This is a genomic window from Delftia acidovorans NBRC 14950, from assembly GCF_001598795.1.
Classification (GTDB): Bacteria; Pseudomonadota; Gammaproteobacteria; order Burkholderiales; family Burkholderiaceae_C; genus Comamonas; species Comamonas acidovorans.
This window is the reverse complement of the sequence record NZ_BCZP01000013.1, coordinates 1-55,701: the sequence shown is the minus strand read 5'-3', so window position 1 is coordinate 55,701 and position 55,701 is coordinate 1. Positions and strand designations below refer to the sequence as shown.

General features: G+C 68.8%; 51 protein-coding genes (1 of these 51 only partly in view). 24 read left to right on the top strand and 27 right to left on the bottom strand.

What is annotated here, in order from left to right:
- From xdhA to DA1_RS17735, 3 genes are all read left to right on the top strand, one after another.
- Nucleotides 1-1,318: the 3' portion of a xanthine dehydrogenase small subunit gene (gene xdhA / locus DA1_RS17745; RefSeq protein ID WP_034397318.1), read on the top strand. Its footprint begins 296 nt before the window's first position; 1,318 of the gene's 1,614 nt are visible here — the last part of the coding sequence; its start codon lies beyond the left edge, outside the window; the stop codon is at nt 1,316-1,318.
- 1 nt (nt 1,319) lies between these two features.
- Complete coding sequence (xdhB, locus tag DA1_RS17740) at nt 1,320-3,746, top strand: xanthine dehydrogenase molybdopterin binding subunit (RefSeq protein ID WP_034397317.1); 2,427 nt, start codon at nt 1,320-1,322, stop codon at nt 3,744-3,746.
- Nucleotides 3,747-3,922: 176 nt separating this feature from the next.
- Nucleotides 3,923-5,221, top strand: a complete 1,299-nt coding sequence (locus DA1_RS17735) for an NCS2 family permease (RefSeq protein ID WP_012207705.1) — start codon at nt 3,923-3,925, stop codon at nt 5,219-5,221.
- A gap of 87 nt (nt 5,222-5,308) precedes the next feature.
- Here DA1_RS17735 and DA1_RS17730 read toward each other — a convergent pair whose 3' ends face one another.
- Nucleotides 5,309-6,472: an anhydro-N-acetylmuramic acid kinase gene (locus DA1_RS17730; RefSeq protein ID WP_034397316.1), complete on the bottom strand. Its 1,164-nt coding sequence runs from the start codon at nt 6,470-6,472 to the stop codon at nt 5,309-5,311.
- A 105-nt stretch (nt 6,473-6,577) separates the two neighbouring features.
- Complete coding sequence (locus DA1_RS17725) at nt 6,578-7,972, bottom strand: peptidoglycan DD-metalloendopeptidase family protein (RefSeq protein ID WP_012207703.1); 1,395 nt, start codon at nt 7,970-7,972, stop codon at nt 6,578-6,580.
- A gap of 167 nt (nt 7,973-8,139) precedes the next feature.
- Here DA1_RS17725 and tyrS point away from each other — a divergent pair, with 167 nt between their 5' ends.
- Nucleotides 8,140-9,372, top strand: a complete 1,233-nt coding sequence (tyrS, locus tag DA1_RS17720) for a tyrosine--tRNA ligase (protein WP_012207702.1) — start codon at nt 8,140-8,142, stop codon at nt 9,370-9,372.
- Nucleotides 9,373-9,525: 153 nt separating this feature from the next.
- On the opposite strand, the gene DA1_RS17715 is transcribed toward tyrS, so the two are convergent.
- Entirely contained in the window at nt 9,526-10,500 is a 975-nt protein-coding gene (locus DA1_RS17715) for a LysR substrate-binding domain-containing protein (protein WP_012207701.1), read from the bottom strand.
- 104 nt (nt 10,501-10,604) lie between these two features.
- Between DA1_RS17715 and glmU the strand changes: the two genes are divergently transcribed.
- Together glmU and DA1_RS17705 are read left to right on the top strand one after the other, a co-directional pair.
- On the top strand, nt 10,605-12,035 hold the full coding sequence (gene glmU, locus DA1_RS17710) for a bifunctional UDP-N-acetylglucosamine diphosphorylase/glucosamine-1-phosphate N-acetyltransferase GlmU (RefSeq protein ID WP_034397314.1): 1,431 nt from the start codon (nt 10,605-10,607) through the stop codon (nt 12,033-12,035).
- Nucleotides 12,036-12,129: 94 nt separating this feature from the next.
- Nucleotides 12,130-12,990, top strand: a complete 861-nt coding sequence (locus DA1_RS17705; RefSeq protein ID WP_012207699.1) for a sensor histidine kinase — start codon at nt 12,130-12,132, stop codon at nt 12,988-12,990.
- A 25-nt stretch (nt 12,991-13,015) separates the two neighbouring features.
- On the opposite strand, the gene DA1_RS17700 is transcribed toward DA1_RS17705, so the two are convergent.
- On the bottom strand, nt 13,016-14,176 hold the full coding sequence (locus tag DA1_RS17700) for a sensor domain-containing diguanylate cyclase (RefSeq protein ID WP_034397312.1): 1,161 nt from the start codon (nt 14,174-14,176) through the stop codon (nt 13,016-13,018).
- 217 nt (nt 14,177-14,393) lie between these two features.
- Complete coding sequence (locus tag DA1_RS17695) at nt 14,394-14,909, bottom strand: Lrp/AsnC family transcriptional regulator (RefSeq protein WP_012207697.1); 516 nt, start codon at nt 14,907-14,909, stop codon at nt 14,394-14,396.
- Between the two features lie 137 nt (nt 14,910-15,046).
- Between DA1_RS17695 and glmS the strand changes: the two genes are divergently transcribed.
- Nucleotides 15,047-16,966 carry a glutamine--fructose-6-phosphate transaminase (isomerizing) gene (gene glmS / locus DA1_RS17690; protein ID WP_034397311.1) on the top strand — a complete coding sequence of 640 codons (1,920 nt, stop codon included), beginning with the start codon at nt 15,047-15,049 and terminating at the stop codon, nt 16,964-16,966.
- Between the two features lie 95 nt (nt 16,967-17,061).
- On the opposite strand, the gene DA1_RS30890 is transcribed toward glmS, so the two are convergent.
- Nucleotides 17,062-17,466 (bottom strand): hypothetical protein, encoded by a 405-nt coding sequence (locus DA1_RS30890; RefSeq protein WP_162269883.1) that lies wholly within the window; start codon nt 17,464-17,466, stop codon nt 17,062-17,064.
- 261 nt (nt 17,467-17,727) lie between these two features.
- Here DA1_RS30890 and DA1_RS17680 point away from each other — a divergent pair, with 261 nt between their 5' ends.
- On the top strand, nt 17,728-18,774 hold the full coding sequence (locus DA1_RS17680) for a hypothetical protein (protein WP_034397305.1): 1,047 nt from the start codon (nt 17,728-17,730) through the stop codon (nt 18,772-18,774).
- Nucleotides 18,775-18,864: 90 nt separating this feature from the next.
- Here the strand turns inward: DA1_RS17680 and DA1_RS17675 are convergent, their stop codons facing one another.
- The 9 genes from DA1_RS17675 to DA1_RS17635 all read right to left on the bottom strand — a co-directional run bounded on the left by DA1_RS17675 (nt 18,865) and on the right by DA1_RS17635 (nt 31,785).
- Nucleotides 18,865-20,982: a TonB-dependent siderophore receptor gene (locus DA1_RS17675; protein WP_034397304.1), complete on the bottom strand. Its 2,118-nt coding sequence runs from the start codon at nt 20,980-20,982 to the stop codon at nt 18,865-18,867.
- Between the two features lie 169 nt (nt 20,983-21,151).
- Nucleotides 21,152-23,647, bottom strand: a complete 2,496-nt coding sequence (locus tag DA1_RS17670; RefSeq protein WP_034397303.1) for a TonB-dependent siderophore receptor — start codon at nt 23,645-23,647, stop codon at nt 21,152-21,154.
- A 152-nt stretch (nt 23,648-23,799) separates the two neighbouring features.
- A complete protein-coding gene (locus tag DA1_RS17665) occupies nt 23,800-24,861 on the bottom strand; it encodes a FecR domain-containing protein (RefSeq protein WP_034397302.1) in 1,062 nt (353 codons plus the stop codon).
- Entirely contained in the window at nt 24,858-25,373 is a 516-nt protein-coding gene (locus DA1_RS17660; RefSeq protein ID WP_034397301.1) for a sigma-70 family RNA polymerase sigma factor, read from the bottom strand. Before DA1_RS17660 ends, DA1_RS17665 begins: the two co-directional genes overlap by 4 nt.
- A 137-nt stretch (nt 25,374-25,510) precedes the next feature.
- Nucleotides 25,511-28,030: a TonB-dependent receptor gene (locus tag DA1_RS17655; RefSeq protein ID WP_034397299.1), complete on the bottom strand. Its 2,520-nt coding sequence runs from the start codon at nt 28,028-28,030 to the stop codon at nt 25,511-25,513.
- 96 nt (nt 28,031-28,126) lie between these two features.
- Nucleotides 28,127-29,080, bottom strand: a complete 954-nt coding sequence (locus DA1_RS17650) for a FecR domain-containing protein (RefSeq protein WP_034397298.1) — start codon at nt 29,078-29,080, stop codon at nt 28,127-28,129.
- Between the two features lie 2 nt (nt 29,081-29,082).
- Complete coding sequence (locus tag DA1_RS17645) at nt 29,083-29,562, bottom strand: sigma-70 family RNA polymerase sigma factor (protein ID WP_051941123.1); 480 nt, start codon at nt 29,560-29,562, stop codon at nt 29,083-29,085.
- Nucleotides 29,563-29,863: 301 nt separating this feature from the next.
- Nucleotides 29,864-30,925 carry a helix-turn-helix domain-containing protein gene (locus tag DA1_RS17640; protein ID WP_034397294.1) on the bottom strand — a complete coding sequence of 354 codons (1,062 nt, stop codon included), beginning with the start codon at nt 30,923-30,925 and terminating at the stop codon, nt 29,864-29,866.
- Between the two features lie 221 nt (nt 30,926-31,146).
- Complete coding sequence (locus DA1_RS17635) at nt 31,147-31,785, bottom strand: TetR/AcrR family transcriptional regulator (protein WP_034397292.1); 639 nt, start codon at nt 31,783-31,785, stop codon at nt 31,147-31,149.
- 140 nt (nt 31,786-31,925) lie between these two features.
- On the opposite strand from DA1_RS17635, the gene DA1_RS17630 reads away from it, so the two are divergent.
- From DA1_RS17630 to DA1_RS17595, 8 genes are read left to right on the top strand one after another with little or no spacing between them, the layout of a single operon-like run.
- Nucleotides 31,926-33,272 carry an NAD(P)/FAD-dependent oxidoreductase gene (locus tag DA1_RS17630; protein WP_034397290.1) on the top strand — a complete coding sequence of 449 codons (1,347 nt, stop codon included), beginning with the start codon at nt 31,926-31,928 and terminating at the stop codon, nt 33,270-33,272.
- Nucleotides 33,269-34,021 carry a DUF1365 domain-containing protein gene (locus DA1_RS17625; RefSeq protein WP_034397288.1) on the top strand — a complete coding sequence of 251 codons (753 nt, stop codon included), beginning with the start codon at nt 33,269-33,271 and terminating at the stop codon, nt 34,019-34,021. Before DA1_RS17630 ends, DA1_RS17625 begins: the two co-directional genes overlap by 4 nt.
- Nucleotides 34,018-35,286 (top strand): SAM-dependent methyltransferase, encoded by a 1,269-nt coding sequence (locus DA1_RS17620; protein WP_034397286.1) that lies wholly within the window; start codon nt 34,018-34,020, stop codon nt 35,284-35,286. The genes DA1_RS17625 and DA1_RS17620 overlap by 4 nt, the downstream gene beginning before the upstream one ends.
- Nucleotides 35,283-35,900 (top strand): chalcone isomerase family protein, encoded by a 618-nt coding sequence (locus DA1_RS17615; protein WP_051941006.1) that lies wholly within the window; start codon nt 35,283-35,285, stop codon nt 35,898-35,900. Before DA1_RS17620 ends, DA1_RS17615 begins: the two co-directional genes overlap by 4 nt.
- An 18-nt stretch (nt 35,901-35,918) precedes the next feature.
- Nucleotides 35,919-37,247, top strand: a complete 1,329-nt coding sequence (locus DA1_RS17610; protein WP_034397284.1) for an MFS transporter — start codon at nt 35,919-35,921, stop codon at nt 37,245-37,247.
- A complete protein-coding gene (locus DA1_RS17605; RefSeq protein WP_034397282.1) occupies nt 37,244-37,804 on the top strand; it encodes a DUF3833 domain-containing protein in 561 nt (186 codons plus the stop codon). Before DA1_RS17610 ends, DA1_RS17605 begins: the two co-directional genes overlap by 4 nt.
- A 5-nt stretch (nt 37,805-37,809) precedes the next feature.
- Nucleotides 37,810-38,601, top strand: a complete 792-nt coding sequence (locus tag DA1_RS17600; RefSeq protein WP_012207677.1) for an SDR family NAD(P)-dependent oxidoreductase — start codon at nt 37,810-37,812, stop codon at nt 38,599-38,601.
- A gap of 5 nt (nt 38,602-38,606) precedes the next feature.
- A complete protein-coding gene (locus DA1_RS17595) occupies nt 38,607-39,047 on the top strand; it encodes a nuclear transport factor 2 family protein (protein WP_034397280.1) in 441 nt (146 codons plus the stop codon).
- Here DA1_RS17595 and DA1_RS17590 read toward each other — a convergent pair.
- Nucleotides 39,031-40,398, bottom strand: a complete 1,368-nt coding sequence (locus tag DA1_RS17590) for an aminotransferase-like domain-containing protein (RefSeq protein WP_034397278.1) — start codon at nt 40,396-40,398, stop codon at nt 39,031-39,033. The genes DA1_RS17595 and DA1_RS17590 overlap by 17 nt on opposite strands.
- A 69-nt stretch (nt 40,399-40,467) precedes the next feature.
- On the opposite strand from DA1_RS17590, the gene DA1_RS17585 reads away from it, so the two are divergent.
- The 3 genes from DA1_RS17585 (at nt 40,468) to DA1_RS17575 (ending at nt 42,367) form a co-directional block, all read left to right on the top strand.
- A complete protein-coding gene (locus tag DA1_RS17585; protein WP_034397276.1) occupies nt 40,468-40,872 on the top strand; it encodes a VOC family protein in 405 nt (134 codons plus the stop codon).
- A gap of 63 nt (nt 40,873-40,935) precedes the next feature.
- Nucleotides 40,936-41,784 (top strand): PhzF family phenazine biosynthesis protein, encoded by an 849-nt coding sequence (locus DA1_RS17580; protein ID WP_034397274.1) that lies wholly within the window; start codon nt 40,936-40,938, stop codon nt 41,782-41,784.
- 22 nt (nt 41,785-41,806) lie between these two features.
- Nucleotides 41,807-42,367 carry a DinB family protein gene (locus DA1_RS17575; RefSeq protein WP_034397272.1) on the top strand — a complete coding sequence of 187 codons (561 nt, stop codon included), beginning with the start codon at nt 41,807-41,809 and terminating at the stop codon, nt 42,365-42,367.
- Here DA1_RS17575 and DA1_RS17570 read toward each other — a convergent pair.
- The 9 genes from DA1_RS17570 to DA1_RS17530 all read right to left on the bottom strand — a co-directional run bounded on the left by DA1_RS17570 (nt 42,337) and on the right by DA1_RS17530 (nt 48,836).
- The gene (locus DA1_RS17570; RefSeq protein WP_034397270.1) at nt 42,337-43,095 is read right to left on the bottom strand and encodes a glycosyltransferase family 2 protein; all 759 of its coding nucleotides are present in this window, start codon (nt 43,093-43,095) and stop codon (nt 42,337-42,339) included. The two genes, DA1_RS17575 and DA1_RS17570, sit on opposite strands and share 31 nt — an antisense overlap.
- Nucleotides 43,092-43,700, bottom strand: a complete 609-nt coding sequence (locus tag DA1_RS17565; RefSeq protein WP_034397268.1) for a class I SAM-dependent methyltransferase — start codon at nt 43,698-43,700, stop codon at nt 43,092-43,094. The genes DA1_RS17570 and DA1_RS17565 overlap by 4 nt, the downstream gene beginning before the upstream one ends.
- Entirely contained in the window at nt 43,697-44,455 is a 759-nt protein-coding gene (locus tag DA1_RS17560; protein WP_034397266.1) for a PIG-L deacetylase family protein, read from the bottom strand. Before DA1_RS17560 ends, DA1_RS17565 begins: the two co-directional genes overlap by 4 nt.
- Nucleotides 44,443-45,531 (bottom strand): acyl-CoA dehydrogenase family protein, encoded by a 1,089-nt coding sequence (locus DA1_RS17555; protein WP_034397264.1) that lies wholly within the window; start codon nt 45,529-45,531, stop codon nt 44,443-44,445. The genes DA1_RS17560 and DA1_RS17555 overlap by 13 nt, the downstream gene beginning before the upstream one ends.
- Before the next feature lie 111 nt (nt 45,532-45,642).
- On the bottom strand, nt 45,643-47,166 hold the full coding sequence (locus tag DA1_RS17550) for an alpha,alpha-trehalose-phosphate synthase (UDP-forming) (RefSeq protein ID WP_034399012.1): 1,524 nt from the start codon (nt 47,164-47,166) through the stop codon (nt 45,643-45,645).
- A complete protein-coding gene (gene otsB / locus DA1_RS17545) occupies nt 47,163-47,918 on the bottom strand; it encodes a trehalose-phosphatase (protein WP_230590945.1) in 756 nt (251 codons plus the stop codon). The genes DA1_RS17550 and otsB overlap by 4 nt, the downstream gene beginning before the upstream one ends.
- 115 nt (nt 47,919-48,033) lie before the next feature.
- Nucleotides 48,034-48,267: a hypothetical protein gene (locus DA1_RS17540; protein ID WP_013800488.1), complete on the bottom strand. Its 234-nt coding sequence runs from the start codon at nt 48,265-48,267 to the stop codon at nt 48,034-48,036.
- 44 nt (nt 48,268-48,311) lie between these two features.
- Nucleotides 48,312-48,512 carry a low affinity iron permease family protein gene (locus tag DA1_RS17535; protein WP_230590944.1) on the bottom strand — a complete coding sequence of 67 codons (201 nt, stop codon included), beginning with the start codon at nt 48,510-48,512 and terminating at the stop codon, nt 48,312-48,314.
- Nucleotides 48,513-48,836 carry a hypothetical protein gene (locus DA1_RS17530; RefSeq protein WP_013800490.1) on the bottom strand — a complete coding sequence of 108 codons (324 nt, stop codon included), beginning with the start codon at nt 48,834-48,836 and terminating at the stop codon, nt 48,513-48,515. It abuts the gene before it with no gap.
- Nucleotides 48,837-49,107: 271 nt separating this feature from the next.
- On the opposite strand from DA1_RS17530, the gene DA1_RS17525 reads away from it, so the two are divergent.
- Nucleotides 49,108-49,314 (top strand): hypothetical protein, encoded by a 207-nt coding sequence (locus DA1_RS17525; RefSeq protein WP_013800491.1) that lies wholly within the window; start codon nt 49,108-49,110, stop codon nt 49,312-49,314.
- A gap of 64 nt (nt 49,315-49,378) precedes the next feature.
- Here the strand turns inward: DA1_RS17525 and DA1_RS17520 are convergent, their stop codons facing one another.
- Nucleotides 49,379-49,729, bottom strand: a complete 351-nt coding sequence (locus DA1_RS17520) for a hypothetical protein (RefSeq protein ID WP_034399005.1) — start codon at nt 49,727-49,729, stop codon at nt 49,379-49,381.
- A gap of 332 nt (nt 49,730-50,061) precedes the next feature.
- Here DA1_RS17520 and DA1_RS17515 point away from each other — a divergent pair, with 332 nt between their 5' ends.
- Nucleotides 50,062-51,027: a ferritin-like domain-containing protein gene (locus DA1_RS17515; RefSeq protein ID WP_034397259.1), complete on the top strand. Its 966-nt coding sequence runs from the start codon at nt 50,062-50,064 to the stop codon at nt 51,025-51,027.
- Between the two features lie 36 nt (nt 51,028-51,063).
- Here the strand turns inward: DA1_RS17515 and DA1_RS17510 are convergent, their stop codons facing one another.
- Entirely contained in the window at nt 51,064-52,476 is a 1,413-nt protein-coding gene (locus DA1_RS17510) for a short-chain fatty acyl-CoA regulator family protein (RefSeq protein WP_034397257.1), read from the bottom strand.
- A gap of 117 nt (nt 52,477-52,593) precedes the next feature.
- On the opposite strand from DA1_RS17510, the gene DA1_RS17505 reads away from it, so the two are divergent.
- The 3 genes from DA1_RS17505 to acnA form a co-directional block, all read left to right on the top strand.
- Complete coding sequence (locus DA1_RS17505; RefSeq protein WP_034397255.1) at nt 52,594-52,992, top strand: acyl-CoA thioesterase; 399 nt, start codon at nt 52,594-52,596, stop codon at nt 52,990-52,992.
- Nucleotides 52,989-54,176, top strand: coding sequence for a bifunctional 2-methylcitrate synthase/citrate synthase (prpC, locus tag DA1_RS17500; protein WP_034397254.1), 1,188 nt, complete (start codon nt 52,989-52,991; stop codon nt 54,174-54,176). Before DA1_RS17505 ends, prpC begins: the two co-directional genes overlap by 4 nt.
- A 61-nt stretch (nt 54,177-54,237) precedes the next feature.
- Nucleotides 54,238-55,701: aconitate hydratase AcnA (acnA, locus tag DA1_RS17495; protein WP_155737655.1), on the top strand; the 1,464-nt coding region annotated here is incomplete at its 3' end.

The window sequence follows — 55,701 nt, the reverse complement described above, 5'->3', positions numbered from 1 at the left end:
CGTCAAGGGCCAATGCGCCGGCAAGCAGGGCTGTGCCACGGGCAAGCCTGCGGGCGGTGCCGAGCTGCATCCCGTGCAGCAGGCGCTGGTGGACTGTCACGGCTCGCAGTGCGGCTTTTGCACGCCGGGGTTCGTGATGTCGCTGTGGTCGGCCTACGAGCACCACCAGCAGGCCGGCACGCGCCCCTCGCGCCAGCAGCTGGCCGACGAGCTGTCGGGCAATCTGTGCCGCTGCACGGGCTACCGTCCCATCCTGGACGCAGGCCAGCGCATGTTCGACCTGCCCGCCACGCGCATGGCCACCGAACCCGTGGTGCAGGCACTGCAGGGCCTGCGCGCGCAGGATGCCGGCTTGGACTACGCCGCGCCCAACGCCGCCCAGGACGGCCGTGTGGACAGCTTCCACGCTCCGCGCACGCTGGACGAGCTGGCCGCCGTGTGCGAGGCCAAGCCCCGCGCGCGGCTGCTGGCAGGCTCCACCGATGTGGGGCTGTGGGTGACCAAGCAGTTCCGCGACCTGGGCGACATCGTCTATGTGGGCGACGTGGCCGAGATGAAGCGCGTCGAGGAGCGCCGCGGCGCGGGCAGCCTGGAAGGCGGCGAGCTGTACATCGGCGCCGGTGCCTCGCTGGAATCGGCCTGGTCGGCGCTGTCGCAGCGCTTCGAAGGGCTGACTGATGTCTGGCTGCGCTTTGCCTCCGTGCCCATCCGCCATGCAGGCACCATGGGCGGCAACGTGGCCAATGGCTCGCCCATTGGCGACTCCCCGCCCGTGCTGATGGCGCTGGATGCGCAGATCGAGCTGCGCAAGGGCGCGCGCGTGCGCCGCATGCCGCTGCATGACTTCTATCTGGACTACATGAAGAACCAGCTGGAACCGGGCGAGTTCGTGCAGGCACTGGCCGTGCCGCTGGACGCTGCACGGCGCCAGACCCGTGCCTACAAGATCAGCAAGCGCTTTGACTGCGACATCTCGGCGCTGTGCGCGGGGCTGGCCATCGAGCTCGATGGCGACGTGGTGAAGTCCGCCCGCCTGGCCTTTGGCGGCATGGCCGCCGTGGTCAAGCGTGCGGCCCTGGCGGAGGCGGCCATCGTGGGCCAGCCCTGGGACCAGGCCGCAGTGAAGGCCGCCCAGGCCGCGCTGGCCCAGGACTTCAAGCCCATGTCCGACATGCGCGCCAGTGCCGACTACCGGCTCAAGGTGGCGCAGAACCTGCTGCAGCGCCTGTGGCTGGAGACACGTCCGCAGCAGCCGCTGCCGCTGCAGGCCACCAGCGTCTGGAGCGTGATGCCCCATGCAGTGCACCAAGGAGCCTGAAATGAACCGCCCCATCGATCCCTCCCTGCTGCACTCGTCCGAGGCCTTTGCGCATTACCTGAAGAACACCGCCTTCCGCGTGGACGAGCGCGCCGAGGCCGGTGCCCACACCCAGGGCCAGCGCGTTGGCATCAGCCGCCCGCATGAATCGGCCCATCTGCATGTGGCCGGCGAGGCCGCCTACATCGACGACCTGCCCGAGCTGGACGGCACGCTGCACTGTGCGCTGGGCCTGTCGCCCGTGGCCAATGGCCGGCTCAATGCGCTCAGGCTGGATGCCATCCGCGCCATGCCCGGCGTGGTGGCCGTGCTCACGGGCGAGGACATTCCCGGCGTCAACGACTGCGGCTCCATCATCCACGACGACCCCATCCTGTGCAGCGGCGAGATCCGCTACCTGGGCCAGCCGCTGTTCGCCGTGATCGCCGAAAGCCGCGAGGCTGCGCGCCTGGTTGCGGCCCAGGCCAAGGCGGCGGCCGACATCACGGCCGAGCCGCCCGTGCTCACGCCCCAGCAGGCGCATGAGCTGGGCCAGTACGTGCTGCCGCCCATGCACCTGGCGCGCAGCACGAATGAAGGCGGCGCGCGCCGCGCCATGGACGAGGCGCCGCACCGCCTGAAGTCATCGTTCTACGTGGGCGGCCAGGAGCAGTTCTACCTGGAAGGCCAGATCAGCTACGCCATTCCCAAGGAGGACGGCGCCGTCCACCTGTACTGCTCCACCCAGCATCCCAGCGAGATGCAGCACCTGGTGGCGCATGCGCTGGGCGTGGCCTCGCACGCCGTGCATGTGGAGTGCCGCCGCATGGGCGGCGGCTTCGGCGGCAAGGAGTCGCAGTCGGCCCTGTTCGCCTGCGTGGCCTCGGTGGCCGCGACGCGGCTGCGCCGGCCCGTCAAGCTGCGCCTGGACCGCGATGACGACTTCATGATCACGGGCCGCCGCCACTGCTTCTGGTACGAGTACGAGGTGGGCTACGACGACGAGGGCCGCATCCTGGGTGCCGAGATCTCCATGGTCTCGCGCGCCGGCCACTCGGCCGACCTGTCCGGCCCCGTGATGACGCGCGCGCTGTGCCACTTCGACAACACGTACTGGCTGCCCGATGTGTCCATGCACGGCTACTCCGGCAAGACCAATACGCAGAGCAATACGGCGTTCCGCGGCTTCGGCGGCCCGCAGGGCGCGATCGCCATCGAGAACATCATGGAGACGGTGGCGCGCGAGCTGGGGCGCGATGCGCTCGATGTGCGCCGCGTCAACTTCTACGGCAAGACCGAGCGCAATGTCACGCCCTACAGCCAGGTCGTGACCGACAACGTGATCCACGAGCTGGTGGCCGAGCTGGAGACCTGCAGCGACTACCGCGCGCGCCGCGATGCCATCGCCGAGTTCAACGCGGCCAGCCCCGTGCTCAAGCGCGGCCTGTCGCTGACGCCGCTCAAGTTCGGCATCTCCTTCAACGTCAAGCACTTCAACCAGGCCGGCGCCCTGGTCCATGTCTACAACGACGGCTCCATCCTCGTGAACCACGGCGGCACCGAGATGGGCCAGGGCCTGAACACCAAGGTGGCCCAGGTCGTGGCGCATGAGCTGGGCGTGGGCTTCGGGCGCGTGCGCGTCACGGCCACCGACACCACCAAGGTGGCCAACACCTCGGCCACGGCGGCATCGACGGGGGCCGACCTCAATGGCAAGGCCGCGCAGGACGCGGCGCGCCAGATCCGCGAGCGCCTGGCCGCCTGCGCCGCCGAGCGCCATGGCGGCCGTGCGGAGGACGTGCGTTTTGCCAATGACCAGGTCCACGTCAACGGCAAGGTGCTGGATTTCAAGGCCGTGGTGGGCGAGGCCTACATCGAGCGCGTGCAGCTGTGGTCCGACGGCTTCTATGCCACGCCCGGCCTGTCGTGGAACAAGGACACCATGCAGGGCCGGCCCTTCTTCTACTACGCCTACGGCGCCGCCGTGAGCGAGGTGGTGGTGGACACGCTGACCGGCGAGTTCAAGCTGCTGCGCGCCGATGTGCTGCACGACGTGGGCCGCTCGCTGAACCCGGCCGTGGACGTGGGCCAGGTCGAGGGCGCCTTCATCCAGGGCATGGGCTGGCTGACCACGGAGGAGCTGGTCTGGCACCCGCAAAGCGGCAAGCTCACCACGCACGCGCCCAGCACCTACAAGATCCCGACGGCCAATGATTGCCCGCCCGTGTTCAACGTGCGGCTGTTCGAGGGCGACAACTTCGAGGACTCCATCCACCGCAGCAAGGCCGTGGGCGAGCCGCCGCTGCTGCTGCCGTTCTCGGTGTTCTTCGCCATCCGCGATGCCGTCTCGGCTGCGGGCGGGCACCGCAGCAACCCGCCGCTGCAGTCGCCGGCCACGCCGGAATCCATCCTGCGCGCCATCGAGGCCGTGCAGGCCGCCGGGAGCTGAGCGGACCGGCGCCGCCCCCTCATTCCTTGAATCCGCGCGCAGCGATGCGCGCCACCAGGTCCATGGCTGCCCGGCAGGGTGCCATGCCTTGTGCCGGCCTGGACAGCCGGTGCTCAACCCTGGGCGCTTTCACAACCGTTGCGCCCCGCATGCGAAAACAACACGGAGACAATGCGATGAACTGGATGGAACGGGTGTTCAAGCTCAGTGAGCACGGCACCAATGTAAGAACCGAGCTGGTCGCGGGCCTGACGACCTTTCTGACGATGGCCTACATCATCTTCGTCAATCCCTCGATCCTGGGGGATGCGGGGATGCCCAAGGGGGCCGTCTTCGTGGCCACCTGCCTGATCGCGGCGCTGGGCACGACCATCATGGCGCTGTACGCCAACTATCCCATCGCGCTGGCGCCGGGCATGGGCCTGAACGCCTACTTCGCCTACGTGGTGGTGCTGCACATGGGCTTCACCTGGCAGGCCGCGCTGGGCGCGGTCTTCGTCTCGGGCTGCCTGTTCCTGCTGGTGACGCTGTTCGGCCTGCGGGAGCTGATCATCAAGGGCATACCGCAGTCCATACGCATAGCGATCACCGTGGGCATCGGCCTGTTCCTGGCGCTGATCGCGCTCAAGAGCGCGGGCATCGTCGCGGCATCGCCGGCCACCTTCGTGACGCTGGGCGACCTGCACAAGCCCGAAGTCATCCTGGCCTCGCTGGGCTTTCTGATCATCGTGGTGCTGGACCGCCTGAAGGTGCCGGGCGCCATTCTGATCGGTATCGTCGCGGTCACCGTGGCCTCGTTCTTCTTCGCAGGCAACGAGTTCCACGGCGTGTTCTCGGCGCCGCCCTCCATTGCGCCCACCTTCCTGCAGCTGGACATCAAGTCCGCGCTGACGGGCGGCATCCTCAACGTGGTGCTGGTGTTCTTCCTGGTCGAGCTGTTCGATGCCACGGGCACGCTGATGGGCGTGGCCAAGCGCGCCGGCCTGCTGGTGCCCAGCCGCATGGGCCGCTTCAACCGCTCGCTGCTGGCCGACAGCGGCGCCATCTTCGCGGGCTCGCTGCTGGGCACCTCCAGCACCACGGCCTACGTGGAAAGCGCGGCCGGTGTGCAAGCGGGCGGCCGCACGGGCCTGACGGCGCTGACCGTGGCCGTGCTCTTCCTGTGCTGCCTGTTCCTGTCGCCGCTGGCCGGCGTGGTGCCCGGCTACGCCACGGCGCCCGCGCTGTTCTTCGTGGCCTGCCTGATGCTCAAGGAGCTGACCGAGATCGAATGGGGCGAGACCACCGAGGCCATCCCCGCTGCCGTCACGGCCCTGCTCATGCCCTTCACCTACTCGGTGGCCAATGGCCTGGCCTTCGGCTTCATCACCTATGCAGTGCTCAAGCTGTTCACGGGGCGCGCCAAGGAAGTGCACTGGATGGTGTGGCTGATCGGCGGCGTCTTCCTCTTCAAGTTCGTCTATATCGGCGGCTGACGTAGCGCACTGTTTTTGGTGGGGGGCCCGCGCCTGGCAGCAATGCCTTGCGCGGGCCTTTTTGCTGGCGCTGCTTTTCCGCGTTACTCATGCGGGGTGGATGGCGCCCAGGATGCGCGGGCCGCGTGCGCCCGTCACGGCGGGCAGGTTGCCGGGCAGGCCCAGCAGGGCCTGGCGCGCCAGCCAGGCAAAGGCGGCGGCCTCCACCTGCTGAGGCGGCAGGCCGCGCGCGGCCGTGGTGTCCACGGCCACGCCAGGCAGCAAGGCGGCGATGCGCCGCATCAGTTGCGTGTTGAAGGCGCCTCCGCCGCAGACCAGCAGCTCGCCGCCGCCATGCCCGAAGCGCTGCACGGCATCGGCGCAGGTGCGGGCCGTGAATTCGGTGAGCGTGGCCTGCACGTCGGCGGGGCGGGCATCGGCGGCGCTGGTTGCACTGGCGGAAAGATGGCCGGCCAGCCAGTCGTCATGGAACAGGTCGCGCCCCGTGCTCTTGGGCGGCGGCTGCTGCAGGAAAGGCTCGGCCAGCAGGCGGTCGAGCAGGGCGGGCAGCACCTGGCCCGTGGCCGCCCATTGGCCGCCGTCGTCATAGGGCTGGCCCGTGTGCGCCTGGCACCAACCGTCCATCAGCGCATTGCCGGGGCCGCAGTCGAAGCCCAGCACCGAGTCGTGGTCGCCATGGCCATCACCCGCCAGCACGCTGAGATTGGCAATGCCGCCGATGTTGAGCACCAGCACCGTCTCGCCGTGCCGACCGAACACGCCCTGGTGGAAGGCGGGCACCAGCGGCGCGCCCTGGCCGCCAGCGGCCACATCGCGGCTGCGCAGGTCGGCCACCACGGCAACGCCGCTGAGCTCGGCCAGCAGGGCCGGGCTGTTGAGCTGCAAGGTGTAGCCCGTGCCGTCGAACATCTGCGGCCGGTGGCGCACGGTCTGGCCGTGGGCGCCAATGGCGGCGATCTGCGCGGGCGCCAGGCCCGTGGCCTGCAGCAGTTCCCGCACCACCTCGGCATAGCTGCGCGCCAGCGCATTGGCCGCCAGCGCCGCGCGGTGCAGCTCATCGCGGCCATCGGGGGTGTTCAGCGCCAGCAGCTCGGCGCGCAGCGCGGCGTCGAACCCCCGGCTGGCATGCCACAGCACCTGCGTGCCTTCGGCAAAGTCCACAAGCACGCCGTCCACCCCGTCAAGCGAGGTGCCGGACATCAGGCCTATGCAGTAGCGGTGGGCGATGGGGGAGGGGGTGGGCTGGTTCATGCCGGCAATGGTAGCCCTGCGGCCCGGGAGCCGCGATCACAAAAGGATGCGCCTGAAACAACAAAGGCTGCCAGGGCAGCCTTTGCGGGATGGGAGCGCGGTGGCTCAGCGTTCGCTGGCCAGGGCCAGTGCTTCGTTCGATGCCTGCAGCTCGATGCGCATCTGCGCGGCCATCTTGTCGAAGGCAGCGCGGCCGGCCTTGGAGACGGGGCGGGCGGCATCGGTGGCCTGGACGATGGTCATGGGATCGCGGTGCTCGCCGTTGACGCGGAACTCGAAGTGCAGGTGCGGGCCGGTGGCCCAGCCCGTGGAGCCCACGTTGCCGATGATGTCGCCCTGCTCCACGCGCTGGCCGCGCGTGACGCCGATGTGGCTCAGGTGGGCGTAGACCGTGGTGTGGTTGTTGGCGTGGTCCACGAAGATCACGTTGCCATAGCCGTTCTGCACGCCCGCGAAGGAGACGGTGCCGTCGCCCACGGTACGCACCTTGGTGCCCGTGGCAGCGGCGAAGTCCGTGCCCAGGTGGGCGCGCCAGGTCTTGTGGATGGGGTGCATGCGCATGGCAAAGCCGCTGCTGATGCGCGAGAACTCCACGGGAGAGGTCAGGTAGGCCTGGCGGCGGCTCTTGCCGTCCATGGTGTAGTAGTCGCCCTTGGCCTTGCCTTCGTCCTGGAACCACAGCGCCTGCACGACCTTGCCGTTGTTGTGGAACTCGGCGCTGAGCACGCGGCCTGCGCGCAGCGGCTCGCCATCGGCTTCCAGCGATTCGTAGACCACGGAGAAGCGGTCGCCCTTGCGCAGGCTGCGGCGGAAGTCCACGTCGCCCTGGAAGATGTCGGCCATCTGCATGGCCACGGCATCGGGGATGGAGGCCGCGTCGGTGGCGGCGAACAGCGAGCTGCGGATGATGCCGCCGGCCAGGCGGGGCGAGGCCGTCAGCTTGCCCGTCTCGATACGGGTGCTCAGTTCATTGTTCTTGCGCTCGACCACAAGGCGGCGGAAGCTGCCGTCCTCGTCGGGTGCCCAGCGCACGGTCAGCTGCGACAACTGGTGATCAGGCGTGGTCTCGGCCGTCACCAGGCGGCCGGCGCGGCCCAGCACATGCTGGCGAACCTGGTCGTTGCCGCGCATGAAGGCGGCAGCGGCCGGATCGGCCACGCCCAGGCGCTGGAGCAGGGTTTCGGCCGTGTCGCTGCCGCGCGTGTATTCGGAACGGTACAGGGACATGCCCTGCACGCTGTCGGTCAGCTCGGCCAGGGTCTGGCCTTCGGCCAGCGATTCCACGGGCGTGGAGAGCATGCGCACCGGCAGGTCGGCCGGATCGGGTCCCAGGTTGGCCACGGCGAAGGCGCCGCCGCCGCCCGTGAGCAAGATGGCTGCCAGTGCCGCGGTGACACGCTTGGGGTGTTGCTGGATCACGGAGGTCAGCCGCGCAACAAGAGCACCGCTGGCATGGTTCAAGCCATATTTCACAACATCAGATCCTTGGGTTGCGCGCATCCGGCCCAGTGGGGGCCGGACAGCATCGCAGCGGCGGGATACGCTCTCCAGACGGGCAACAAGTCCGCGCTCTGCGGTGCGGATAGGCGGGCGTCTAGAATTCGCCGCAGCGGGAAAATCCCCGGAGTATACCGACGCAGTCCTACGCGGCCTGGCGAAAAACCCTTATGAATCAATCTGCTGTTACAACATACCCGGTCACCGACGGTGTAAGCCAAGCGCTTGAAACCACCCTGCGCGGAGTGGATGAGCTGCTGCCCCAGGCGGACTGGGTGCAAAAGCTGGCCCGTTCCGAGGCCACCGGCGTGCCGCTGCGCATCAAGCTGGGCCTGGACCCGACGGCGCCCGACATCCATCTGGGCCACACCGTGGTGCTCAACAAGATGCGCCAGCTGCAGGACCTGGGCCACCAGGTGATCTTCCTGATCGGCGACTTCACCACCCTGATCGGCGATCCTTCGGGCCGCAACAGCACGCGCCCGCCGCTGACGGCCGAGCAGATCAAGGTCAACGCCGAGACCTACTACACCCAGGCCGCCAAGGTGCTGGACCCCGCCCGCACCGAGGTGCGCTACAACAGCGAGTGGTGCGACAAGCTGGGCGCGCGCGGCATGATCGAGCTGTCGGCCAAGTACACGGTGGCCCGCATGATGGAGCGCAACGACTTCCACCAGCGCTTCACCGACGGCAGCTCCATCAGCCTGCACGAGTTCCTCTACCCGCTGCTGCAGGGCTATGACTCGGTGGCGCTGCGCGCCGACCTGGAGATGGGCGGCACAGACCAGAAGTTCAACCTGCTCATGGGCCGCCATCTGCAGCAGGAATACGGGCAGGACACGCAGTGCGTGCTCACCATGCCGCTGCTGGTGGGCCTGGACGGCGAGCACAAGATGTCCAAGTCCAAGAACAACTACATCGGCATCACCGAGGACGCCAACACCATGTTCGCCAAGGTGCTGAGCATCTCGGACACGCTGATGTGGAACTGGTACACCCTGCTGTCGTTCAAGAGCCTGGCCGAGATCGCCGCGCTCAAGGCCGAGGTGGAAGGCGGGCGCAATCCCAAGGACGCCAAGGTGCTGCTGGCCAAGGAAATCACGGCGCGCTTTCACAGCGCGGCGCTGGCCGATGCGGCCGAGCAGGATTTCAACAACCGCAGCAAGGGCGGCATTCCCGACCAGATCGACGAGGTCAGCCTGTCGGGCGCGCCGCTGGGCATCGGTGCCTTGCTCAAGCAGGCCAACCTGGCGCCTTCGACCAGCGAGGCCAACCGCCTGATCGACGGCGGCGGCGTGCGCGTGGATGGCACGGCCATCAGCGACCGGGGCCTCAAGCTCGAAGCCGGCACCTATGTGGTGCAAGTGGGCAAGCGCAAGTTTGCGCGCGTGACGCTGGGCTGATGACCGCGCCGGGCCATGCGCCCGGCTGCACAGGAATGAAGGACGCCGGCATGCCCGCGTCCTTTTTTCATCGCCGGGCCGCCCCAAGATGAAAACGGCCCCCTCGGGGGGCAGCGGACCTTGCGCAGCAAGGGGAGCGTGGGGGGACATTTTTCAAGCCGGGGGCGATTCGACGGTTTCGCGCGTGACCTCGGCCTGCTCCTGCAGCCACCGGCAGAAGGCGGCCACCTCGGGACGCGCGGCGCTGCGCGGGCCCACGATCAGCCAGTAGGCCAGCGGCGATTCCAGCCGGTGTGCGGGCAGCACCTCGACCAGGTCGCCAGCCGCCAGCGCATCGGCCACCAGCGGCAGCCGCGCAATCGCCAGGCCCTGGCCGGCCAGTGCGGCCTGCACGATCTGGTGGGCGTAGTTGAAGTACAGCCAGCGCGGCGGCTGCAGCTGGTCGCAGCCCTGCACGCCGAACCAGCGCTGCCAGCCCAGCCATTCCAGCTGGGGCATGCGGTGGGCGTCGCCGGTCTCGATCAGCGTGTAGCGCGCGGCATCGGCCGGCGTCCTGAGCGGCGGGCCGCCGGCCAGCAGGCGCGGGCTGGCCACCACGGCCAATTGCTCGCCGAACAGGCGCTGCGCCTGGGGCCAGCCGTCGCCCGCGCGGCCGTAGCGCAGGGCCAGGTCCACGTCGGTGGTGTCCAGGTCCATCACGGTGTCGCTGGTGTCGATGCGGATGTCGATATCGGGCCAGGCGCGCTGGAAGGACTCCAGGCGCGGGATCAGCCACATGGCGGCAAAGCTGGCCCAGGTGGTGATGGCCACGCTCTTGCGGCCCACGGTCTGGCGGATCTGGCGCACCGAGGCGTCGATCTGCTCCAGTGCAGGCGCCACCGAGCGCAGCAGCTGGGCGCCGGCCCCGGTCAGCTCCACGGCGCGCGTGTGGCGCAGGAACAGCGGCACGCCGACTTCATCCTCCAGCGACTGGATCTGGCGGCTCACGGCCGACTGCGTCAGCGACAGCTCGTCGGCTGCCGCGCGGAAATTCAGGTGCCGGGCCACGGCCAGGAAGGCACGCAGATGGCCGGCTCCGATGGCGCGTGTGCGCAGCAGGGGAACGGGAGCAGTGGTGGCATGGGGCATGGCGCCGCCAGCATACGTCAATCGTGTGACCGGCCGCAGCCCTTGGCGGGCAGATAATCGGCGGCGTTGCCGGCACAGGTTCTGGCGTTTTGGATGAATCACCTATGACAGCACCTCTGGATCTCGTCATCATGGCCGCGGGCAAGGGCACGCGCATGAAAAGCCGCCTTCCCAAAGTCCTGCAGCGCCTGGCGGGGCGCCCGTTGCTGGGCCATGTGCTGTCCACGGCGGCGCAGCTGGATGCGCGCTCGGCCGTGGTGGTCACAGGCCACGGCGCGGACCAGGTGGAGCCCGCCATGGCGGCGGCCTGCCAGGGCGGCTCCATGGCGCTGAAGTTCGTGCGCCAGGAGCCGCAGCTGGGCACGGGCCACGCGGTGCAGCAGGCCGTGCCCGCGCTGGCGGGCGACGGCATGGTCATCGTGCTCTCAGGCGATGTGCCGCTGACGCAGGCCGACACGCTGCGCGCCCTGGTCGATGCGGCCGATGGCCAGCGGCTGGCGCTGCTGACCGTGCGCCTGCCCGATCCCACGGGCTACGGCCGCATCGTGCGCGGCGAAGACGGCACGGTGCAGCGCATCGTCGAGCAAAAGGATGCCAATGACGCCCAGCGCGCCATCCAGGAAATCTACAGCGGCATCATGGCCGTGCCGGCCCGCCACCTGGCCGGCTGGCTGGCCCGCCTGACCAATGACAACGCCCAGGGCGAGTACTACCTGACCGACGTGGTCGCCATGGCCGTGGCCGACGGCGTGCCCGTGGTCGCGCACTGCATTGCCGACCCGGTGCAGGTGGCGGGCGTCAACAGCCCGCTGCAACTGGCCGAGCTGGAGCGCGCCCACCAGGGCGCCCAGGCCCGTGCGCTGATGGAGCAGGGCGTGCGCCTGGCCGACCCCGCGCGCTTTGACCTGCGCGACGACCCGCGCACGGGCCGCGCGGCACGCCTGGCCTGCGGGCAGGATGTGGAGATCGACGTGGGCTGCATCTTCAGCGGCCATGTGGAGATTGGCGAAGGTGCGCGCATCGGCGCCTATTGCAGCATTGCCAACGCCACGATTGCGGCGGGCGCCGTCCTCCATCCGTACACGCATGTCGATGGCGAGAAGGCCGGCGTCAGCGTGGGCGAGGGCGCACTGGTCGGCCCGTTTGCGCGCCTGCGCCCCGGTGCGCAACTGGGCCGCGAAGTGCACATCGGCAACTTCGTCGAGGTCAAGAACTCCGTGCTGGCCGATGGTGCCAAGGCCAACCACCTGGCCTACCTGGGCGATGCCACGGTGGGCGAGCGCGTCAACTACGGCGCCGGCTCCATCACGGCCAACTACGACGGCGTGAACAAGCACCGCACGGTGATCGAGGCCGACGTGCACATCGGCAGCAACTGCGTGCTGGTGGCGCCCGTGACCATTGGCGCGGGTGGCACGGTGGGCGGCGGCTCCACGGTCACCAAGAGCACCGAGCCCGGCGTGCTCACGGTATCGCGGGGCAGGCAGGTGAGCATCACCAGCTGGAAGCGCCCAGTCAAACTGCCCAAGTCCTGAGACTTCCGAGACACGTGGGCTCGAGGGCCCGCATCGCCGGCGGGTCCCGTACGGGGTACGCCGATTTGCCGAATCTCCTGACCCTGTCCATGCCATGACGGAACCTTTCGCCCCCCATCCGCCCCCCGACCCCGCCGCCGACCTGCAGGGCCCTCCCCGCACGTTGCAGGATGCGCTGGAGCGCCTGGCCCAGCGCGAGCAGGAACTGCAGGCCCTGCGCGCCGCGCAGCAGGAATGGCTGCATGCGGTGTCGCACGATCTGCGCGCGCCGCTGCGCCATGTGCTGTCCTTCGGCCCCCTGGTCGATGAGCTGCTGTCGCAGGCTGCGCCTTCGCCGCAGGAGCTGCAGGAGGCGCGCGGCTTCCTGCAGACCATGGACCAGTCGGCGCGCCGCATGGGCGGCATGCTCGACGGCCTGCTGGCCCTGTCGCGCGCCGCGCGCACGCCCATGCAGTGGCAGCCCGTCGCCTTGCAGGAGCTGCTGGAGCAGGCGCGCACGGCGGTGCTGGCGCAGCCGCGCTGGGCGGCCTGCGGCGCGGCGGCGCGGCTGCAATGGAGCCTGCCGCAGCAAAGTCCCGCCGTGCGTGCCGACGCGGCCCTGCTGCGCCAGGTGCTGGAGGCACTGCTGGACAACGCCGTCAAGTTCACCCGGCCCGTGGACCAGCCGCGCATTGCCATCGATGTGGAGCGCCATGCCGACGGCGGCATCACGCTCAGCGTGACGGACAACGGCGTGGGGTTCGACCCCTCGCGTGCGGGAGCGCTGTTCGGCATCTTCCAGCGCATGCACCGCGAATCCGAGTTCCCCGGCCTGGGCACGGGCCTGGCCCTGGTGCGCGGCGTGATGCGCCGCCACGGCGGCGAGGCCACCATCCGCGCCACGCCCGCGGGCGGCTGCTGCGTTTGCCTGAACTGGCCCGGCGGCGAAGTGCGGCGCGCCGATCGCGGGCTCTGAGACCGCCTGCCGCTGGCGCCTGCCCTCAGATCAGCGTGTCGTCCGGCTCGGGCTGGTGCGTGGGGCGGGAGTCCCTGGTGTCCGGGCCCGTGTCGGAGCCTGTATCGGGGTCTGTGTCCGAGCCTGTTCCCGCTCGGGCAGGCGCGCTGCCGGCCATCAGCGGCGCGGCGGGAATCACCTGGTCGCGCCCGGCATCCTTGGCGCTGTAGAGCGCGCTGTCGGCCGCATTGATCCAGTCCTTGACCGACAGAAAGCTCGGGTCAGCCGCCGCCACGCCAATGCTGGCGCTCACGCGCAGCTGGGGATGCTCGCGCACGCGCAGCTGGCTCAACTGGTTGCGTATGCGCAGCGCCACCGCATAGGCGTCGTCCAGCTGGGTGTGCATGCACAGCACGGCGAATTCGTCGCCGCCATAGCGGCCCGCCGCGTCGTGCGAGCGCAGGCAGTGCCGGATGGTCAGGCCTATGGCCTGCAGCACCTCGTCGCCCACGGTGTGGCCAAAGCTGTCGTTGATGCGCTTGAAGTGGTCTATGTCCACGATCAGCAGGCAGGCCGAGGCCTGCGTCTGCCGGTAGTCGCGCAGCGCGGCGCGGGCCTTTTGCCACCAGTAGTCCCGGCTGTACAGCGTGGTCAGCGGGTCGATGCGGCTGAGCACCTGCAGCTTCACGTTCTGGCGCGCCAGCTTGCGCACCAGCTGGCGCGTGGACCAGCTGGAGAACACGCTGTGCAGCAGGAGCAGGGGCAACATGCTCAGCTGCATGGCCAGGCTGGCCTCCCAGTCGGGCACGGGCCGCAGCAGCAGGGCCACCAGCGCTGCGGCCAGCAAGGTGGCCACCAGCGATTGCAGCCAGCCGTCGCGCGTGGCCGTGTGGTTGCGGTCGGCAATGCTGATGGCCAGCAGCGCAATGCTGGGCAATGCGCAGAAATGCATCACGGGAATCCAGCTGCCGATGATCAGCGCGTCTATCTGCAGATTGGCGTGTTCGGCGCGGTGGCTGTCACGGCTGTGGCGGGCGTGCAAAAAGGCGATGTGCGGCCAGACCAGGGCGCTCACCAGCACAAAGCCCCAGACCGCCGGGCTGGCGCCCATCTCGGTCATGGCCGTGCCCACGACGAGGCCGCCCAATGCCATGCTGGAGACGCGCAAGGGGTAGGTTCGGCGATGGATGCGCTGGCGCAAGGACATGGCGGTGCGAGCCGAGTGCGCGCCGATTGCCTAGCGCGTCAGAAAGTGTTGTTGCATCAATTTGTATCATTGTCCCCGTGCGTGCGCAACGCCTTAAAGTTTAACGTTGCCCAAAGTTGGCGTTCGGGACACATTGCAGGCCTGTTGTCCTACGCGGGCCCGATGCAGCGTAGCTTCCTGATGAGCACAAATACTCACAAAATCAAGGCTCCTGGCCTCATTCGGCGGCTGTTCCGGGATTTGTGGACGGCAGCGGCATGGCGGTGGAAAACTTGGCGCGCTTGACGCTGAAAAAACTCTTGACATTGCGCACGTTGGCGTCGCCCGTGAATAGCGCGCGGCTCAACTCCAGGTAGGCCGGCATGTCGGGCGCGGCCACCACGAGGATGAAATCAGGCCCGGCCGACACGCGCCAGCACTGCTGCACGGCGTCCAGCGCCACGGCGCGGCGCTCGAAGCTGTCCAGCGAATCACTGTCCTGGCGGTCCAGCGAGACTTCCACGATGGCCTGCAGCCCGTGGCCCAGGGCGGCGGCCAGGCGTTCCGGCTGGAGGATGGCCACCTGCCGCTCGATCAGCCCGGTCTCCTGCAACCGCCGCACGCGGCGCAGGCAGGTGGGCGGCGACAGCTGCAGCAGCGCGGCCAGGGCCTGGTTGCTGCGGCTGGCATCGACCTGCAGCAATTGCAGCAACCGTAGATCGGTGGCGTCCAGTTCTATGGAATTTTGTGTCATTGAATTCTATGAATTGAAATAATATTTCTTGTGCTGGTTTCTATGAAATATTAGTTCAATAGATAAGGAAATTTGGCGAGAAATTTCTTTTCAATCTGCGTAGCATCCGTCGTCATCTCGAAACAAGGAGCTTGTCCATGTGTGGCATCGTCGCAGCGGTTTCCTTCCGCGATATCGTCCCCGTTCTCGTCCAGGGCTTGCAGCGCCTGGAATATCGCGGCTATGACTCCTGCGGCGTGGCCGTGCAGGCGCTGGACGCCCAGGGCGTGCACAGCCAGGGCCTGCAGCGCGCCCGTTCCACGGCGCGCGTGGCCGAACTCATGGCCCAGGTGCAGCAGGACAAGGTCATCGGCCACACCGGCATTGCCCATACCCGCTGGGCCACGCATGGCGAGCCGGCCGTGCGCAACGCCCATCCGCATTTCAGCCACGGCCCCGGCGTCTCGCCCGTGGCCGATGCCGACCAGCCGGCCCGCGTGGCCCTGGTGCACAACGGCATCATCGAAAACTACGAAGCCCTGCGCGCCGAGCTGCAGTCCAAGGGCTATGTCTTCGCCAGCCAGACCGATACCGAGGTCATCGCCCACTTGGTGGACAGCCTCTACGGCGGCGACCTGTTCGAGGCCGTGCAGGCCGCCACGCAGCGGCTGCATGGTGCCTTCGCCATCGCCGTCATGCACAAGGACGAGCCGCAGCGCGTGGTGGGCTCGCGCGCCGGCTCGCCGCTGATCCTGGGCGTGGGCCAGGATGGCTCCGAACACTTCCTGGCCAGCGACGCCATGGCCCTGGCCGGCGTGACCGACCAGATCGTCTATCTGGAAGAGGGCGACATCGTTGACCTGCAGCCCGGCCGCTACTGGCTGGTGGGCAAGGGCGGCGAGCGCCTGGCGCCCGAGCAGCGCCCCGTGCGCACCGTGCACGCCCACAGCGGCGCGGCCGAGCTGGGCCCCTACCGCCACTACATGCAAAAGGAAATCTTCGAGCAGCCGCGGGCCATTGCCGACACGCTGGAAGGCGTGCAGGCCATCGTGCCCGAGCTGTTCGACGGCGCGGGCTCGGACGGCAAGTCCGGGGCCTCGGCCTGGCGCGTGTTCAAGGAAATCGACCGCGTGCTCATCCTGGCCTGCGGCACCAGCTACTACAGCGGCTGCACGGCCAAGTACTGGATCGAAGCGCTGGCCGGCCTGCCCTGCAACGTGGAAGTGGCCAGCGAGTACCGCTACCGCACCAGCGTTCCCCATCCCAAGACCCTGGTCGTCACCATCAGCCAGTCGGGCGAGACCGCCGACACCCTGGCCGCGCTGCGCCATGCCCAGAACCTGGGCATGAAGCACACGCTGACTGTCTGCAACGTGGCCACCAGTGCCATGGTGCGCGAATGCGAGCTGGCCTACATCACGCGCGCCGGCGTGGAGATCGGCGTGGCCTCCACCAAGGCCTTCACCACCCAGCTGGCAGGCCTGTTCCTGCTGACCCTGGCCCTGGCCCAGTCGCAAGGGCGTCTGAGCGAGGAAAAGGAGCAGCAGTACCTGGCCGCCATGCGCCACCTGCCCGTGGCCCTGCAATCCGTGCTGGCGCTGGAGCCCCAGGTCATCAGCTGGTCCGAGGACTTCGCCAAGCGCGAGAACGCGCTCTTCCTGGGCCGTGGCATCCACTACCCGATTGCGCTGGAAGGCGCGCTCAAGCTCAAGGAAATCAGCTACATCCACGCAGAGGCCTATCCGGCCGGCGAGCTCAAGCACGGCCCGCTGGCCCTGGTGGACAGCGCCATGCCCGTGGTCACGGTCGCGCCCAACGACGAGCTGCTGGAAAAGCTCAAGAGCAACATGCAGGAAGTGCGCGCGCGCGGCGGCGTGCTCTATGTGCTGGCCGATGCCAAGACCAACATCGAAAGCAGCGAAGGCATGCACGTCATCCGCATGCCCGAGAACTACGGCGCGCTCAGCCCCATCCTGCACGTGGTCCCGCTGCAGCTGCTGGCCTACCACACGGCCTGCGCACGCGGCACCGACGTGGACAAGCCGCGCAATCTGGCCAAGAGCGTGACGGTGGAGTGAGGCAGAGGGCCGGGGGCAGCAGGGCGCAGGTCTTGACCTGCCCTGGTCCTTCGTTGCCCCTGTGCGAAATGTCCGTCGGACACCCGGCGGCTGGCCTACCTGCGGTGTCGCAACATGGGGCTGCGCACGCTCTGGCCGGTCCTACGGCTGAGCCGCATGTCTGGTCCCACACTGGTTACCAGCGCAGTGCATATCTGCGCTGCAGTCGGGCGCTTCGTTTGACGCGCCTCTTTGACCACCATGTGAAGGAGATACCCATGGCTCAGCAAAACGACCAGCAACAGCAGCAGCAAAACAACCCGCAGCAGCAGAACCCGAACCAGCAAAAACCGGGACAGCAGCAGCAGGACAACCCCCAGCACAAGCAACCTGGCCAGAACCAGCCAGGCCAGCAGCAGCCCAATCAGCCCCGCTGACGGGCTGGGCGGCGTTCCGTTTGACGTGAGGATGGAACCATGAAACAGCTTCTTCCCACGAGAGGCCCGCAGCATCCGGTCCATGTTCCCATGCAGATGGGGCAACCCATCACGGACAGGAACTACAGCCAGATGCAGTGCAAGGCGAACGTCCGCCAACAAGGGCAGCCTTTGCGCCAGCCACAGCAACGCTGATTGATCGCAGCCAGCGCTGGTGCAGTGCTCCCTGGAACCGGCCGCCTTCGGGCGGCTTTTCCGTGTCGAGGGCCTGCCACTGGGCGGGGCCGCCGGAGATCTCCCCGCAAAATGACGCCTTTCCAGCATCAACCCCCAAGGATTTCAACGATGACACTGCAGCGCCCATGTTTCGTTTTGCCGACCCTGGTGCTCGCCCTGGGATTGTCAGGGTGTGCCGCGCCGCCTTCCAGCGGGCAGCTTGAGAAGGAGGAGGCGGAGCAGGCGAAGACGCTGTGGGTGATCAGCGAAGCCTTGAAAGCCAACATGGCCGTGGTGCTGGTGGCCGATCTGACGCCGCACAAGTCGCTGGCCGACGCCGATGGCATGTCGAAGTGGACTCCCAACGTGGTCTGGACCCATGAGGACAAGCCGGAGATCGTGTTTGGCCGCAAGTTCCAGAACAACGCGCTGCAGCGCGACCCCAAGACCACCTATCTGTTCAAGGCCTTCGAGGTCCATGTGCTGCCGCCGGGCAAGTACCTGATGACGGGGGGGGACGACTACCGGCTCAATGCCCAGCTTGACCAGCTGGGCGCCAAGGCCGGGGCCACCGGCTCAGGCCGTGGCACCCTTGGAACGGCCACGTTGTCGCCGGAAACCTATCGCCAGTTCTATACCGAGATGAACTGGAAGGAGGGCAGCACGCACTCGCAGAGCCGGATCGAGAAGTACTGCACCACGGTGCACCGCGCCTCGGGCAATTGCGTGGCCTGGGGCGAGCGCATGGTCACCGACAGCACGCCGGGCATGGCGGCGGGCTATTACCAGGACACGGATTCGCGCGACATTCCCGCACTCAAGGTCCAGGTGCGCGTGCCGCCCAGGCAGGCGCTGGCCAGCTTCACGCTGGAGGGCGGCCAACTGGTGCTGAGCCAGCGTTCGCACCTGAAGACGCCCAGCTACCAGTTCCGCCAGGCCGGCTGCCGCAAGGTGGCTGCCGAGAAGGTGGAATGCCCGCTGGAAGACTTCACCGTCCACACACTGCCGCCGCCCATGGAGTTCACGCGCAACTATCTGGCCACGCGCGCCAATCTCAACACCGAGCAGGAAAAGCTGATGGCACGCCTGGTGCCCATGCAGGTCACCACGCTGGGCCGCCAGGGCGCGGCCGACACGGTCTGGGGCACGCCGATCTCGCTGCGCAAGGGGCCATGAAGCCGGGGCGCAGCCGGCGCCCGCCTATCGGCGGCGCCGGGTTGCGCACCTTGGCTGAAAGGCTCGCATGCTTGAAGGAGCCAGCCAGCCTCAGTACTTGAACCTGGCACTCACCATCAGCGTGCGCGGGCTGCCGAAGCTCAGCAGCTGCGCGTTCGGCGTGGTGCCCTGGACGTAGTCCTTGTCCAGCAGGTTCTTGATGGCCAGGCTCAGGCCCCATGACTTCGCTTCATAGCCCAGGTTCAGGTCGAGCAGGGTGTACTTGGCCAGGTTGACGAAGGCCGTGCCGCGCTGCGCCGTGCGGGCGCCTTGCATGCGCAGGCCTGCGCCCATGTTCCAGCCCAGGCGGTCGGGGTTGAAGTAGTACTGCGTGAAGACGGAGCCCGCGTTCTTGGGTACATGGTTGATGCGCTTGCCGATTTCGCTGGCCGTCAGGCTTTGGGAGGTCCGGGCCGAGGGGATGTAGCTGTAGGCGGCCGAGACATTCCATTGCCGCGTCAGCGAGGCGACGACTTCCGCTTCGAAGCCCTTGGTGGTCTGCTCGCCGGTCTGGACGGCGTAGCCCAGCGTGGCGTCGTTCTCGGTGACGTTCTTGCGCCGCAGGTCATACACCGCCAGATAGCCTTGCAAGCGCCGGTCCAGGGCCTGGAATTTCACGCCCAGTTCGGTCTGCTTGCCTTCCTCGGGATTGAGCAGCGTGCCGTTGATGCCGGCATCCGTCACGGGCATGAAGGAGGTGGAGTAGCTGACGTAGGGTGCCAGGAACTCGCTGGCCTGGTACATCAGCGAGGCGCTGCCCGTGAAGGCGGTGTTGCTGTTGCTGACGGAGCCGCCGGCCAGCCTGTCCTGGATTTCCACGCGCGTCCAGTCATGGCGGCCATTCAGGCCGACGATCCATTTCTCATCGATCTTGATGGTGTTGCGCAGGTACAGGCCCACGTACTGGCTGTAGGTCAGGTTGTGGGAGGGCTTGCCTGGCCGGATGGAGGTGACGCCATAGACCGGGTTGTCGGCGTTGAAGGGGTTGATGTTGTCCACGCGCTGGTAGTAGTCGCTGCGCTCTCGCATCATGTCGATGCCGGCGGTCAGCTCGTAGTTCACGCGGTCGAATCGGAAGTTGCGCTGCAGGTAGTTGTCCAGGGCGATGTTGACGTCCTGCTTGTCCTGGTAGTTGATCTGGCGCGCGACCAGGGGGAACCTGGCATTGGCCGCCGCAAAGACCGAGTTGCTCAGGCTGCTGCCCTTGGTGAGCGCGAAGTTCTGGCGGAACACCCATTCGTTGTCGAAGTAGTGCGCGTAGTTGGCGCCCAGGCGGTAGGAGTCCACCTCGTAGCTGCGGTCGGGTTCGCCGATGAAGACATTGCGCCCGTATTTTTCGTAGTTCTGCGGAATGCCCTGGTTGCGGATGTAGTTGCGGTGCTGGTAGCTGGCGATGACGGACAGCTCGTTCCTGCCGTCCAGGTCGAAGTTGTACGAGCCCGCCAGGTACTGGTTCTTGAAGTAGACGTAGTCCGTGGGATCGTTCTGGTCGGACGCGCGGCCCACGATGCGAAAGGCGCCCTTGCGGCTTCCGTCGGGCGAGTAGTTCAGGTCGAAATTGGCTTCCTTCAATCCATAGCTGCCCACGCTGATGCCGGCGCGCGAGAACGACTCGGCCTGCGGGCGCTTGGTGGTCAGGTTGACCAGGCCGCCCGGCAGGGCCAGGCCGAAGCCCACCGAGGTGGGGCCCTTGACCACTTCGATGGAGCCGATGCCGAAGATGTCCTCGGAGCGCAGCACATTGGTGGAGGTCTGCGCCCGCAGGCCGTCCACATAGGTTTGCGCGCTGGAGATCTGGCCGCGGATGATGAAGTCATCCCAACCGCGCCGGCCGTACGAGCCGGACGCCACGCCGGCCACGCTCTCCAGCGCCTCGGCCACGGACCTGACCTGTTTTTCCTCGATCTGGCGCTGGGTCACCACGCTGATGGACTGCGCGGTCTCGAACAGCGGCGCATCGGAGCGCAGCACGCCCGTGGTTTTGCGGGCGACGAAGTTGTCTTCGTTGTTCTGCTGCTTCTCGGCCTGGATCTGCACGGTTTCCAGTTGCGTGGACGGTGCGTCGGCGGCCTGGGAGAAGGCCATCACGGGGATGGCGGCCAGGGCAAGGCAAAGGCAGGAACGGGGTATGCCGGCAATGGGGGGGAGGGTGTGGAAGGAGGAAGGCATGCGCAATGGCCAGTCAATAGAGGAAAAAAGCGTTTGGCGGGGCGTTCGGCGAGGCGATAAGCGGCGGAGATAAGTTCATGGAGGTGATGCGTGATGCGTGGCATCGCATGCGGCTGCGTGCCGGGACAGACACAAAAGAGGAAAGGCCGGGGGCGGGACTGGCGCCCGCTCAGAACTCGACCGTGGCGCGCAGCAGCACCTGGCGCGCGTCGCCCATCGAGATGAAGTAGGTGTTGGCGCTCGACGGGTAGTAGGTGCGGTCGAACAGGTTCTTCACGTTGAGCTGAAAGCGCGTCCTGTAGCCGTTGATCCGCGTGTCATACGTGGCAAAGGCATGGGCCACGGTGTAGCCTGGCAGCCAGAAGGAGTTGGCCGAGTCGCCGGGCCGCCTGCCCACGTACTGCAGGCCGCCGCCCACGCGCAGCCGGCCCTCGACCAGCACATCGCCCAGCACACCGCCCAGCACACCGCCCAGGACCTGGCCGAAGTCGTACACGGCCGACAGCGAGGCCGTCTGCCGCGCCACGTTCCACAGCTGGTTGCCCTGGTAGAGCGGGTCCTGCGTGGTCTTGGCATCCACATAGGCAAAGGCCGCGATGGCGCTCCAGTGGCGGCCCAGCTCGCCGGCCACATCCACCTCCAGCCCGCGCGATCGCGCCGCGCCCGAGGTGCGCCAGTCGGTCAGCTTGGTGGCGTCGTTGAACTGGGACACCAGCACGTTCTTCTTGCGGATGTCGAACAGCGCCAGCGTGCCGGTGAGCTGCCCTGGCAGGTCCAGCTTGGCGCCGGCTTCCCAGGACCGGGCCTCCTCGGGCGCCACGCCCGAGTCGATCACGGTGCCGCTGGCCAGCGGCGCGATGGTGGAGGTGGGCCTGAGCGATTGCGAGTAGTTGCCGTAGAGCGACAGGCCGTTGGCCAGTTGGTAGACCAGGCCGGCGCGCGGCAGCCAGGCCGTGCCGTCGGCCTGGGTGTTGGCCTTGAACGGGCGGCCCCGGCCGGCGGTCTGGCGCCAGGTCTGGTAGCGCAGGCCGGTGGTCAGCACCCAGCGGTCGCCCAGGTGGATGGCGTCCTGCAGGAACAGCGACTGGTTGTGCAGCTGGTCCCTCTGGTCGCTGTCGCTGGCCGAGACGGTGGCCGAGGGCTGCTCCAGACCATAGACAGGATTGGTGTAGCTGAAGGTGGAGGTGACGGCCTGGCGCAGCAGGTCGGAGCGGTAGATCAGCCGGTACTCGGCATCGGCGCCGAACTGCAGGTCATGGCGCAGGCCGGCCAGCTGCACGCTGCCGTCCACATAGGCCGAGCCATAGCTGTCGGTGCTGAGTGCGCCGTGCGTGGCGTCGTTGCTGCGCTGCAGGGTGCCGCGCGCGGTGTTCACGCCGTTCACGCGCAGCTGGTTGGCGTCGTAGATCTCGCGGTTGTAGCTCAGGTTCAGGTGGGCGGCCCAGCCGCTGCCCAGGCGGTGGTCCACGGAGAGCTGGGCCAGGTGGGTCTCGCCCGTCATCTGGTTGAAGGGCTCGTCCAGCCGGCGCGTGGCGGGAAGGTCCAGCGGGCGCCGGGTGACCGGGTCCAGCGCCGTGCCGCGATCGAAGGGCGTCAGGTACTTGCGGTATTCGTACCAGAGCACGGCCTGCGTGTCGTCGCCATACCAGGCCAGCGACGGCGCCACCAGCGTCTCGCGGTGCTGGCCGAAGTTGCGCCAGTAGTCCTCGTCCACATGGTCGACGACCAAGCGGTAGGCCAGACCGTTCTCACCGATGGGGCCGGTGGTGTCCAGCGTGGCACCCGTGCCGTTGCGCCCGCCCGCGTAGCCCGAGCCCTGCAGCGACAGCGCCGTGCGCTGGCGCAGCTGCGGCTTCTTGCTGACCACGTTGATCACGCCGCCCGGGTCCATGAGGCCGTACAGCAGCGAGGACGGGCCCTTGATCACTTCCACGCTCTCGGCGGCGGCGTTCATGCCGCGCCCCTGCACCAGGGGCATGCCGTTGTGCATGACGGAGCCGTCGCGGTTGGTGCCGAAGCCGCGCTTCATGATGGTGTCCTGCGTGCTGGCCAGGGTGTTGCCCTGGGTGACGCCGCTGACATTGGCCAGCGCCTCGTCCAGGTTGCGCGGGCGCTGGTCGCGGATCACCTGGGCCGGCACCACGTTGACCACCTGCGGGATCTCCAGCACGGGTGCCGTGGTGCGCAGGCTGGAGGCATCGGGCGTGGGCTGGTAGCGCTCGTCGGCATCGACCGGGGCAGGGACCGCCCGGGCCACGACGCGCACGGCGGGCAGCTCGGTGGCGTCGGCCGCTGCAGCGCCGGCCGTTGCGGGCATGGCCGCCTTGCGCACGATGAATTCACCCGCGCCGCCTTCCACCGCCTCCAGCCCGGAGCCCGCCAGGATGGCCGCAAAGCCCGCGCCCACGGTATAGCTGCCGCGCAGGCCGCCCGACTGCCGCTGGCGCGTGCTGGCCGGGTCATAGGACAGGGCCACGCCTGCGGCCGCCGCAAACTGGCCCAGCACCGAGGCCAGCGGGCCGGCCCCGATCTCATAGGCCCTGGCGGCCTGGCGGGTCTGCGCCAGGGGCTCGGCCGCGTGGCCAGGGGCCGCACATGCCACCGCCGCAGCCAGCAGGCAGGTCAGCGCCGCGCGGGCGGGTGTCGGTGTGAAGGGCGTTTGCATTCGGGTTTCCTGGCCATGAACAGCGGTGAGACAAGGGCTTTCATGAAGGGAGCCGAACGAGATCGCAAAAGATGAAAATGGGCCGCGAAGTTTTTTGCGCGGCATGGGGAAATGGCTGACCCTGGCTGGCTCTGGCTCGCCCTGGGCTGGCCCTAGACGGGCACCAGGGTCAGCCAGTAGCGCGACAGGCCAGCCGCGCGCACCGGGAAGGCGCGGGTGATGACGGCCAGCGCCTTGTCCGTGTCGGCCAGCGGAAACACGCCGGACACGCGCAGGCCGGCCACGGCCGGGTCACAGGCCAGGCGGCCGGGCCGGTAGCGTGCGAGTTCGCGCACCACGTCGTCCAGCCGCCAGCCGTCCACGATGAGGCTGCCGCCCACCCAGCTGACCAGGGCCGGGTCGGCGGCCTGGGCGGGCAGCATGCCGTTGCGGCTGAAGCTGGCCTGCTGGCCGGCCTGCAGCCGCAGGCTGCGGCTGGCGTCCTGCAGGGGCTGGATTTCCACGGCGTCCTGCAGCACGCTCACCAAGGTGTCACCGCCCTCGCCACCCTCGCTGCGCACGGTGAAGCGCGTGCCCAGCGCCAGGATGCGGCCCTGCGGCGTGTGCACCATGAACGGGCGGCCATCCTTGGCGCCCGCGCCGGGCCCGGCGAGGGAATGGGCGGTCTGCACCAGGATCTCGCCCTCGCGCAGCACCAGCAGCCGGCGCGTGGGGTCCATGGACACGTCCACCGAGGTCCGGGTGTTCAGCGTCAGTTCGGACCCGTCGGCCAGCGTGACGGTGCGGCGCTCGCCCGTGCCGGTGCGGTAGTCGGCCAGCCAGGAGCGCACGCCGCCCTGCCCGCCGGCCAGCTGCCATGACAGGCCCGCCACGGCCCCGCTGCCCACCAGTGCGCCGATACCGCGCAGCACCCGGCGGCGGCTGCGCCGGCTGGCCTGCAGCGTGGAGGCGGCCAGGTGCCCCGGCACGCGCTGCAGCATGGACTGCAGGGCGTCGAAATGCCGCCATGCGCGCTGGTGCTCGGGGTGGGACTCATGCCAGCGCTGCCAGGCGGCACGGTCGGCGTCGGTGGCATCGCCGGAGCACAGGCGCGCGTACCAGGCAATCGCTTCCTGGCGGATGCGGGCCTGTGCCTGGGCTGGGGTGGTGGTGGGGGTGGGCGAATGTGCAGCCGCGTCCAGGGCGCTGTCGCTGTTCGAGGGCAAGGCCGTCATGCGCCGTCTGCCACGATGAGGTAGCAGTGCTCCAGCGCCTTGAGCATGTAGTTGTTGACGGTGCGCACGGTCACCTGCAGCCGGGCGGCGATCTGCGCATAGGTCAGGCCTTCGAGCTGCGAGAGGATGAAGGCCTGGCGCACGGCGGGCTTCATGCCGTCGAGCATGGCGTCGATGGCCACCAGGGCCTCCAGTACGATGGCCCGTGCCTCGGGCGAAGGCGCCTGCGGCTCGGGCAGGGCGGCCAGCGATTCCAGATAGGCCCGCTCCAGCGCCCGGCGCCGGTGGAAATCCACCACCAGGCCGTGGGCGATGGTGGTCAGGTAGGCGCGGGGGTCCACCGGGTCCGCCCGCTCCTTGCGGCCGAGCAGGCGCACGAAGGTGTCGTGGGCCAGGTCGGCGGCATGGTGGGAACAGCCCAGTTTTCTGCGCAGCCAATCGCGCAGCCATCGGTGATGGTCACGATAGAGCGACTGGATCTCGTTGTGCAGCGCGAATTCGCCGGATGACATGCTGACCCCCACAACCGCAAAGATGAATCCCCTGATATCAATGACTTAATGCGATTGGTTCTCATTTTAACCAGGGGGTCGTCCGGGCTGCACGGGTGGGTATTGGCAGGCCCCGGCGATCGGTGCCTGCCCGCGGGTCACCAGGTGTGCGCGTAGCTGATCTTCAGCACCGTGCCGGCCGCTGGCAGGCGGCTGGTGTTGTTGTTGCTGCGCAGCAGCTGGCTGTAGAGCGGGAAGTACTGGCGGTTGAACAGGTTTTCCACGCCCAGGGACACGCGGTTCTTGGGGTCGATCTTCCACTGGCTGATCAGGTCCACCGTGGTGTAGCCCCGTGTGTCATAGCGGCCAAAGCCGGTCTTGCCGTCCAGGCGGTAGTCCTTGGCGGCATACGAGGTTGCCTGCAGGCGGTGGCTCCAGCGGGCATCGGGCCGGTACTCCACATAGGCCGTCAGCTTGAGCGGTGGGATGCGAAAGCCCGTCATGTCCTGGTAGCCGCTGGCGGCCTGCGGCAGCTCGCGGCCCTTCATCCAGGTGAAGCTGCCGCCCGCGCTCCAGTGGTCGTCATCGCTGAAGTAGTCCAGGCCGCCTTCGATGCCGTGGATCTTCTCGCGGGTGCGCAGCAGGGATAGGCCGTTGTTGAAGCTTTGCACGGCGCCCAGGTTGGAGCGCGACTGGAAGACGCTGAGATTGGCCATCACGTTGGAGAACTTGCCGCGCCAGCCCATTTCATAGGTGTTGGTCTTGACCGCCTGCAGGTTGGAGTTGCCCAGGTTGAAGGCCGGCGTGGCATTGCGCACCACCACGCCGATGTCCGGCAGCTCGAAGCCCTGGCTGTACGAGGCATAGAACTCCTGGCCCTTCACCGGCGTGAAGACCGTGCCCAGGTTGTAGGTCCAGGCGTTGTACTGGACGGTGCCGCCATTCACGGGCTGGGGGTTGGGCACCCGCGATTGCGACAGCGGCGTGAAGTCGTTGAAGCTGGCCTGGGCGCGGTCGTAGCGCAGGCCGCCTTCGGCCGACCATTGGTCGCTGAACTGGTGCTGCAGCTGGGCGAAGGCGCCGATGCTGCGCGTGGTGACCGGGGGCATGTAGACCAGGCGGCCGGTCTTGTTGAAGACCAGGCCGCCGCTGGCGTCATAGGCCCTGGGGTCGAAGATGTCGATGGGCATGTCGGTGCGCTCCTGGTGGAAGTCCGCACCCCAGATCAGCAGGCTTTTCTTGCTGGCGCCCAGCGGCGTCTTCAGTGTCAGGCGCCCGCCAAAGACCTCGGAGTTCTGCATGGACTGGTCGACATTGGCGCCCCGCACCGGCACGGCGCGTGCGTCGAAGGGCGCAAACCGCGTGAAGAAGTCCCGGTAGTAGAGCTGGGCGGCCAGCGTGCTGCCTGCGATGTCCCGGTTCTCGTAGTCCAGGCCCAGCATGGTGTTCTTGATCTGGTTCTGGTCGGCCAGCACCAGGCCCTTGATGGGGCGGGCCGCCGCCGTTCCGGCCGGCAGCCGCGCCACCGACGGGTCGGAGGCGTAGTCCGTGTCCTGGGCCGCGTTGTAGTGGCTGGCGGTCAATTGCAGGCGCTGGTCGGCATCGAGCTTGAAGCCGATCTTGGCCGAGGCGTTGTAGATGTTGGAGTCGAACAGGTCGCCCTGGCTGGGCTCGGGTGCAATGCGGTTGCCCCTGGCGTCGAAGGCGCCGCCCATGTGCCTGGCGCCCAGGCTCACCGAATAGTCGACCACCTCGCCACCGCCGGACAGGTAGTGCTGCACCTCGCCGCCCAGTCCTGCGCCGCGCAGGCGGGACAGCGGGGCCGAGCCGGTGACGATGGTCTCGGCCCGCGTCTCGCCCGAGGGCCGCTTGGTGCGGATGGAGACAATGCCGCCCGCCGCACCGCTGCCGTAGATGGCGCTGCTGCCGCGCAGCACCTCGATCTGCTCGATGTCGGCCGGGTTGATGTTGGCCAGGTTCCTGGACGAGTCGCGGTTGGTGTTCAGCGGAACGCCGTCCACCAGCACCAGCATGTTGCGGCCGCGCAGCGTCTGGCCGTAGTCGGTGATGGTGTGGCTGGAGTCCGCCATGCCGGGGACCACCTTGCTGAGCATGGTGGCCAGGCTGTCCGAGCCCTGGCGCAGCTGCTCCACCTCCTGGCCTTCCAGAATCGTGACTTGCCGCGAGGGCGCGACCAGGTTGTTCTGCGTGCGCGCGGTCACCGTGATGGCGGCAAGTTCCGTGGCCTGTGCCGCGGCTGGGGCTGAGGGTGAGGGCACGGCCGCTGCGGCAGACGGCGCCTGGCGTGCCGCCGCAGGCAGCTTCTCCAGCGCGTAGTTGCCCGCCCCCACGCGGCGCGCTGTCCAGCCTGACGTGTTCAGCAGCTGCGCAAAGCCGTCCTCCACGGAGAACGTGCCGGACAGGCCGCGTGTCTCCATGCCGCCGAGCTGCTGCAGGTCCATGCCCAGGTTCACGCCTGCCTGCGCGGCAAAGGCCATCAGCGCCGGGCCCAGCGGACCCGGCTGGATCTGGTAGCTCCTGGCAGCGGCGCTGGCGGCCGGCTCGGCCGCCTGGACTGGCAGCGCGTGCAGCAGCAGCGAGGTGCTGACGGCCAGGGCCGCCAAGGCGGTGGCGCGCAGGCTGGCGCGTGGTCCGGCGGTGGAAGAAGGGGAGTGCATGGTGTTCTGTCCTCTGGGCTGTCGATGAAAGTGGTCTTCGCAAGCCTTGACAGGCGAGAGCGAAAAACCGGACAGCCACGGCAGAAAAAAATCGGATCAGCGCCGCGCCACCGTCACCCAGTACCGGCTGCGCTCGTGCACGCGCACCGGCAGGGTCTGGGCCAGCAGGGCCAGGATGCGGTCGGTGTCATGCAGCTGGTAGGTGCCGGAGACGCGCAGGTCGGCGACATCGTCGTCGCACCGCACAAGGCCTTCGCGGTAGCGCGACAGCTCGGCCAGGAAGTCCTGCAGCCGCAGGTTCTCGGCATAGAGCACGCCCAGCGTCCAGGCCGAGTCCCGCGGCGCCACCGGGCGGGTGGCGCTGGCGCCTTGTCCATCGAATTGCAGTTGCTCGCCCGCATGCACCACCACGGCCGTGGCCGATGCTGCCGGCGTGACGCGCACCGCGCCCTCCAGCACGGCCAGCGCCGTGCCCCGCTCCAGCTTGCGCACGATGAAGCGCGTGCCCAGGGCCTGCATCTGGCCGTCGTCTGTCTGCACCATGAAAGGCTGGGAGGCGTAGGGCGGGGCATGCGCGGTCTCGACCAGGATTTCCCCGGCATGCTGGCGGATGCGCCGCGCCGTGCCATCCATGCGCACGCTGATGGCCGAGGCCGTGTTCAGCTGCACGCGGCTGCCATCGGCCAGCGTGACCGCGCGGCGCTCGCCCCTGGCCGTGCGGTAGTCGGCCGTCCAGTCCTGCCAGGGCAGATGGCGCCAGGCCAGCCAGCCCAGCGCAGGCGTGGCCAGGGCCAGCACGGCCGAGCGCAGCAACTGGCGCCGTGCCGCCGAGGGGCGCGCGCGGTTGAGCGTGGCCATGCCGACGGCGCCGGGAACGGCGTTGAAGCGGCCCTTGAGCTGCTCGGCGCACTGCCAGATGTGTTCATGCCGGCTGCTCTGGCTGCGCCAGCGTGCCAGCTCGGCCTGCTCGGCGGCGCTGAAGTCCGAGGCGTGCCTGCGTGCCAGCCAGCGGGCAGCCTCGTCCAGGATGCGTGCGTCTGCGGCCTGCATGCTCAGCGCTCCAGCATCACCAGCAGGCATTGCCGAAAGCCCTGGGCCATGTAGCGGGTCACGGTGCGCACGCTCAGTTGCATGTGGGCGGCAATGTCCTCGTAGGACAGGCCTTCGAGCTGGGACATGAGAAAGGCCGTGCGCACCTTGGCGGGCAGGGCGTCCAGCAGCGCATCGAGCTCCTGCAGCGTCTCCAGCAGGATGGCCCGCGCCTCCACGGACAGCACGGTGGCCTGGGGCAGAAGGTGCAGGGAGGCCAGGTAGGCCTGCTCCAGCGAGCGGCGCTCCAGGTGGTTGACCAGCAGCCGCCGGGCCACCGTCGTCAGGTAGGCGCGGGGCTCCTGGATGTCCTCGATGGCCTGTGTCCTGGCGCTGACCCAGATGCGCGTGAACGTGTCCTGGGCCAGGTCGGCCGCATCGCAGCGGTTGCCCAGCCTGCGCTGCAGCCACGCGACCAGCCAATGGTTGTGCTGCGCGTACATGCTGCCCAGAGCCTGGCTGGCGCCACTGTCGGTGGATGGATGCACGTGCCGGGCCTTTCCTCTTGTGCGTCAAAGAACTCCCGGTATTTTATCCAATTGATATGAATTCTCATTTGCATTGGCTGCAGGGTCCGTGCTGCGATTCATGACCATGCTGCAGCGGCTGCCGGCCAGGGCGCGGATGGCATTTCTGCTGTCGCAGCTCGATGGCCTGATAAATGCCGGGACCATGTGCCGCGCCCATGTGCCGCGCCCATGGACCCGCTGGACCTGCACGCTCTCGTGCCCGGCCATCCCTCGCTCAGGCCATGAGCCCGAGCAGCCAGTCGGCATATTCCGCCGATGTGGTCGTGGTGCCGGGTGGGGGATTGATGCGCACGGCATCAGCCGCCTCGGCCATGGCGCGCACATCGCTGGGCGTGTGGCCGAAGGCGGCACGGAAGGCGCGGCTGAAATGCGCCTCGCTGGCAAAGCCCAGGCGTGCGGCCACCTCGGCAATGCGCAGGCGCCGGTAGGCGGGATTGGACAGCGTGTGGAAGGCCCGCTGCAGACGGCGCTGCTGCACATAGCGCATCACGCCGCCCAGGGGCTCGAAGAGGTGGTAGAGCCGGTGGCGCGAAATGCCGAAGCAGCGGCACAGTGCCTCGGGCGAGAGCGGCGTGCCCAGGTTCCGCGCGATATGGCGCTGGATGCGCTCCAGCGTGGCGGCATGCACCTCGGCGCGGGCTTCGGCCAGGGTGCGCTGGCTGGGGCGCAGGCAGGCGGCCAGCATTTGCAGGGTGGCGTGCACCACGTCATCGGCCTGCGCCGGGCCGATGGAGGGCAGGCGCCGGTGCAGTGCGCCCAGGTGGTCTGCCAGCAGGCCGCCGAACAGGCTGTCGGCGGCCAGCACGGTGCCGTGGGTGCCCGGGCCCGGGGACCCGCAGGCAGCCTCGCCCAGCCTGCGGGGAACGATCAGTGAGAGCACATGGGAATCCTGGGCCACGGTGTGCTGGGTGCGGGCCATGTCGAAGACGACCACGTCACCGGGGCGGACTCGCAGTTCGCTGCCGTCGCCATGCTGGCCCACGAAACCCCCTGCGCGGTACCACTGCACCAGGTAGTGGTCCAGGCCGTCGTGGGCGGCGCGTGCCTGGCCGCGCGAGAAGCGCTGCGCGCCGAAGCGCAGGTCGCCCAGCAGCAATTGGCCCAGGTGGACCGCATGCACCGAGGCATGGAAGCGCCCTGGCGACGCGCCGCGCTCCAGCGGCGCCACGTCGAAAAGCACGGAGATGCTGCTGCGCCACGCCTCGAAGCGGTCTGCCTGCGCCAATTGGTCGGTGGCGAACGTCGTGCTGGGCAGGGCTGTGGCTGGGGGCTGCATTGCGAGGTATCAGCGCAGTAAAAGACAGGACCTGGCAGGACAATCCCGCACGGCGCGGGGTGTTGCCGTGGTCGCCAAGCCGCAACTATACAGGCGCCCCCGGCTGTGTTTCGTAGGAGTCGCGAAGGCGGCACGATGCGCAACAGGGAGCCCGCGGGGACCGGCTGCCGGTCATGCTGGAGACGGGTCGACGCATCGCAGCTGTCGCTGCGCGGCCTAGGTCAATCCGCCGCCGCCAGCCCGTCGAACGTGGTGCTCGTGACCCAGTCGATGATTTGCGCGTGCGTGTACTGGCCCGATTCCTTGAGCAGGGCCACCACCGGATCGCAGGCCCGCGCGAACAGCGTGTAGAGCACCAGCTCGGCCGGCAGCGCGGGCTGCAGCTGGCCGCTGGTCTGGGCCTCGGTGATCCAGATGCTCAGGCGGTTGCTCAGGGCGATCAGCCGGTCCATGTAGGCATCGTTGGATTGCAGGGAGGCGCTGAGGTTGGAGTTCTGCGCCGGCAGGGAGGGCATTTCGCCTTCCAGCTGGGTCTGCATGGCCCAGCACGTCACGGCCTTGAGCTGGTCCAGCGGGCGCACCGGCGTGCCGGCCTCGGCGGCCTGGGCCGCCGTGTCGCGCAGGCCGTCCACAAAGGCCAGGGCGCGGTCCAGCACGCCCACCATGGCGGCGCCCGCCAGTTCTTCCTTGGAGGTGAACAGCTTGTACAGGCTGGCCTTGGCCATGCCGGCCTCGGCCGCGACCTCGTCCACCGTCATGGCGTCGTAGCCCTTGGTGGCCAGCAGCCGGTTGACGGCCGCCACGATGGCCTGCTCGCGCACGCGCTGTATCTGTTCTTTGATGGAGGAGCGGCTAGTCATAGCGATATTTTAGACCTCGCAGGTCATATCTGATACCAAATAGTGCAAAGCGGGTATGTTTGGTTTATAGTTTGAACTCATCAGTTCACGATTTGGTCTTTGTGGTCTAGTCGGTCTGTTCAACCAAGAAGGGCGCCTCCATGCATCGCATTGCTGTCATCGGTTCGGGGATTGCGGGGCTGGCCGCAGCGAGCCGCCTGGCCGCGGCGCCGGGCGGGCCTGCCGTGACCTTGCTGGAGGCTGGCGGCCATTTCGGGGGGCACGCCAACACGGTGGACCTGACGCTGGGCGGCGTGAGCCAGGGCGTGGACACCGGCTTTCTGGTCTTCAACCACCGCACCTATCCACTGCTGACACGTTTGTTCGAGCAGCTGCAGGTGCCCACGGCTGCCGCCGAGATGTCGTTTTCCGTGCAGGTGCCCCAGGCCGATGGCCGCGCGGGCCTTGAATGGAGCGGCAGTTCGCTGGGCGGCGTGTTCGCGCAGCGGGGCAATCTGCTGCGCCCGCGCTTTCTGAAGATGCTGGCCGAGATCCTGCGCTTCAACCGCCTGGCCACGCGCATCGCCCAGGAAGGCGATGAAGTGCGGCTGCGCAGCGCCATCGGCGATTTTCTGGACGACCACGGCTTTGGCGCCGCCTTCCGTCAGGACTACCTGCTGCCCATGATGGGCTGCATCTGGTCCTGCCCCACCGACCAGATGCTGCGCTTTCCCGTGGCCACGCTGATCCGCTTTTGCCACAACCATGGACTGATCCAGGTCACGGACCGGCCGCAGTGGCACACGGTGCGCGGCGGCTCGCGCCAGTACGTGCGGCGCATGGTGGCCGCGCTGCTGAAGGACGGCCGCCACGAGGCGCGCCTGAATGCGCCCGTGCTGGGCCTGCGCCGCGCCGCGCACGGCGCGCTGCTGCAGACGGCGAACGGCACGGAGCCGTTCGACGCCGTGGTGCTGGCCTGCCACAGCGACCAGGCCCTGCGCCTGCTCGGCAGCGATGCCACGCCACAGGAGCGCAGCGTGCTGGGCGCCATCCGCTACCAGCCCAACCAGGCCGTTCTGCACACCGATGCCAGCGTGCTGCCGCGCAGGCAGGCGGCCTGGGCCGCCTGGAACTACGAACGCGCGGCCGACCCGGGGCGGGACCAGGCCGGCGTCTGCCTGCACTACCTGCTCAATCGCCTGCAGCCCCTGCCGTGGCAGCAGCCCGTGATGGTTTCGCTGAACCCGGTGCGCCCGATCGATGAAGGCCAGGTCCATGCGCGCATCGAGTACAGCCACCCGGTGTTCGACCTGGCGGCCATCGAGGCCCAGGGCCGCGTGGCCGACGTGCAGGGCCAGCGCCGGACCTGGTTCTGCGGCGCATGGTGCGGCTACGGCTTTCACGAAGACGGCCTGCGCTCGGGCCTGGACGCGGCCGATGGCCTGCTGCGTTCCCTGCCGGCCTTGCCCGTTCTGCCCGCCAGCGCGGCCTTCGAGGGGGTTGCATGACGGCCCGCCCCCTCATCGGCTTCGGCCATGTCTGGCACCGCCGCCTGCGGCCTGTCGAGCATGCCTTCCGCTATCCCGGCTACTTTCTGATGCTGCCGCTGCGCAGCCTGCGCACGCAGCCGGACGCCGCGCTGCGGCGCAACCGGCTGGGCTGGCTGAGCTTTCATGACAGCGACCACGGCGAGGGCGGCTGCGACGCACTGGCCTGGTTCGAGCAGCTGCTGCACAGCGAAGGCATAGCCGACGCCGATGGCGAGGTCTGGCTGCACACCTTCCCCCGCGTGCTGGGCTACGTGTTCAAGCCCGTGAGCTTTTGGTATGCGCACCGCGCCGACGGCTCGCTGGCCGCCGTGCTGGCCGAGGTCAACAACACCTTTGGCGAGCGCCATGCCTATCTGCTGGCGGGGCCGGACCTGGACTGGGGCCGCGAGCAGGTGGCGCGCAAGCAATTCCATGTCTCGCCGTTTTGCGAGGTGCGCGGCGAGTACCGCTTCCGCTTCGAGCGCGGCGAAGGCCGCACCCTGGCGCGCGTGGACCTGCACGACGAGGACGGCCCGCTGCTGCAGACCAGCGTGGGCGGCGTGCTGCACCCGCTCGACGGCGCCACCGTGCGCCGCGCCTTCTTCGGCACGCCCCTGATGACGCTGGGCGTGGTCGCCCGCATCCACTGGCATGCGCTGCGCCTTTGGGCCAAGCGCGTGCCTTTCCATGGCAAACCCTCCGAGCCCAAGCGCTTCGTCACACGATGAACACTACCGCCGCCCCCCTGCTGAGCCCCTCCGCGGCAGCGCCGCGCCGCACGCCTGCACGGGCGCGCCGGGTGCTGAACCTGCTCGAACGCCTGCCCCACGGGCAACTGGACCTGGAGCAGCCCGATGGCCGCCTGCTGCACCTGCCCCGCCCGCCGTCGGGGGCTGCCGATGCGCATTGCGTGCTGCACGACTGGCAGGCGCTGGAGCGCACACTCAAATCGGGCGACATCGGGCTGGCCGAAGGCTATATCGCCGGTGAGTGGGACAGCCCCGACCTGGCCGCCCTGCTGCGGCTGTGCATGGTCAACCGCGACCATGTGCAAAGCCTGGTCTATGGCAGCTGGTGGGGCCGGCTGGGCTACCGCCTGCGCCATCTGCTGCAGCGCAATACGCGGGCCGGCAGCGCCAGGAACATCCATGCACATTACGACCTGGGCAATGATTTCTACCGCCTGTGGCTGGACCCGGGCATGAGCTACAGCGCGGCCTGGTTCCAGGGCCGCACGGGCCAAGCGCTGCGCAACGCGGACCTCCAGGAGGCCCAGCAGGCCAAGCTCAGGCGCACGCTGGACGAGGTGCGGCTGCAGCCCGGCCAGCGCCTGCTGGAAATCGGCTGCGGCTGGGGCGGCCTGGCCGAGGCGGCGGCGCAGGAGTTCGGCGCCCGGGTCACGGGCGTGACCCTGTCGCGCGAGCAACTGGTCTGGGGGCAGCAGCGCATGCAGCAGTCCGGCCTGGCCGACGCGGTGGAGCTGCGCTACCAGGACTACCGCGACCTGCCCGCGCGCCATGCGGGCGAGCCCTTCGACGCCATCGTCTCCATCGAGATGTTCGAGGCCGTGGGCCGCGAATACTGGCGCGGCTACTTCCAGACGCTGCGCGACTGCCTCAAGCCCGGGGGCCTGGCCTGCATACAGACCATCACGCTGCGCGAGGACCTGTTCGCGCGCTATCTGCGCTCCACCGACTTCATCCAGCAGTACATCTTCCCGGGCGGCCTGCTGCCCAGCATCCCCGCCTTCGAGCAGGAGGCACGGCGCGCCGGCCTGGTGGTGGAAGGCCGCATGGCCTTTGGCCGCGACTATGCGGAGACGCTCAGGCGCTGGCGCCAGTCCTTCGAGGAGCGCCTGGAGACCGTGCGTGCCCAGGGCTTTGACGAACGCTTCGTGCGCATCTGGACCTTCTACCTGGCGTATTGCGAGGCGGCCTTCGATACCGGCAACACCGATGTCGTCCAGTTCACGCTGCGCAAGCCCCTGCCATGACAGCCCCGCAACCTCACGCGCGCCGCGCGCCGCGTGCACCCCATGCACCCCGCCGCAAGGCCCTGGGCTGGTGCGCCGCCTGCGTCCTTGCCCCTTCATTGATCACCATGTCCAACGCCCTGCACGCCATGACCCCGACCGCCGAACTTCCGGCCGAACTGCGCAGCGCCCTGCCGTCTGCGCGCCTGATGGGCACGGCCGTGCTGCGCTTTTTCGGCCTGCGCGTCTATGAGGCGCGGCTGTGGGCCGCGCCCGGACTGCTGCCCGAGGACTACGCCCGCCACCCGTTTGCGCTGGAGCTGGTCTACGACCGCAAGCTCGAAGGCGCGGCCATCGCCGAGCGCTCCATCGCCGAAATGCGCAGGGTCGGCAGCTTCACCGAAGAGCAGGCGCGCCAATGGCTGGACCTGATGAAGCAGGCCTTTCCCGATGTGGTGGCCAAGGACCGGCTGCTGGGCCTGAACGATGGCCAGGGCGATGTGCGCTTTTTCCACAACGGCCGGCAGACGGCGCAGCTGCGCGATGCCGACTATGCGCGCCTGTTCTTCGGCATCTGGCTGTCGCCGCAGACCTCGGCGCCTGCCATGCGCACCTCGCTGCTGGGCCAGGGCTGAACGCCAGCGGACCATGCCATGACCTCCGTCCCGGCCCCCGCTCCTGCCCCCGTGCTGCCCTGGCGCACAGGGCTGGCCTATGGCGGGCTGGCCGCGCCGCTGGCCTTTGTGTCCCTGCCCCTGTATGTGAACCTGCCCTACCACTACGCCAGCGTGGCCGGCGCGCCGCTGGCCGGGCTGGGCGCCGTGCTGCTGGCCACGCGGGCGCTCGATGCCGTGGTCGATCCGGCAATTGGCCGCCAGGCCGACAGGCTGCTGCGCGGCGGTGTGCGGCCGGCCTGGCGTGCGGCTGCGCTGGGCAGCCTGCTGATGGTGCTGGGTTTCGGGGCGCTGTGGCATCCGCCGCGCGGCTCCGAGGCCGCCATGCTGGGCTGGCTGGCCGGCAGCCTGCTGGTGTGCACGCTGGCCTACAGCTTCGTCACCATCCTCCACCAGGCCTGGGGCACCCGCTGGGGCGGGCAGCCCGCCTGGCGTGCCCGTGTGACGGCCTGGCGCGAGGGCGCCACGCTGGCGGGCGTGCTGCTGGCCAGCGTGCTGCCGGCCTTGATGGGCCTTGACGCCACCAGCGCCGTGCTTGCGCTGGGCCTGGCGCTGGGGCTGATGGGGCTGTACCGGCTCCGGGCGCCCGTGGCTCCTGTGCCCCATGTGTCCTCTGCGCCGCGCATGCCGCAAGCGGAGTCCCCGGCCTCGGCCGCCCTGGCCTCTTCCACTTCTCCATGGGCGGATGCCGGGTTTCGCCGGCTGCTGGCCATCTTCATGCTCAATGGCGTGGCCGCGGCCGTTCCCGCCACCTTGCTGCCCTTCTTTGTGGCCGACAGGCTGCAGGCGCCTGCACTGCAGCCCCTGCTGCTGCTGTGCTTCTTTGGCGCGGCGGCCCTGGGCCTGCCGCTGTGGGTGAAGGCCGTCTCGCGCTGGGGCCTGGCGCCCAGCTGGCGCGCGGGCATGCTGGCCAGCGTGCTGGCCTTCGGCTTCACGCCCTGGCTGGGCGCGGGCGATGCCATGGCCTTTGCCGTGATCTGCCTGGCCAGCGGGCTGGCCCTGGGCGCGGACCTGGCCTTACCGGGCGCACTGCTCACGGGCGTGATCCACGAGTCCGGCCAGGGCGGCCGGGGCGAGGGCCGCTACCTGGGCTGGTGGACCTGCGCCACCAAGCTCAACCTGGCCCTGGCTGCGGGCCTGGCCCTGCCCCTGCTGTCCGCCGCGGGCTACCGCAGCGGCGGCACCGACCCGGCCGGGCTGCAGGCGCTGGCCTGGGCCTATGGCGGGCTGCCCTGCCTGCTCAAGCTGGCGGCGGCGCTGCTGCTTTGGCGCGCCGAGCGATTGCATTCTTCCTGGAGTCACACATGAGCCACATCACCCACTCCACTTCGTTTTCGCCGCTGCGGCGCGTCTGCCTGGGGGCGGCCTTGGCACTGTCCCTTGCGGGCTGTGCCGGGCCTTCGGTCCAGGACTACGCCAAGGAGCAGCCGCAGCTGGACCTGCGCCAGTATTTCAACGGGCCGCTGACGGCGCACGGCATGTTCACGGACCGATCGGGCAAGGTGGTCAAGCGATTCACCGTGCGCATGACGGGCCGCTGGAATGGCGACGAGGGCTCCCTGGAGGAGCACTTCGTCTACAGCGACGGCAGCACGCAGGAGCGGGTCTGGCATATCCGCCACCTGGGCGAGGGCCGCTACAGCGGCCGGGCCGACGACGTGGTGGGCGAGGCCCAGGGCCAGAGCGCGGGCAATGCCATCCGCTGGAGCTATGTGCTGGCCCTGCCCGTGAATGGGCGGGTCTGGAACGTCCACATGGATGACTGGATGTACCTCATGGACGGGCGCACCCTGCTCAACCGCACGGCCATGAGCAAGCTCGGCGTGCACCTGGGCGATGTGACGCTGTCCTTTGTCAAGGAGTGATGGCCATGCCGCTGTTCTCGCGCGGGCTGAACCCGCTGCTGGCTGACTGGAAGGGACGCTCGGCATGGGTGGTGGGCGCCTCCTCGGGCATAGGGCGTGCCACGGCCGAGGCGCTGCACCGGCAGGGCGCCCGGGTGATCGTCTCCGCACGGCATGGCGGCGCGCTGCAGGACTTCGTGCGCGGCCGCGAGGGCTGCCTGGCCCTGCCGCTGGACGTGACCGATGCCGCCGCCGTGGATGCGGCCGCCCAGGCCGTGCTGGCCCACGCGGGCGGGGCACCCGACCTGATCCTCTACTGCGCAGGCCACTACCGGCCCCTGCGCGCCACCGAGTTCGACCTGGCCGAGATGCAGCACCACCTGGCCGTGAACTATGGCGGCGTGCTGCACCTGCTCGATGCCGCGCTGCCCATGCTGCTCAAGGCTGGCCGGGGCCATCTGGCCCTGGTCGGCTCGGTGGCCGGCTACCGTGGGCTGCCCATGTCCCTGGCCTACGGCCCCACCAAGGCGGCGCTCAACAACCTGGCGGAAAACCTCTATCTGGACCTGCATGGCCTGGGCCTGGGCGTGTCCATCATCAATCCCGGCTTTGTCGATACGCCGCTGACGGCGCAAAACAGCTTCAGCATGCCGGCCCTGATCGGCGCCGACGAGGCGGCCCGGCATATGCTGCAGGGCTGGGCGCAGGGGCGTTTTGAGATGAATTTCCCGCGCCGCTTCACGCGCTGGGTGCGCCTGCTGCGCTGCCTGCCCGACGCCTGGTATTTCTCTGCGGTCCGCCGCTTCACCGGAGCATGAAACCCATGAGCAGCGGCATATCCGATCCGCGACTGGCCCGCTTGGCCCAGGCCTACGAGGCCCTGCGCCGCGACAACCTGCCGGCGCTGCTGTCCCTGTATGCCGAGCAGGCCCTGTTCAAGGACCCGTTCAACGAGGTGCGCGGCCACGCCGCGATCGAGCGCGTGTTTTCCCACATGTTCGAGCAGCTCGACCGGCCCCGCTTCGCCGTCAGCCACGGCGCGGTGCAGGGCGACAGCGGTTTTCTGCTGTGGGAGCTGGGCTTTGTGCGGGCATCCGGCCAGCCCATGCACATCTGCGGCACCAGCTACCTGCAGTTCGATGGCGACGGGCTGGTGGCGACGCACCGGGATTTCTGGGACCCGGTGGAGGAAATCTTCGCCAAGGTCCCCGTGCTGGGCGCCGTGGCCAGGGCGCTGCAGCACAAGCTCAGGGCGCCGCAGTAAGCAGCCGGGCCAACTGCGCCAGGGCGCCGTCCAGCGCGTCGAAACGCGGCGCACCCAGGCAGATGCGCAGCCCGCTGGCCTGCTCCTGCGGGTCCACCATGAGCGAGCCCGGATCGGTCAGCTTCAAACCCAGCGCCGCTGCGGCCGATACCAGGCGGTCGGCGGCTTCGCGCTCCATGGGCAGCCAGGCGTTGTAGGCCTCGGGGTGCAGCACCAGGCCGGAGCCACTCAGGTGTGAGGCGAGGTGTGATGCGGCCAGCCGGCAGCGCCGCTGTGCCTCATGGCGCAGGTCGGCCTGCAGGGAAGCGACCACGCCGTGCGACAGCCATTCATCGATCACGGCGCAGGAGAGGGCCGAAGGCGCCATGGACATCTCCTGCACAAGCTCCACAGCCGCGCCGCACAGCGAAGCGGGCAGCACCAGCATGCCCACCTGCAGCCCCGGTCCCAGGGACTTGGACAGCCCGTTCACATGCAGCGTGATTTCGGGCGCCAGCGTGGCCAGATGGGCCAAGGGTGCGTGATCGGGCAAGCAGGCGGCATACACGCCGTCTTCGATGATCCAGGCGCCTGCGCTGCGGCAGATGTCCACGATCGCCTGCCTGCGCTCCGCGCCCATGGTGGCCGTGGTCGGGTTGTGCAGCGTGGGGGTGAGGTAGACCACCTTGCCTTCGGCGGCGGGAATGCCCTCCAGCGCATCGGCCAGCGCCTGCGGCAGCAGGCCCTGAGTGTCGATGGCCAGGCCCTGCAGGGCCCAGCCCTTGCGCCGGGCCAGGGCAATGGCGCCGGGGTAGGTGATGCGCTCGGTCAGCAGCCGGCCCCGGGGCTGGCAGACCAGGTCAAGGGCCAGCGACAGCGCCTGGCGCGCGCTGCTGGTCAGCACCATGTGGTCGGGTTCCACGTTCAGGCCCAGCGTCTGCAGCCAGCGCGCGAGCACGCGGCGATGCTCCGGATGTCCGCCCGGCGGCGCGTAGGAATTGAAGTGATCGGCATCGATGCGGCGCGCAATGGCGGTCAGCGTGCGCGCCAGCATGCGTTCGCTGATGGCGGCCGGCGGCGCGTTGGAAGACAGGTCGATGTCCTCGCCAGCCTGCGCCTGCTGTGACGCCACGAAGGTGCCCCGGCCCTTGACGCTGCGTGTCAGCCCCCGGCGCTCCAGCAGCGCATAGGCCCTGGTCACCGAGCCCAGGCCGATCTGCAGCCTGTCGGCCAGGTCTCTGTGGGCGGGGAGGCGGTCGCCGCCGGCCAGCTGGCCTTCGACGATGTCGTCGGCCAGGGCGCGCGCCAGCCGCTCGGCGGCACTGGCTTCAATGCGCGCAAGACGGGGCGTCCAGGGGGAGGGCAGGAGCATGGTCGGGGCAAGGAAAAAATGAGTGTGCCGTGACACTATTTCATTTGTCGATAGTGTAACGTTCACTCCATGTTCAGCCACATCACCGTCGGCGCCCGTGATCTCGAGCGGGCCGGCCGCTTCTATGACGCGGTGCTTTTCCCGCTGGGACTGCAGCGCCGCGCCGTCCAGCCCGATGGCGGGCCGGCCGCGCTGTGCTGGGTGGCGCCGCCGGCGGCCTTGCCGCGCTTTTATGTCTACAGCCCCTTCAACGGCGAGCCGGCCACGGCGGGCAATGGCGCCATGGTGGCCTTTGTGGCCCCGTCGCCCGACGCGGTGGACGCGGCCCATGCCGCCGGCCTGGCCCGGGGCGGCAGCGACGAAGGCCCGCCCGGCCCGCGCCCGCATTACGGCGATGGCTACTACGGCGCCTACCTGCGCGATCCCGACGGCAACAAGGTCCATGTGTTGCATCGCGCCGATGTGCGGCCGTAGCGCTGCACGGGCCCGCCGCCCGTTTCCCTTTCTTTTCCTTTCCATGCAACAAGGACCGTCTTCATGAGCATTGCCGTTCATATGGTCGACGTTTTCGCCAGCGGCCCGCTGTCTGGCAATCCGCTGGCCGTGATCACCGGTGGGCAGGCGCTGACCACTGCACAGATGCAGCAGCTGACGCGCTGGTTCAACCTCTCCGAAACCGCGTTCCTGCTGCCGCCCACGCAGGCGCAGGCCGACTACCGCGTGAGGATTTTCACGCTGGACCGGGAGATGCCTTTTGCCGGCCATCCCACGCTGGGCAGCTGCCATGCCTGGCTGTCCCAGCGCGGTGCGCCCAAGAACGCAGGCCACATCGTCCAGGAGTGCGGGGCGGGACTGGTGCAGATACGGCAGGAGCATGGGCGGCTGGCATTCGCCGCGCCGCCCATGCTGCGCTTTGGCGCGCCCACCGCCGATGAGCTGGATGCCGCGCTGCGCATGCTGGGCATCACTGCCGAAGAGGTGCAGGGCGCCTCGTGGATAGACAACGGCCCCGGCTGGCTGGGCATCCGCCTGGCCTCGGCCGAGAAGGTGCTGGCGCTGAACCCGGCCCGGCAGTGGCCCACGCGCATGGACGTGGGCGTGGTGGGACCCTATGCCAGCGGTGCCAGCCCTGCCGCCTGCGAGGTGCGCGCCTTCTTCTCCGATCACCAGGGCGCCATCGTCGAAGACCCCGTCACCGGCAGCCTCAACGCCTCGCTGGCGCAGTGGCTGTTTGCGACGGGGGTGATGGACAGCGACTATGTTGCCGCCCAGGGCCGCTGTCTGGGCCGTGACGGCCGCATCTTCCTGACCCGTGACGGCACGGGCCAGGTCTGGGTGGGCGGCACTGCGCGCACCCATGTCGAAGGCGCACTGAGCGGCCTTTGATCCACACCGAAAGAAACCACGAATGACAGCGATCCAAGAGAGCCCGCGCGCTCCCGTCTCATCGGCCAGGGCCAACCTGAAAATGCTGGTGCGCTACAAGGCCTGGGCCAACGGCCTGACCTTCAAGAGCGTGATGGAGCTGCCCGAAGGCGAGGCCCTGAAGCAGCGCCCCACGAGCTTCGGCAACATGGTGCGCACGCTGAACCACGTCCTTGTGGTGGAGGACATCTTCAGGCACCACCTGCAGGGCCGCAAACATGGCTACACGATGCGCAACACCGACCACACGCCCACGCTGCAGGCGCTGTGGGAATCCGTGCAGGCAATGGACCGCTGGTATGTGGAGTTCGTCGACGCATGCCCGGACGAAGACCTGGCGAAGGTCGTGCACTTCGAGTTCGTGGGCGGCGGGCAGGGCGCCATGACGCGCGAGCAGATCGTGCTGCACGTGGTGAACCACGGCAGCTACCACCGTGGTTTTGTCAGCGACATGATGTACCAGGTGCCCTTCGTGCCGCCGGCCAACGACCTGCCGGTGTTCCTCAGGGACTGCTACCGCGTGGACGAGCCGGCCTGCGGTTGAGGCAGGGCCAGGGCCTGCTGCGCCAGGGCGCCCTGGAGCACGGGCAGCTCAGGCGGCGTGTTGCCGGGCAGGGCCCATCCCTGGCGCAGCGCACCGGCAAAACCGTCGGCCACACGCGAGTAGGCGCGGCCGCTGGTCATCACCCGGGGCCGGGCCGACCAGGCGATGCGGGCGCCGCCGGCCGCCAGGCGGTCCACCAGGTCCTGGTCCTCGCCGCAGGTGCGTGCGTCGAACCCGCCGGCCTGGCGGTAGTGCCAGGCTGAGATGCCCAGGTTGGCGCCGTGCACGTGGCGGTGGCCGTCGCGGTCCGTGTAGGTGGTCTCGAAGTGCCGCCGCGCCGTGTCCGCCTGGACGCCGTGGGCCGACCAGTCGGCCACTTGCACCGTGCCGCAGACCACGTCGGACTGAAGCGCCAGCTGGTCTGCCAGCCAACTCTGGGAGACCGTGGTGTCGGCATCCGTGAAGGCCAGCCAGCGGGCGCCCAGCAGCAGCAGGTACTCCGACCCCAGCGCGCGGGCCTTGCCCACGTTGCGCGCGGCAATCGGCAACGGGATGGCGGGCCAGCGGCGCACGGCCGATTCGGTGGCGTCCTGGCAGCTGTCCAGCACCACGACGACGGCCACGGTCTCGCCTTGCAGGTCGGCATGGGCGGCCGCGCCAAACACGCTGTCCAGGCAGCGGCCTATGAGGTCTTCCTCGTCATGGGCTGGGATGCACACGCCGATCATCTGTACGTCCTTTCAGGGGTTTTCTGCCAGATGTCCAGCTGGAAATCCGGCTCTCTGTGGCTCAGCAGCAAGTGCAGCTGCGCATGGGCCGACACGCTGTCATGCAGGGTGCGAGTGGTCTGCAGGTGATCGTGCGCCCCATGCCGCCAGTGGCACATGAGCCAGTGCCCGCCGCCCTGCAGCGAGGCCAGGCACTGGCGGTTGAAATGCGCCAGTGCCGCGTCGTCGAAGTAGTAGGCGAGCTCCGAGACCACGATGAGATCGAAGCCTTGCTGCGGCATCTGTGGCACCTGGGGCCATTGCCAGGGCAGGGGCAGGGCCTGCAGGTCCAGGCGGGCGCGGTCCTGCGGCGCAATCCGCTGGCGGCACAGCTGCACGGCCATGTCCGAGAAATCGACGGCGCACAGCCGGTCGCAGCGCTGCAGCAGGCGCTGCGTGGCCTCGCCATTGCCGCAGCCGGGCTCGAAGCCGTGGGCATAGCGCTCGCGCGGCAGGGCGGCCAGCAGCAGATCGCGCTTGCGCCGCTCGTACCAGCGCGATGCGACCTGCCAGGGGTCGGGGTCGGCCTGGTACATCTGCTCGAAGTGTTGCCTGGCGCCGTTCATAGAAACACCACTTCAAACGGACGCAGCAGGCGCTGCGTGGCCCAGGACGGCAGGACGGCGTCGCGGCCCGTGGACGGGTCTGGCAGCAGCTGGCTGCGAAAGCACGACAGGGCCTTGCGCTTGAGCGCCAGCTCCTGCGGTGCCAGCGCAATGGCGGCGGCGCGGTGCCAGGGCACGCGCGTGTCGCCGGGCTCGGCCCAGTGCCAGGCCCAGATCGGCAGCTCGAAGAGCCGGCAGCCCGTGTGCCGGGCCGCCGTGGCGCAGGCCTGTCCCGTGGCCTCGTGGTCCGGGTGACCGTCTTCGCGCCAGGTGCACAGCAGCGCGTCCGAGGGCTGCAGCAACTGCTCCAGCCGCTGCAGCAACTGCGCGGCATGCTCGGCGATATGGCCGTCGGGCAGGCCCAGCCGCAGCACCAGCGCCTGCGGCGCAAGCAGGGCCAGGGCCTGAGTGCTTTCCTGCACGCGCTCGCGCACCAGACGCTGCGGCGGCCACAGCGTCGAGTCGGGGTGGCTGGCTCCGCCATCGGTCACGGAGACGATGAGGCAGGGCATGCCCCGCTCGGCACAGCGGTGCAGCAGGCCGGCGCAGCCCAGGATCTCGTCATCGGGGTGCGGCGCGACGATGACGGCGCGGCGCCGGCCGTCCAGCAGGTCGTCCATGGATACCTGCGCTGGCCGGCGTTGCGCAAACCAGGCCTGCCAGCGCGATTCGGGCGTGCCCCGGCCCTCGATGAGGCGCGGCTTCACAGCATCCATGCCGCGCCTCCCGGTGCCTGCGAGGCCTGTGCCTTCTCGGCCAGCAGGCGGCCCAGCGCGGCCTGGTCGCGCTCGGCATGGCTTTGGCGGATGAAGACGGGCAGGTCGGCCATCAGCTGCGCCAGACCCCTGTTCTTGCACAGCGGGCCCGGTCCGATGGCGCGCGGCACGCGCCGCAGCACCTCTTCGGCGGCGGCTTCCACGGCCAGGCGGGCGCGGCTCACGGCCAGCAGGCAGGGGTCCGATGGCGTGGCATCGATGCAGGCCGCAGCGTCGCGCAGCAGGCCGGCCGCGCTGGCCAGGGCCACGTCCAGCGCGCCCAGGTGGGCCTGGCGGTGCGGGTCCTCGCCTTGACTGACGGCCTGCTGCAGATGGCTGGCGATGCGCGCTGCCGCGCCATGCCAGCAGGCCGCAACGCCTGCGCCGCCATGGTGAAAGCCGGGGCGGCTCAGGTACTGGCCCGGGGCCCCGACCAGCACGCCGGTGGCGCCGTCGAAGTGCACATCGGCGCTGGCGCTGGCGGCCATGCCCACGGCCTGCCAGTGGCTGTCGTCCCTGCGGATGCCGGGCTGGTCCATGGTGACGGCGATCAGGCAGCGCTGGCCGTCTGCCAGCCAGCCGCTGACCAGGGCACGGTCCACGGCACGGGCGCCGGAGCACCAGGGCTTGTGGCCGGACAGGCGAACCGCCGAGCCTGCCTGCAGCGTCGTGCGTTGCGTGGCGTCGGGAGATGCCGCCGTGGCCTGCACGCGCTCGCCCGGCGGCTCGGCGCACCAGACGGCCCAGCGCAGTCCTTCGGTGGCCAGGTCGGCCTGCAGTTCGGACAGGATGGCCAGGGCGTCGGTATGGCCTTCATAGAGCTTGGCCAGGCCCAGGCTGTGGGCAGCCACTTCGGCCAGTGCTCGCCAGCGCTGCAGCGTGTGACCATGGCCCGGCAGCGGCAGGCGGTCGGCGCCCTGCGCTACCAGCAGGGCCAATTGGTCCGCCGGCGACATGTCCGCATGGCCGCGCAAGGCTTGGGCCAGCGTGTCGCTGCATGTCCACGCATTGGCGTGCTCGTCGTTGTGCTGGGCCATCACCGCTCACCTTCCTTTTTCGTGCCTTGCGCAGCCTGGAAAATGGGGGAAACGCCAGGCGATGCCATGGTGCCGGGAGGATGAACGCGGCGCCGCAGGAGCAGGAAGGCATTACCTGTCGGAGACCACCGACCGGCAGGTGCCCCGTTCCACGCCGTCGGCAGGGCAGGCAGCCAGTTCCAGGCGCAGCGGTGCCTGCTCCTGCCTGATCGAGGGAACGGGAATGCCGAAGCCTTCCCTTTCCCTGTGCTCCATCGGCCTGGCCTCTTTCAAGGCAGACAGAAAGGCCTTGCGCCACCAGTGCACGTCCTGCTCGGCAATGCGCTGCAGCAGCCGCTGATGCCGCTGGCGCCTTTCCTGCAGCGGCATCTGCAGGGCCTGCTGCACCACGGCGGCCGTGCCGTGCACGTCGTAGGGATTGACCAGCAGCGCCTCCTGCAGCTGCTCGGCAGCGCCCGCAAACCGCGACAGCACCAGCACGCCCGGGTCGGCCGGGTCCTGGGCCGCCACGTACTCCTTGGCCACGAGGTTCATGCCGTCGCGCAGCGGGGTGACCAGGCCCACGGCCGCCGCGCGGCACAGGCCCGGAATGCCCTCGCGCGGCAGGGTCTGGTGGATGTAGCGCACGGGCATCCAGTCCAGTTCGCCGTAGTCGCCGTTGATGGCGCCACACAGCGATTCGAGTTCACGCCGTATGTCGGCATACGCGTCCAGGCCCTCGCGCGTGGGCGAGCCGATCTGGATCAGCGTGGCGCGGCGGCGCTGCTCGGGATGACGGGCCAGCAGCTCCCGGAAGGCGCGCAGGCGCTGCGGCAGGCCCTTGGAGTAGTCCAGCCGGTCTATGCCCAGCAGCAGGCGGCGCTGGGCGTATTCGTGCTTCATGCGCTCGTGCATGTCGCGCGAGGCGCCGCCCTGTGCAAGCGCCATGAAACCTTCCACATCGATGCCTATGGGGAAGTCGCGGCAGACCAGGCGCTGGCCATGGGCGCGGAATGCGCCTTCGCCCAGGGCCTGGCCGCCCGCCTCCTCGCAGACATAGCGCTCGAAGTGCTGCACGTCCTGGCGGGTCTGCAGGCCCACGAGGTCATAGGCGAACAGGCAGCGCATCAGCCATGCATGCTCGGGAATGGCCGCCAGCAGGGTCGGCGGGGGCAATGGGATGTGCAGGAAAAAGCCGATGCGCTGGCGGCAGCCCAGGGCGCGCAGCTCGGCCGCCAGCGGGATCAGGTGGTAGTCATGCACCCAGAGGATGTCGTCCTCCGCCAGCAGGGGCAGCAGCCGGCGCGCAAGCAGCTGGTTCACGCGGCGGTAGCCGGCCGCAAGGCCCGTGTCGAAGTTCGCCAGGTCCAGCCGGCCATGGAAGACGGGCCACAGCACGCCGTTGCTGTAGCCCGCGTAGTAGCTGTCGTGGTCCGCACGGTCCAGGTCCACGGTGGCCAGCGTGACCTTGCCTGCCTGGGTCCGGTGCACATGTCCGGCAGGGGCGGCGGCGTGGCCATCGGTGACCGTGCCGCTCCAGCCGAACCACAGGCCGCCGGTCTGCCGCAACGCATCGCCCATGGCAACGGCCAGGCCGCCTGCGGCTGCCTTGCCCGGGTCGGCCACGCGGTTGGAGATCACCACCAGCCGGCTCATGGCAGGGCCTCCGCGCAGGTCTGCGCCGCCAGGTGCATGCATGCGCACTGCAGCCAGGCGTGGACGGCCTGCGGGCTGTCCAGCCGGTGGCGTGCCCTGCTTGCGCCTTCGCCCACCTTGATCGCCATGCCGCCGTGCGCCTGCACCACGGCAAAGCCGCTCTCGTCTGTGACATCGTCACCGGCAAAAACGGGGGTGCGTCCGGCGAACGGCTCTTCGCGCAGAAAGGCCGCAATGGCGTGGCCCTTGTCCACGCCCGCGGGCCTGACCTCCAGCACGCATTTGCCTTGCAGCAGCTCCAGACCGGGCAGGTGCCGCAGTACGCGGCTCAACGTATCCAGGCACAGCGCCGCCAGCTCTGGCGCACGCCGGTAGTGCAGTGCGACCGAGGAGCGCTTGCGCTCCACCAGCAGGCGGGGATGATCGGCCGCCAGGGCATTGCACAACTGCAGCACAGTCTCTGGCAGAGCCAATGGCTGCGGGTGCAGGCGGCCTGCGGCATCCCGCCGCTGCAGGCCATGCTCGCAGGCGGCGGGCAGATGCAGCGGCGCCAGAAAGTGGTCCAGCACCTCGACCTGCCGCCCCGTGACGATGGCCAGCGCGCCCCCCAGCAGGCCTTGCAGCCTGGCCAGCATGGGGATCAGTGCGGGGTCTGGCGCAATGGCGTCCGGGGTCTCGGCCAGCGGCACAAGCGTGCCGTCGAAGTCGAGGAACAGGGCGAATCTGCGGGCGGGGAGTGGGGGTGTTTCCATGGAAAGACCACGGTACCGAGTGCCAGGTTCACCGACCGTCAGCCGACGGCTTGTGCGCGGATCGGCCATGCGCCAGCACCGGGCCATAGGGAGGGAGGCGGCCTGCATGGCGCGTTCAACGCTCGGCCTTGATGGAGCCGCGGATGTTGGTGATTGCCAGGCAGGCCTGCAGCGTCACCAGCGCCCAGGCGCCGGAGGACCATCCCCACAGTGCCCACAGCACATTGCTGAGCATCAGGATCCAGAAGCCCACATTGCGCCGCCCGGCGGAACGCGAGCCCACCCACCATGCGCCGATGAGGGAGGCCGCAAAGGCAGGCCACTGGAGCCAATCGGGAATGTCGGGAATGTCGGGCATGGGGTTCTACCTGGATGGAGGGCAGGCAGGCCGCCTCAGTTGCCGGGCCGTGCCGGGTCGTCCTCGTCGATGGAGTGGCATTCCTTGCAGGCTCCGCTTTCGCGCGCGCGGGCGGCCAGGTTGACGTAGAAGGCTGCCACTTGCTGCAGCTGCTCCTCGTCCAGCCCCTCGATGCCGATCATGCGGTTGCTGGCAATCTTGTTGGCTGCCAGCAGTTCGTTGAGCTTCAGGTGCAATCAAGGCTGCTTGCGCACCATCTTCTTGCGCCGCTCGGCATCCAGTCCCGGCGTCTGCCGCATGTCGGTATCCACCTGGCCGGAAACAATGTCGTCATGGGCCTGGCGCATCACCGGATCGGGCGCATCGCTGGTGGCGTCCAGGCTCTGGTCGCGCTCGTGCGGAAGGCGCAGGCCTTGTTCGGATGCGTCGGCTGCATCGGATTCACCGGGCGCATGGGGCGCCTTGCCCACCTGGCCGGGCAGCTTGGTCTGGCCATCGCCCGACGGCTTCGCCTGTGTGGGTGCAGAGGACTTGGATGCGGATGGGGTTTTGTCTTTCATGGCGTCTTCCTTTTATTCGCGGGCCTGCGCAGGCGGCGCTTGGGCCATGGTCTCTTCGCCCGTGCGCAGCCGCCGTGGGACCACGCCGAAAGCGCAGGAACGAAAAGATGCCTCGCGCATGAACGCCGTTCTCAGGCACGTCGTTTGCCCTGTGGGAGACGCCCCACGCCGGCGGGCGCCCATGGCCCGCTGCCTGGGCCTTGCGCGCTGCCTAGACTGGAAACCCGGCCCTGCAGCGATGGGGCCCGGCACCCTAGACAAGGAGCGCGATATGAGCAGCGACAGACAGGAGCCCGGCAAGGGCAAGGTGGAGAACGATCACAACCGCCAGGGCGCGAAGCCGCCCACGCAAAGGAACGAAGGCCAGCGAACGCCCGAAAGCCGCCATGACCGCGAGGCCCATGTCGGCAGCGGCAACCAGGCCCAGACGCGCCAGAACAAGGGCGGCGGCCCAGGCGGTGACCGCGGCGCTGGATGAATTGCCGTTTCCTCGCAACAAGGGCACCCTCGGGTGCCCTTTTTTCATGGCGTGCGAGGGCGCATCACCGCCCGTTCTTGCGGTCGCTGGGGCCGTTGGGGTCGGACAGGATTTCGGCGGGCGGCCTGAGGCTGCCGCTGTCCGCGCCCTCGGCCTGCCAGGTGCCGCCTTCGCGCTGCGTGTTGCCGCGCGGGTGGCCCATGTCCGTGCCGTCGTCGAAGTTCAGCGGGCCGTCCTGCGGCATGTCGTCGAAACGGTGCGCCGAGGCCTCGGCGATGGAATCGGCCACATCCTTTTCCGCGCTCAGGTGATCGTTGATGTCCTTGCCTTCGGGCAGGTCGGCGCTGGCGTCTTCGCTGCGGTCGATCTGGGGAGTGTCGCTGCCGGTGGCAGCCGTGTTGTTCGGGGTGCGCATGGTGATCTCCAAGGGGGTCCGGCCACCGTGGCCGGGTCATGGACCAAGCCTGCCTGCGCGGGCTTGCAGCGGGGGTGGGCACAGCACTTTCCTGGAGGTAGGAGCGTGCCGATGCGCTCGGATGCAGTCCGATGCGGGAGGGCCGGCAGGCACGTCGATTGCCCTGTGTTTGCCCTGTGCCGGGGTGCGAAAAATGGCCACAGGGGACTGGCGCGATGTCCGCAAGGGCAGGGCGCTGCGTTCCTACGGCACATGGCCGCAAGCGCGCACGCCGGACGGCCGCCGCGGCCATCAGCATAGGAATCACTTTCAACTGCCAAGGAGCACATTCCATGACGCAATCGAACCCCGCAAACCGTGACCCGCTGTCCGACGCACCCGGCGCGCACCCGGTGGGCACCGGCATAGGCGCAGCAGGCGGCGCCGTCACCGGCGCTGCATTCGGCGCAATGGGTGGCCCCATCGGCGCTGCCGTGGGCGGCGTGGCCGGTGCCGTGGTCGGCGGGCTGGCCGGCAAGGGTGCGGCCGAGGCCGTGAACCCCACGGTTGAAGATGCCTACTGGCGCGATGCCTACCAGAGCGAGCCCTATTACGTGGCTGGCCGCAGCTACGAGGAATATCGCCCCGCCTACGAGCTGGGCTGGAATGCTGCCGCCGCACGCCGCGATGCCGACTTCGATGCCTTCGACGCTGAATGGGAGCGCGAATGGACCACGCGCCGTGGCGCCAGCCATCTGGACTGGGACCAGGCCCGTCCCGCAGCCCGCGCCGCCTGGGCGCGCGCAGGCACCCGTGATGTCCGTGACGAGACGGGCACCATCGTCGCCCCCGCCTATACGGGCGATATCGACAACGACGATGTGGTGGACGTGCTCAACGACCTGCTTGAATCCTGCCGCGATGGCGAGTACGGCTTTCGCACCTCCTCCGAGAACGCCGACTCGCCCGACCTCAAGGCCCTGTTCATGCGCCATTCCACCGAGTGCGGCGCTGCCGCGCGGGAGCTGGAAGCGGAAATCCGCAGGCTCGGCGGAGAGCCGGCATCGGGCGGCACGGTGGCCGGCGCGCTGCACCGGGGCTGGGTGTCCGTGAAGACGGCCCTGACCTCGCAGGACGACAAGGCGGTGCTGGAGGAATGCGAGCGCGGCGAGGACTCCGCCCTCGCCCAGTACCGCAAGGCGCTCAAGCAACCGCTGCCACCGGCCGTGCGCGTGGTGGTGGAGCGCCAGGCACAGGGTGCCCAGCGCAACCACGATGAAGTGCGCGACCTGCGCGACCGTTACCGCAGCGCAGCCTGACCGCGCATCCCGCGCACCGCGCGGGCCACAGCATCGTCAGCCGCCTACGCCATAGGGCGCAAAGCGGCTGGCGTTCTCATCCACATGCAGCGCCTTTCCCACATAGGGAAAGGCGCGCTGCGTGCACTGGTCGCGTTCGCAGACCTTGCAGCCCATGCCGATGGGCGTGGCCGATTCCGGATCGCCCAGGTCCAGCCCCTTGGCATAGACCAGGCGCGCGGCATGGCGTATGTCGCAGCCCAGGCCGATGGAGAAGGTCTTGCGCGGCGAACCATAGCCGCGCTGCCCGTGCGAGACCGAGCGTGCAATCCACAGGTAGCGCCGTCCATCGGGCATGCTGGCCAGCTGGCGCAGCACCTGGTCGGGCTGGCCGAAGGCCTCGTACACCGTCCACAGCGGGCAGGTGCCGCCCGTGCGGCTGAAGTGGAAATGCGTGGCCGACTGGCGCTTGGAGATATTGCCCGCGCGGTCCACGCGAACAAAGAAGAAGGGCACGCCGGGTGCGCCCGGCCGCTGCAGCGTGCTCAGGCGGTGGCAGACGGTTTCAAAGCCCACGCCAAAGCGCTGGCCCAGCAGGTCGATGTCGTATCGCAGCTGCTCGGCCGCCTCCAGGAACAGGTCGTAGGGCAGCAGCAGCGCGCCCGCAAAATAGTTGGCCAGGCCCACGCGGGCCAGCTTGCATGACGCCGGATCGCCCTGGAAGGCGGCGGTGGCGATCAGCCGGTCCAGCGTGTCGCCCATCTCCAGCAAGGCCAGCTGCGTGCCCAGCTGGAAGGCCTGCTGCGCAGGCTCCAGCGCCGAGGACAGCCACAGCGAGCGCGTGGCCGGGTCGAAGCGGCGCTGGCTTTGCCGGGAGTCTTCCGAGCGATGCACCTGCACGCCGTGGCGCTGCTGCAGCCGCCGGACCAGCCAGTCCGCCAGATGGCCCGGGTCCGCGCGCGCCTCGCCGGCCAGGGCCTGGGCCGCGCGGTCCACTTCATCGAAGTAGTTCTGGTGCGCAAAGAAGAAATCGCGCACGGCCTCGAACGGCATGGTGCGCGCCACCGGCATGTCCGAGCGGTCATCGCCCAGCCTGAGCGACATGCTCTCGATGCGCTCCAGGGCTTCCAGATGGCGGCGGTGCAGCGCCATCACCGCACGCCCCAGGGCGGGCATCTGCGCGGCGACTTCCTGCAGCTCGGGCAGGGCAATGGATTCGGGCGCCTCGGCAAGGGCCTCGCGCAGGCCGGCGACCAGGCGCGCTTCCTCGTCCTCCGAGAACTGCTGGATATCGACGCCCAGCGCGCGGTTGAGCTTGAGCAGCACCGACACCGTCAGCGGCCGCTGGTTCTGCTCCAGCTGGTTCAGGTAGCTGGGCGACAGGCCCAGCGCGTGGGCCAGGGCGATCTGGGACAGGCCGTGCTCCGCGCGCAGTTTGCGCAGCTTGACGCCCATGAATGTCTTCTTCATGCCTGTTTCCTCGGGTGGCTGTTATTCGCAGAATTCGCAATATCGCGGGTTTCGTTTCGCAAGAATTCGCCTTTTCAGCCCTATGGCTGAGCCGCTATTTTGCGTAGATTGCGAAGCATGACAACACCTGCTGGAACCGCCGAGCTGCGCGAACTGGTATTGCCCGCGCTGGCCAACCACCACGGCACGCTGTTCGCAGGCCAGGGCCTGCAGCTCATGGCCAAGGCCGCCTTTCTGGCAGCGCGCAGCCTGGCGCAGCGCGAGGTGGTGATGGCAGCCGTCACCGGCATCGACTTCCTGGCGCCCGTGCCCGTGGGCCACGAGATCGTCCTGCGCGGCTGGGTCAGCCGCGTGGGGCGCAGCTCCATGACGGTCTGCGTCACCGCGTCGGCCCAGGCACCGGGCATTGCCTGCGAGCAGGTGCTCAAGGGCCTGTTCGAGATGGTGGCTGTCGATCACAACGGCCTTCCCGCCGCCATTGCCCATTCCTATCTGAACCAGGAGACCCTTCCATGAGTACCACGACCATCGACGCGCCATCTGCGCCAAGTGCACCATCTGCGTCCGCATTCAAGCCCAAGAAATCCGTCGCGCTGTCGGGCGTGACCGCCGGCAACACGGCGCTGTGCACCGTGGGCCGCTCGGGCAACGACCTGCACTATCGCGGCTACGACATCCTGGACATTGCCGAGGTCTGCGAGTTCGAGGAAATCGCCCATCTGCTGGTGCACGGCAAGCTGCCCACGCGCCCCGAACTGCAGGCCTACAAGACCAAATTGCAGGCGCTGCGCGGCCTGCCGGCCAGTGTCAGGCAGGCGCTGGAGCAGCTGCCTGCCGGCGCCCATCCGATGGACGTGATGCGCACCGGCGTCTCGGCCCTGGGCTGCGTGCTGCCCGAAAAGGACGACCACAACCTGGCGGGTGCCCGCGACATTGCCGACCGGCTCATGGCCAGCCTGGGCTCCATGCTGCTGTACTGGTACCACTGGAGCAATTCGGGCCGGCGCATCGAGGTGGAGACCGATGACGACTCCATCGGCGGCCACTTCCTGCACCTGCTGCACGGCCACCGGCCGTCCGAAGGCTGGGTGCGCGCCATGCACACCTCGCTCAACCTCTATGCAGAGCATGAGTTCAACGCCTCCACCTTCACGGCGCGTGTGATCGCGGGCACGGGCAGCGATATGTATTCGTCCATCGCGGGCGCCATCGGCGCACTGCGCGGCCCCAAGCATGGCGGCGCCAACGAGGTGGCCTTCGAGATCCAGAAGCGCTACGACACGCCCGACGAGGCCGAGGCCGACATCCGCCGCCGCGTCGATGCCAAGGAAGTGGTGATCGGCTTCGGCCACCCGGTCTACACCGTCAGCGACCCGCGCAACGTGGTCATCAAGGGCGTGGCCAAGCGCCTGTCCGACGAGGCCGGAACCACCCGCATGTACGACATTGCCGACCGGCTGGAATCGGTGATGTGGGAGGTCAAGAAAATGTTCCCCAACCTGGACTGGTTCAGCGCCGTCAGCTACCACATGATGGGCGTGCCCACGGCCATGTTCACGCCGCTGTTCGTGATCGCGCGCACCAGCGGCTGGGCAGCGCACGTGATCGAGCAGCGCCAGGACAACAAGATCATCCGCCCCAGCGCCAACTACACGGGGCCGGATGACCAGAAGTTCGTGCCCCTCGATGCGCGCGCCTGAGCCGCCGCTGTCCTGAACCTAGGCGGGCGGGCTGCAGGCCCGCCCGCATTGCATCCGCCCCATGAACCACACCCACAAGAAACCCCTGCCCGGCACCACGCTGCACTACATCGACGCCCGCGCCGCCGTCGATGCCCTCTCGCCCGGCGCCTGGGCACGCCTGCCCTACACCGCCCGCGTCCACGCCGAGAACCTCGTGCGCCGCGCCGATCCCGCGCAGTTGGACGGCTACCTGCTGCAGCTGATCCACCGCCTGCGCGACATCGACTTTCCCTGGTACCCCGTGCGCGTGGTCTGCCACGACATCCTGGGCCAGACCGCCCTGGTGGACCTGGCCGGTCTGCGCGACGCCATCGCGGCCGAAGGCGGCGACCCCGCCCAGGTCAATCCCGTCGTTCCCGTGCAGCTCATCGTGGACCACTCTCTGGCCGTGGAGTGCGGCGGCTTCGATCCCGATGCCTTTGCGAAGAACCGCGCCATCGAGGACCGCCGCAACGAGGACCGCTTCCACTTCATCGAGTGGACGAAGAAGGCCTTCGCCAACGTGGATGTGATCCCCGCGGGGAACGGGATCATGCACCAGATCAATCTGGAAAAAATGTCCCCCGTGGTGACCGTGCAGGATGGCCTTGCCTTCCCCGATACCTGCGTGGGCACGGACAGTCACACGCCCCATGTGGATGCCCTGGGCGTGATCGCCGTGGGCGTGGGCGGCCTGGAGGCCGAGAACGTCATGCTGGGCCGCGCCTGCTGGATGCGCCTGCCCGAGATCGTGGGCGTGCGCCTCACGGGCCGGCGCCAGGGCGGCATCACCGCCACCGACATCGTGCTGGCCCTGACCGAATTCCTGCGCCAGCAAAAAGTCGTCGGCGCCTATGTGGAATTCTTTGGCGAGGGCGCCGACAGCCTGAGCATCGGCGACCGCGCCACCATCTCCAACATGTGCCCCGAGTACGGCGCCACGGCGGCCATGTTCTCCATTGATGACCAGACCCTGGCCTACCTGCGCCTGACCGGCCGCGACGAGGCCCAGGTGCGCCTGGTCGAGGCCTATGCGCGCACCGCAGGCTTTTGGAGCGACAGCCTGGCCGATGCCCAGTACGAGCGCCTGCTGCAGTTCGACCTGTCCACCGTGGTGCGCAACATGGCCGGCCCCTCGAATCCGCACCGGCGCCTGCCCACCTCTGCCCTGGCCGAGCGCGGCATTGCCGATGCGGCAAAACTGCAGGCCGCCCGCGCCCAGGAGAGCCAGGGCCTGATGCCCGATGGGGCCGTCATCATTGCCGCCATCACCAGCTGCACCAACACCAGCAACCCGCGCAATGTCATCGCCGCCGCCTTGCTGGCGCGCAATGCCAATCGCCTGGGTCTCACGCGCAAGCCCTGGGTCAAATCCTCGCTGGCGCCGGGCTCCAAGGCCGTTGAGCTGTATCTGAAGGAAGCCGGGCTGCTCAGCGAGTTGGAGCAGCTGGGCTTTGGCATCGTCGCCTTTGCCTGCACCACCTGCAACGGCATGAGCGGCGCA

Bases quoted from the DNA above. Each gene is read 5' to 3' on its own strand.
- DA1_RS17560 (WP_034397266.1), bottom strand. From the start codon at position 44,455: ATGGATGCTGTGAAGCCGCGCCTCATCGAGGGCCGGGGCACGCCCGAA.
- DA1_RS17730 (WP_034397316.1), bottom strand. From the start codon at position 6,472: ATGAACCAGCCCACCCCCTCCCCCATCGCCCACCGCTACTGCATAGGC.
- DA1_RS17590 (WP_034397278.1), bottom strand. From the start codon at position 40,398: ATGCTCCTGCCCTCCCCCTGGACGCCCCGTCTTGCGCGCATTGAAGCC.
- tyrS (WP_012207702.1), top strand. From the start codon at position 8,140: ATGAATCAATCTGCTGTTACAACATACCCGGTCACCGACGGTGTAAGC.
- DA1_RS17625 (WP_034397288.1), top strand. From the start codon at position 33,269: ATGACGGCCCGCCCCCTCATCGGCTTCGGCCATGTCTGGCACCGCCGC.
- DA1_RS17575 (WP_034397272.1), top strand. From the start codon at position 41,807: ATGACAGCGATCCAAGAGAGCCCGCGCGCTCCCGTCTCATCGGCCAGG.
- DA1_RS17635 (WP_034397292.1), bottom strand. From the start codon at position 31,785: ATGACTAGCCGCTCCTCCATCAAAGAACAGATACAGCGCGTGCGCGAG.
- DA1_RS17510 (WP_034397257.1), bottom strand. From the start codon at position 52,476: ATGAAGAAGACATTCATGGGCGTCAAGCTGCGCAAACTGCGCGCGGAG.
- DA1_RS17600 (WP_012207677.1), top strand. From the start codon at position 37,810: ATGCCGCTGTTCTCGCGCGGGCTGAACCCGCTGCTGGCTGACTGGAAG.
- DA1_RS17680 (WP_034397305.1), top strand. From the start codon at position 17,728: ATGACACTGCAGCGCCCATGTTTCGTTTTGCCGACCCTGGTGCTCGCC.
- DA1_RS17670 (WP_034397303.1), bottom strand. From the start codon at position 23,647: ATGCAAACGCCCTTCACACCGACACCCGCCCGCGCGGCGCTGACCTGC.
- DA1_RS17530 (WP_013800490.1), bottom strand. From the start codon at position 48,836: ATGAAAGACAAAACCCCATCCGCATCCAAGTCCTCTGCACCCACACAG.
- glmU (WP_034397314.1), top strand. From the start codon at position 10,605: ATGACAGCACCTCTGGATCTCGTCATCATGGCCGCGGGCAAGGGCACG.
- DA1_RS17675 (WP_034397304.1), bottom strand. From the start codon at position 20,982: ATGCCTTCCTCCTTCCACACCCTCCCCCCCATTGCCGGCATACCCCGT.
- DA1_RS17550 (WP_034399012.1), bottom strand. From the start codon at position 47,166: ATGAGCCGGCTGGTGGTGATCTCCAACCGCGTGGCCGACCCGGGCAAG.
- DA1_RS17620 (WP_034397286.1), top strand. From the start codon at position 34,018: ATGAACACTACCGCCGCCCCCCTGCTGAGCCCCTCCGCGGCAGCGCCG.
- DA1_RS17650 (WP_034397298.1), bottom strand. From the start codon at position 29,080: ATGCAGGCCGCAGACGCACGCATCCTGGACGAGGCTGCCCGCTGGCTG.
- DA1_RS17735 (WP_012207705.1), top strand. From the start codon at position 3,923: ATGAACTGGATGGAACGGGTGTTCAAGCTCAGTGAGCACGGCACCAAT.
- glmS (WP_034397311.1), top strand. From the start codon at position 15,047: ATGTGTGGCATCGTCGCAGCGGTTTCCTTCCGCGATATCGTCCCCGTT.
- DA1_RS17605 (WP_034397282.1), top strand. From the start codon at position 37,244: ATGAGCCACATCACCCACTCCACTTCGTTTTCGCCGCTGCGGCGCGTC.
- xdhB (WP_034397317.1), top strand. From the start codon at position 1,320: ATGAACCGCCCCATCGATCCCTCCCTGCTGCACTCGTCCGAGGCCTTT.
- DA1_RS17630 (WP_034397290.1), top strand. From the start codon at position 31,926: ATGCATCGCATTGCTGTCATCGGTTCGGGGATTGCGGGGCTGGCCGCA.
- DA1_RS17700 (WP_034397312.1), bottom strand. From the start codon at position 14,176: ATGTCCTTGCGCCAGCGCATCCATCGCCGAACCTACCCCTTGCGCGTC.
- DA1_RS17595 (WP_034397280.1), top strand. From the start codon at position 38,607: ATGAGCAGCGGCATATCCGATCCGCGACTGGCCCGCTTGGCCCAGGCC.
- DA1_RS17505 (WP_034397255.1), top strand. From the start codon at position 52,594: ATGACAACACCTGCTGGAACCGCCGAGCTGCGCGAACTGGTATTGCCC.
- DA1_RS17695 (WP_012207697.1), bottom strand. From the start codon at position 14,909: ATGACACAAAATTCCATAGAACTGGACGCCACCGATCTACGGTTGCTG.
- DA1_RS17615 (WP_051941006.1), top strand. From the start codon at position 35,283: ATGACAGCCCCGCAACCTCACGCGCGCCGCGCGCCGCGTGCACCCCAT.
- DA1_RS17525 (WP_013800491.1), top strand. From the start codon at position 49,108: ATGAGCAGCGACAGACAGGAGCCCGGCAAGGGCAAGGTGGAGAACGAT.
- DA1_RS17640 (WP_034397294.1), bottom strand. From the start codon at position 30,925: ATGCAGCCCCCAGCCACAGCCCTGCCCAGCACGACGTTCGCCACCGAC.
- DA1_RS17585 (WP_034397276.1), top strand. From the start codon at position 40,468: ATGTTCAGCCACATCACCGTCGGCGCCCGTGATCTCGAGCGGGCCGGC.
- DA1_RS17515 (WP_034397259.1), top strand. From the start codon at position 50,062: ATGACGCAATCGAACCCCGCAAACCGTGACCCGCTGTCCGACGCACCC.
- DA1_RS17570 (WP_034397270.1), bottom strand. From the start codon at position 43,095: ATGATCGGCGTGTGCATCCCAGCCCATGACGAGGAAGACCTCATAGGC.
- DA1_RS17705 (WP_012207699.1), top strand. From the start codon at position 12,130: ATGACGGAACCTTTCGCCCCCCATCCGCCCCCCGACCCCGCCGCCGAC.
- otsB (WP_230590945.1), bottom strand. From the start codon at position 47,918: ATGGAAACACCCCCACTCCCCGCCCGCAGATTCGCCCTGTTCCTCGAC.
- DA1_RS17645 (WP_051941123.1), bottom strand. From the start codon at position 29,562: ATGTACGCGCAGCACAACCATTGGCTGGTCGCGTGGCTGCAGCGCAGG.
- DA1_RS17520 (WP_034399005.1), bottom strand. From the start codon at position 49,729: ATGCGCACCCCGAACAACACGGCTGCCACCGGCAGCGACACTCCCCAG.
- DA1_RS17580 (WP_034397274.1), top strand. From the start codon at position 40,936: ATGAGCATTGCCGTTCATATGGTCGACGTTTTCGCCAGCGGCCCGCTG.
- DA1_RS17715 (WP_012207701.1), bottom strand. From the start codon at position 10,500: ATGCCCCATGCCACCACTGCTCCCGTTCCCCTGCTGCGCACACGCGCC.
- DA1_RS17655 (WP_034397299.1), bottom strand. From the start codon at position 28,030: ATGCACTCCCCTTCTTCCACCGCCGGACCACGCGCCAGCCTGCGCGCC.
- DA1_RS17725 (WP_012207703.1), bottom strand. From the start codon at position 7,972: ATGCGCGCAACCCAAGGATCTGATGTTGTGAAATATGGCTTGAACCAT.
- DA1_RS30890 (WP_162269883.1), bottom strand. From the start codon at position 17,466: ATGGACCGGATGCTGCGGGCCTCTCGTGGGAAGAAGCTGTTTCATGGT.
- DA1_RS17610 (WP_034397284.1), top strand. From the start codon at position 35,919: ATGACCTCCGTCCCGGCCCCCGCTCCTGCCCCCGTGCTGCCCTGGCGC.
- prpC (WP_034397254.1), top strand. From the start codon at position 52,989: ATGAGTACCACGACCATCGACGCGCCATCTGCGCCAAGTGCACCATCT.
- DA1_RS17660 (WP_034397301.1), bottom strand. From the start codon at position 25,373: ATGTCATCCGGCGAATTCGCGCTGCACAACGAGATCCAGTCGCTCTAT.
- DA1_RS17555 (WP_034397264.1), bottom strand. From the start codon at position 45,531: ATGGCCCAGCACAACGACGAGCACGCCAATGCGTGGACATGCAGCGAC.
- DA1_RS17665 (WP_034397302.1), bottom strand. From the start codon at position 24,861: ATGACGGCCTTGCCCTCGAACAGCGACAGCGCCCTGGACGCGGCTGCA.
- DA1_RS17565 (WP_034397268.1), bottom strand. From the start codon at position 43,700: ATGAACGGCGCCAGGCAACACTTCGAGCAGATGTACCAGGCCGACCCC.